General features: G+C 66.7%; 47 protein-coding genes and 1 pseudogene (2 of these 48 cut by a window edge). 33 read left to right on the forward strand and 15 right to left on the reverse strand.

Translation table 11 applies throughout. From position 1 onward, the window contains the following. The 6 genes in view from IB230_RS02275 to IB230_RS02300 are tightly spaced (at most 59 nt apart) and all read left to right on the forward strand, a layout consistent with a single transcriptional unit that may run on beyond the window. On the forward strand, positions 1-485 hold the 3' end of the coding sequence (locus IB230_RS02275) for an amidohydrolase family protein (RefSeq protein ID WP_192268320.1). 526 nt of this gene lie to the left of the window's left edge; only the last 485 of its 1,011 coding nucleotides appear in the window; its start codon lies beyond the left edge, outside the window; the stop codon is at positions 483-485. Positions 486-543: 58 nt separating this feature from the next. Beyond that, positions 544-1,818 carry a kynureninase gene (gene kynU, locus IB230_RS02280; protein WP_192268322.1) on the forward strand — a complete coding sequence of 425 codons (1,275 nt, stop codon included), beginning with the start codon at positions 544-546 and terminating at the stop codon, positions 1,816-1,818. A gap of 15 nt (positions 1,819-1,833) precedes the next feature. Next, a complete protein-coding gene (locus tag IB230_RS02285; protein WP_192268324.1) occupies positions 1,834-3,204 on the forward strand; it encodes an NAD(P)/FAD-dependent oxidoreductase in 1,371 nt (456 codons plus the stop codon). Then, positions 3,201-4,640: an exodeoxyribonuclease I gene (sbcB, locus tag IB230_RS02290; protein ID WP_192268326.1), complete on the forward strand. Its 1,440-nt coding sequence runs from the start codon at positions 3,201-3,203 to the stop codon at positions 4,638-4,640. The genes IB230_RS02285 and sbcB overlap by 4 nt, the downstream gene beginning before the upstream one ends. 59 nt (positions 4,641-4,699) lie before the next feature. Beyond that, positions 4,700-5,386 carry a DUF2461 domain-containing protein gene (locus IB230_RS02295; protein WP_192268328.1) on the forward strand — a complete coding sequence of 229 codons (687 nt, stop codon included), beginning with the start codon at positions 4,700-4,702 and terminating at the stop codon, positions 5,384-5,386. Positions 5,387-5,417: 31 nt separating this feature from the next. Next, a complete protein-coding gene (locus IB230_RS02300; RefSeq protein WP_192268330.1) occupies positions 5,418-5,960 on the forward strand; it encodes a DUF2939 domain-containing protein in 543 nt (180 codons plus the stop codon). Between the two features lie 20 nt (positions 5,961-5,980). On the opposite strand, the gene IB230_RS02305 is transcribed toward IB230_RS02300, so the two are convergent. From IB230_RS02305 to IB230_RS02325, 5 genes are all read right to left on the reverse strand, one after another. Then, positions 5,981-6,637 carry a hypothetical protein gene (locus IB230_RS02305; RefSeq protein ID WP_192268332.1) on the reverse strand — a complete coding sequence of 219 codons (657 nt, stop codon included), beginning with the start codon at positions 6,635-6,637 and terminating at the stop codon, positions 5,981-5,983. A gap of 172 nt (positions 6,638-6,809) precedes the next feature. Further along, on the reverse strand, positions 6,810-7,718 hold the full coding sequence (locus IB230_RS02310; RefSeq protein ID WP_192268334.1) for a 5'-nucleotidase: 909 nt from the start codon (positions 7,716-7,718) through the stop codon (positions 6,810-6,812). 44 nt (positions 7,719-7,762) lie between these two features. Beyond that, on the reverse strand, positions 7,763-8,251 hold the full coding sequence (locus IB230_RS02315) for a hypothetical protein (protein WP_192268336.1): 489 nt from the start codon (positions 8,249-8,251) through the stop codon (positions 7,763-7,765). A gap of 119 nt (positions 8,252-8,370) precedes the next feature. Then, positions 8,371-9,138: an NAD kinase gene (locus IB230_RS02320; protein ID WP_192268338.1), complete on the reverse strand. Its 768-nt coding sequence runs from the start codon at positions 9,136-9,138 to the stop codon at positions 8,371-8,373. A gap of 84 nt (positions 9,139-9,222) precedes the next feature. Further along, positions 9,223-14,220 (reverse strand): NAD-glutamate dehydrogenase domain-containing protein, encoded by a 4,998-nt coding sequence (locus IB230_RS02325; protein ID WP_343227241.1) that lies wholly within the window; start codon positions 14,218-14,220, stop codon positions 9,223-9,225. Between the two features lie 386 nt (positions 14,221-14,606). On the opposite strand from IB230_RS02325, the gene IB230_RS02330 reads away from it, so the two are divergent. The 6 genes from IB230_RS02330 (at position 14,607) to IB230_RS02355 (ending at position 24,991) form a co-directional block, all read left to right on the forward strand. After that, positions 14,607-15,314, forward strand: a complete 708-nt coding sequence (locus IB230_RS02330; protein WP_192268342.1) for a TetR/AcrR family transcriptional regulator — start codon at positions 14,607-14,609, stop codon at positions 15,312-15,314. Beyond that, entirely contained in the window at positions 15,311-16,492 is a 1,182-nt protein-coding gene (locus IB230_RS02335) for an efflux RND transporter periplasmic adaptor subunit (protein WP_192268344.1), read from the forward strand. The genes IB230_RS02330 and IB230_RS02335 overlap by 4 nt, the downstream gene beginning before the upstream one ends. 15 nt (positions 16,493-16,507) lie before the next feature. Beyond that, positions 16,508-19,672 carry an efflux RND transporter permease subunit gene (locus IB230_RS02340; protein WP_192268346.1) on the forward strand — a complete coding sequence of 1,055 codons (3,165 nt, stop codon included), beginning with the start codon at positions 16,508-16,510 and terminating at the stop codon, positions 19,670-19,672. 271 nt (positions 19,673-19,943) lie between these two features. Then, positions 19,944-21,140, forward strand: coding sequence for an efflux RND transporter periplasmic adaptor subunit (locus IB230_RS02345; RefSeq protein WP_192268348.1), 1,197 nt, complete (start codon positions 19,944-19,946; stop codon positions 21,138-21,140). A 12-nt stretch (positions 21,141-21,152) separates the two neighbouring features. Continuing rightward, a complete protein-coding gene (locus IB230_RS02350) occupies positions 21,153-24,338 on the forward strand; it encodes an efflux RND transporter permease subunit (RefSeq protein WP_192268350.1) in 3,186 nt (1,061 codons plus the stop codon). A 125-nt stretch (positions 24,339-24,463) separates the two neighbouring features. Continuing rightward, the gene (locus tag IB230_RS02355; protein WP_192268352.1) at positions 24,464-24,991 is read left to right on the forward strand and encodes a hypothetical protein; all 528 of its coding nucleotides are present in this window, start codon (positions 24,464-24,466) and stop codon (positions 24,989-24,991) included. Positions 24,992-25,016: 25 nt separating this feature from the next. Here the strand turns inward: IB230_RS02355 and IB230_RS02360 are convergent, their stop codons facing one another. Then, a complete protein-coding gene (locus IB230_RS02360) occupies positions 25,017-25,400 on the reverse strand; it encodes a helix-turn-helix domain-containing protein (protein WP_192268354.1) in 384 nt (127 codons plus the stop codon). Positions 25,401-25,527: 127 nt separating this feature from the next. Between IB230_RS02360 and IB230_RS02365 the strand changes: the two genes are divergently transcribed. Further along, entirely contained in the window at positions 25,528-26,430 is a 903-nt protein-coding gene (locus IB230_RS02365) for an SDR family oxidoreductase (protein WP_192268356.1), read from the forward strand. A gap of 60 nt (positions 26,431-26,490) precedes the next feature. On the opposite strand, the gene IB230_RS02370 is transcribed toward IB230_RS02365, so the two are convergent. Together IB230_RS02370 and IB230_RS02375 are read right to left on the reverse strand one after the other, a co-directional pair. Further along, positions 26,491-28,362 carry a DUF885 domain-containing protein gene (locus tag IB230_RS02370; RefSeq protein WP_192268358.1) on the reverse strand — a complete coding sequence of 624 codons (1,872 nt, stop codon included), beginning with the start codon at positions 28,360-28,362 and terminating at the stop codon, positions 26,491-26,493. A gap of 163 nt (positions 28,363-28,525) precedes the next feature. Then, positions 28,526-29,674: an acyl-CoA dehydrogenase family protein gene (locus IB230_RS02375; RefSeq protein ID WP_192268360.1), complete on the reverse strand. Its 1,149-nt coding sequence runs from the start codon at positions 29,672-29,674 to the stop codon at positions 28,526-28,528. Positions 29,675-29,800: 126 nt separating this feature from the next. On the opposite strand from IB230_RS02375, the gene IB230_RS02380 reads away from it, so the two are divergent. The 5 genes from IB230_RS02380 (at position 29,801) to IB230_RS02400 (ending at position 37,147) form a co-directional block, all read left to right on the forward strand. Then, entirely contained in the window at positions 29,801-30,730 is a 930-nt protein-coding gene (locus tag IB230_RS02380) for an ArsR family transcriptional regulator (RefSeq protein ID WP_192268362.1), read from the forward strand. Continuing rightward, positions 30,727-31,812 carry a homocysteine S-methyltransferase family protein gene (locus tag IB230_RS02385; protein WP_192268364.1) on the forward strand — a complete coding sequence of 362 codons (1,086 nt, stop codon included), beginning with the start codon at positions 30,727-30,729 and terminating at the stop codon, positions 31,810-31,812. Before IB230_RS02380 ends, IB230_RS02385 begins: the two co-directional genes overlap by 4 nt. Continuing rightward, positions 31,809-34,496: a methionine synthase gene (gene metH, locus IB230_RS02390; RefSeq protein WP_192268366.1), complete on the forward strand. Its 2,688-nt coding sequence runs from the start codon at positions 31,809-31,811 to the stop codon at positions 34,494-34,496. The genes IB230_RS02385 and metH overlap by 4 nt, the downstream gene beginning before the upstream one ends. Positions 34,497-34,570: 74 nt before the next feature. Beyond that, on the forward strand, positions 34,571-35,926 hold the full coding sequence (locus tag IB230_RS02395) for an amidohydrolase family protein (RefSeq protein WP_225589143.1): 1,356 nt from the start codon (positions 34,571-34,573) through the stop codon (positions 35,924-35,926). A 39-nt stretch (positions 35,927-35,965) separates the two neighbouring features. Next, on the forward strand, positions 35,966-37,147 hold the full coding sequence (locus IB230_RS02400; RefSeq protein ID WP_192268368.1) for an MFS transporter: 1,182 nt from the start codon (positions 35,966-35,968) through the stop codon (positions 37,145-37,147). Here the strand turns inward: IB230_RS02400 and IB230_RS02405 are convergent. The 6 genes from IB230_RS02405 to IB230_RS02430 all read right to left on the reverse strand — a co-directional run bounded on the left by IB230_RS02405 (position 37,144) and on the right by IB230_RS02430 (position 41,730). After that, on the reverse strand, positions 37,144-37,833 hold the full coding sequence (locus IB230_RS02405; protein WP_192268370.1) for an alpha/beta hydrolase: 690 nt from the start codon (positions 37,831-37,833) through the stop codon (positions 37,144-37,146). The genes IB230_RS02400 and IB230_RS02405 overlap by 4 nt on opposite strands. A gap of 29 nt (positions 37,834-37,862) precedes the next feature. Beyond that, the gene (locus tag IB230_RS02410; RefSeq protein ID WP_192268372.1) at positions 37,863-38,486 is read right to left on the reverse strand and encodes a DUF2058 family protein; all 624 of its coding nucleotides are present in this window, start codon (positions 38,484-38,486) and stop codon (positions 37,863-37,865) included. Between the two features lie 35 nt (positions 38,487-38,521). Beyond that, on the reverse strand, positions 38,522-38,758 hold the full coding sequence (locus IB230_RS02415) for a SlyX family protein (protein ID WP_192268374.1): 237 nt from the start codon (positions 38,756-38,758) through the stop codon (positions 38,522-38,524). After that, complete coding sequence (locus IB230_RS02420) at positions 38,748-40,100, reverse strand: UDP-glucose/GDP-mannose dehydrogenase family protein (RefSeq protein WP_192268376.1); 1,353 nt, start codon at positions 40,098-40,100, stop codon at positions 38,748-38,750. The genes IB230_RS02415 and IB230_RS02420 overlap by 11 nt, the downstream gene beginning before the upstream one ends. A 48-nt stretch (positions 40,101-40,148) precedes the next feature. Next, a complete protein-coding gene (locus tag IB230_RS02425) occupies positions 40,149-41,039 on the reverse strand; it encodes an FKBP-type peptidyl-prolyl cis-trans isomerase (RefSeq protein ID WP_225589374.1) in 891 nt (296 codons plus the stop codon). Between the two features lie 127 nt (positions 41,040-41,166). Continuing rightward, positions 41,167-41,730 (reverse strand): glutathione peroxidase, encoded by a 564-nt coding sequence (locus IB230_RS02430; protein WP_192268380.1) that lies wholly within the window; start codon positions 41,728-41,730, stop codon positions 41,167-41,169. Between the two features lie 135 nt (positions 41,731-41,865). On the opposite strand from IB230_RS02430, the gene IB230_RS02435 reads away from it, so the two are divergent. From IB230_RS02435 to IB230_RS02470, 8 genes are all read left to right on the forward strand, one after another. Beyond that, complete coding sequence (locus tag IB230_RS02435) at positions 41,866-42,126, forward strand: hypothetical protein (RefSeq protein ID WP_192268382.1); 261 nt, start codon at positions 41,866-41,868, stop codon at positions 42,124-42,126. A gap of 3 nt (positions 42,127-42,129) precedes the next feature. Further along, on the forward strand, positions 42,130-42,492 hold the full coding sequence (locus IB230_RS02440; protein ID WP_062356164.1) for a GntR family transcriptional regulator: 363 nt from the start codon (positions 42,130-42,132) through the stop codon (positions 42,490-42,492). Further along, positions 42,492-43,367, forward strand: a complete 876-nt coding sequence (locus tag IB230_RS02445; protein ID WP_192268384.1) for an ABC transporter ATP-binding protein — start codon at positions 42,492-42,494, stop codon at positions 43,365-43,367. Before IB230_RS02440 ends, IB230_RS02445 begins: the two co-directional genes overlap by 1 nt. Further along, complete coding sequence (locus IB230_RS02450; RefSeq protein WP_192268386.1) at positions 43,364-44,362, forward strand: ABC transporter permease; 999 nt, start codon at positions 43,364-43,366, stop codon at positions 44,360-44,362. The genes IB230_RS02445 and IB230_RS02450 overlap by 4 nt, the downstream gene beginning before the upstream one ends. Positions 44,363-44,442: 80 nt before the next feature. After that, the gene (locus tag IB230_RS02455; RefSeq protein ID WP_192268388.1) at positions 44,443-45,084 is read left to right on the forward strand and encodes a hypothetical protein; all 642 of its coding nucleotides are present in this window, start codon (positions 44,443-44,445) and stop codon (positions 45,082-45,084) included. A 60-nt stretch (positions 45,085-45,144) separates the two neighbouring features. Then, on the forward strand, positions 45,145-45,816 hold the full coding sequence (locus tag IB230_RS02460; protein ID WP_192268390.1) for a hypothetical protein: 672 nt from the start codon (positions 45,145-45,147) through the stop codon (positions 45,814-45,816). A gap of 68 nt (positions 45,817-45,884) precedes the next feature. Next, positions 45,885-46,721 carry a hypothetical protein gene (locus IB230_RS02465; protein WP_192268392.1) on the forward strand — a complete coding sequence of 279 codons (837 nt, stop codon included), beginning with the start codon at positions 45,885-45,887 and terminating at the stop codon, positions 46,719-46,721. A 15-nt stretch (positions 46,722-46,736) separates the two neighbouring features. Beyond that, complete coding sequence (locus IB230_RS02470; protein WP_192268394.1) at positions 46,737-47,390, forward strand: DUF2884 family protein; 654 nt, start codon at positions 46,737-46,739, stop codon at positions 47,388-47,390. A gap of 40 nt (positions 47,391-47,430) precedes the next feature. Here the strand turns inward: IB230_RS02470 and IB230_RS02475 are convergent, their stop codons facing one another. Beyond that, positions 47,431-48,867, reverse strand: coding sequence for a class II fumarate hydratase (locus tag IB230_RS02475; RefSeq protein ID WP_192268396.1), 1,437 nt, complete (start codon positions 48,865-48,867; stop codon positions 47,431-47,433). A gap of 139 nt (positions 48,868-49,006) precedes the next feature. Here IB230_RS02475 and purB point away from each other — a divergent pair, with 139 nt between their 5' ends. The 7 genes and pseudogenes from purB to sucB all read left to right on the forward strand — a co-directional run. Further along, the gene (gene purB, locus IB230_RS02480; protein ID WP_192268398.1) at positions 49,007-50,374 is read left to right on the forward strand and encodes an adenylosuccinate lyase; all 1,368 of its coding nucleotides are present in this window, start codon (positions 49,007-49,009) and stop codon (positions 50,372-50,374) included. Between the two features lie 24 nt (positions 50,375-50,398). Then, the gene (locus IB230_RS02485; RefSeq protein ID WP_192268400.1) at positions 50,399-50,797 is read left to right on the forward strand and encodes a VOC family protein; all 399 of its coding nucleotides are present in this window, start codon (positions 50,399-50,401) and stop codon (positions 50,795-50,797) included. Next, entirely contained in the window at positions 50,794-51,699 is a 906-nt protein-coding gene (gene bla, locus IB230_RS02490) for a subclass B3 metallo-beta-lactamase (RefSeq protein WP_225589145.1), read from the forward strand. The genes IB230_RS02485 and bla overlap by 4 nt, the downstream gene beginning before the upstream one ends. Positions 51,700-51,784: 85 nt before the next feature. Next, positions 51,785-53,029, forward strand: a pseudogene (locus tag IB230_RS02495) (cupin domain-containing protein); the annotation flags it as partial. A gap of 2 nt (positions 53,030-53,031) precedes the next feature. Further along, positions 53,032-53,943: a GNAT family N-acetyltransferase gene (locus tag IB230_RS02500; RefSeq protein ID WP_192268404.1), complete on the forward strand. Its 912-nt coding sequence runs from the start codon at positions 53,032-53,034 to the stop codon at positions 53,941-53,943. 186 nt (positions 53,944-54,129) lie between these two features. After that, on the forward strand, positions 54,130-56,955 hold the full coding sequence (locus IB230_RS02505; protein ID WP_343227280.1) for a 2-oxoglutarate dehydrogenase E1 component: 2,826 nt from the start codon (positions 54,130-54,132) through the stop codon (positions 56,953-56,955). Between the two features lie 43 nt (positions 56,956-56,998). Continuing rightward, positions 56,999-57,671 carry the 5' portion of a dihydrolipoyllysine-residue succinyltransferase gene (gene sucB, locus IB230_RS02510; protein WP_192268408.1) on the forward strand. 551 nt of this gene lie beyond the right edge of the window, so the window shows 673 of its 1,224 coding nt (coding positions 1-673); its start codon is at positions 56,999-57,001; its stop codon lies beyond the right edge, outside the window.

A 57,671-nucleotide genomic window follows, 5' to 3' on the forward strand; every position in this document is an offset into this window, starting at 1 on the left:
CCTGGGACATGATGGGCGCCGCCTCGATGACGAAGTACTGGCTGCCCTGGCTGGTCGGCATGCCGGCCGAGCAGTCGCGTGCCGCGTGCAGCCTGATCTTCGGCGGCGTGCTGGAACGCCTGCCGGAACTGAAGGTCTGTTTCGCGCATGGCGGCGGCAGCTTCCCCTACACCATCGGCCGCATCGAGCACGGCTTCAACATGCGGCCGGACCTGGTGGCCACCGACAACCCGCGCAATCCGCGCGACTATCTGGGCCGCGTCTACTTCGATTCCTGGGTCGCCGATCCGCGCGCCCTGCGCTACCTGCTGGACACCGTCGGCCACGAGCGCGTGATGCTCGGCACCGACTACCCGTTCCCGCTGGGCGAGCAGGAACCCGGTGCCGGCATCGCCGCGCTTGGCCTGGATGCATCCCAGGAAGCGCGTCTTTACCACGGGACCGCGCTTGAATGGCTCGGCCTGCCGGCATCGAGATTCGCATGACCTCCCTTCCGCACCGGTGGCATACCGCCGGCACCGTTCCACCTGATCCGACGCACCCATGACCGACCCGTTGTCCCGTACCCACATCATCGCCCTTGACGCCGCCGATCCCCTGCGTGCGATGCGCAATGAATTCCTGATTCCCCGCCACAAGCACAACGACCAGATCTACTTCTGCGGCAATTCGCTGGGCCTGCAGCCGAAGGGCGCACGCGTCCACCTCAACGAGGCGCTGGACAAGTGGGCGAACGAAGCCGTCGAAGGCCACTTCACCGGCAACGCGCAATGGATGACCTACCACGAGCTGGTGCGTGAACCGCTCGCGCGCGTGGTCGGCGCCGAGCCGGCCGAGGTGGTGGCCATGAACACATTGACCACCAACCTGCACCTGATGATGGTCAGTTTCTACCGCCCCACCGCGGAGCGGCCGGCGATCCTGATGGAAGCCGGCGCCTTCCCGTCCGACAGGCACGCGATGGAGTCGCAGGTGCGCTTCCACGGTTTCGACCCGGCGACCGACCTGATCGAAGTCGAGCCGGACCAGCCCGACGGCACGCTGTCGATGGCGGCGATCGAACGCGCCATCGCCGAGCACGGCCCACGCCTGGCGCTGGTGCTGTGGCCCGGCATCCAGTACCGCACCGGGCAGGCGTTCGACCTGAAGGAGATCGCGCGCCTTGGCCATGCGCAGGGCGCCGTTGTCGGTGTCGACCTGGCGCACGCGGTCGGCAACCTGCCGCTACAGCTGCACGACAGCGGTGTCGACTTCGCCGTGTGGTGCCACTACAAGTACCTGAACTCGGGTCCCGGCGCGGTGGCAGGCTGCTTCGTGCATGCGCGTCATGCGAACACCGACCGGCCGCGGTTCGCCGGTTGGTGGGGCCACGAGAAGGAAACCCGCTTCCGCATGGGCCCCGCCTTCGTGCCGACGCCCGGTGCCGAGGGCTGGCAACTCAGCAACCCGCCGATCCTCGGGCTAGCGCCGCTGCGTGCGTCGCTGGAGCTGTTCGAGAAGGCCGGCGGCATGGAGGCGATCCGGACCAAGTCGTTGAAGATCACCGGCCTGCTTGAGGCACTGATCCAGGCGCGGCTATCGGACGTGCTGCAGATCATCACGCCAGCGGACACGGCGCAGCGTGGCGCGCAGCTGTCGTTGCGCGTGATCGGCGGCCGCGAGCGCGGGCGCGAACTGTTCGAGTACCTGCTGTCTGTCGGAACGGTCGGCGACTGGCGCGAACCGGACGTGATCCGCATCTCGCCCGCCCCGCTCTACAACCGCTACATGGACGTCCACCGCTTCGTCGAGGAAGTCGAGACGTGGCGGGGGTTCTGATCCGGAGACACGACCTTGGGCATTGAAGCGCCACGCCACATCACCATCATCGGCGCCGGCCTCGCCGGCGCGCTGCTGGCCACGCTGATGGCGCGCGCCGGCTGGCGCGTGGACGTGTTCGAGAAGCGCGGCGATCCCCGCGTGCAGGGCTACGCCGGAGGTCGCTCGATCAACCTCGCGCTGACCGAGCGCGGCCGGCATGCGCTGCGGATGGCCGACGCCGACGATGCGGTGATGCGGCAGGCCGTGATGATGCGTGGCCGCATGGTGCATGCGTTGGACGGACGGCTGCAGCTGCAGCGGTACGGCCGCGATGACTCCGAGGTGATCTGGTCGATCCATCGCGGCGACCTGAACATCACGCTGCTGGATCTGGCGGAGAACGCTGGCGCCGCCCTCCACTTCGATCGCCGCCTGAACGCCGTCGATTTCGATGCGTCCGTCGCCCACTTTGCCGACGAGCAAAACGGGGGCGTCCATGCCGTCGCGTTCACCGCCCTGGTAGGCGCCGATGGCGCGGGGTCGTCGCTCCGGGGCGCCATGCAGCGTCGGGAGGATCTCGGCGAACGCACCGAGTTCCTCGACCATTCCTACAAGGAACTGGAAATCCCGCCGTCCGCCGAGGGCGGCTTCATGATGGAGCCCAATGCGCTGCATATCTGGCCGCGTGGGCACTATATGTGCATCGCGTTGCCGAACGACGAGCGAACGTTCACGGTGACGCTGTTCCTGCCCAACCAGGGCGACCCCAGTTTCGCCAGCGTGCGCAACGGCAGAGAGGCGAAAGCGCTGTTCCTGCGCGATTTCGCCGATGCCGTGCCGTTGATCCCCGAGCTGGAGCAGGACTGGGAAGCCAACCCCACGGGCCTGCTCGCCACGCTGTACCTGGACCGCTGGCATCTCGGAGGCCAGGCGGTGCTGCTCGGCGATGCCGCGCACGCGATGGTGCCGTTCCATGGTCAGGGCATGAACTGCGCCTTCGAGGACTGCGTCTCGCTGTCCCGCCACCTGCAGGCCTCTGGCGACCTCGCCAACGCATTCGCCGCCTTCGAGGCCGAGCGCAAGCCGAACGCGCTCGCCATCCAGGAGATGGCGCTGGAAAACTACGTAGAGATGCGCGACAAGGTGGACGACAGCGGCTTCCTGCTGCAGCGCGAACTGGAGCTGGCCTTGCAGCAACGTCATCCGCAACGCTTCGTCCCGCATTACACGATGGTCAGCTTCATGCGCATTCCGTACGCGCTGGCGCAGTATCGCAGCCACGTGCAGCGCGACCTGCTGGTGCGGCATACCGCCGGACGTGCATCGCTCGACGGCGTCGACTGGCCGGCGGTGGATGCGGATGTGCATGCGCAGCTGCCGCTGCTGGAGGAGGCCGAGGGGTGAGCGCAAGCTTTCTCTTCTATGATCTCGAAACCTTCGGCGCGGACCCGCGTCGCAGCCGCCTTGCACAGTTCGCGGCGGTACGCACGACCCCTGCTCTCGAAGTGATGGACGAGCCGATCAGCTTCTTCGTGCAGCCGGCGGACGATCTGCTGCCCTCGCCCATCGCCACGCTGATTACCGGCATCACGCCGCAGCGTGCCGTGCGCGAGGGCGTCAACGAGGCCGAGGCCTTCGCCCGCATCGCCGACGAAATGAGCCGGCCGGAGACCTGTACGCTGGGCTACAACAGCCTGCGCTTCGACGACGAGTTCGTGCGCCATGGCCTGTTCCGCAATTTCCACGAGCCGTATGAGCGCGAATGGCGTGGCGGCAACTCGCGCTGGGACCTGCTCGACGTGATGCGGTTGATGCACGCCCTGCGGCCTGACGGCATCGTCTGGCCCAAGCGCGACGATGGTGCCACGTCGTTCAAACTGGAGCAGCTTGCCCTCGCCAATCGCGTACGTGACGGCGATGCGCACGAAGCACTGTCCGACGTCTACGCCACCATCGGCCTGGCCCGGCTCATGCGGCAGTCGCAGCCGCGCCTCTGGGAGTACGCCCTGCAGTTGCGCGACAAGCGCTTCGCCGCGCGCCTGCTCGACACGACGGCCATGCTGCCGGTACTGCATGTATCCCAGCGCTATCCCGCGCACCGGCTGTGCGCGGCACCGGTGCTGCCGCTGGCCCGGCATCCGCGCATCGACAACCGGGTGGTGGTGTTCGACCTGGACAGCGACCCGACGCCACTGCTGTCGATGTCGCCGGAGGACATCGCCGACCGCCTATACACCCCGGCCGCGGATCTGCCGGAGGGCGAACAGCGCATCCCGCTGAAGGAAGTCCATCTGAACCGCGCGCCGGCACTGGTCGCCTGGTCGCACCTGCGGCCAGCGGACATGGACCGCCTCGGCATCGACCCGGCACGCTGCGAGCGGCATGCCGCGATGCTGCGAGAAGCGGGTCCGGATCTGGCGGAAACCGTGCGTCGGGTGTTCGCCAGCCAGCGGGCGTTCGAGGCCGGCGACGTGGATGGCTCGCTCTACGACGGCTTCCTCGCCGACGCGGACAAGCGCCGCTTCACCGACGTGCGGACCACGCCACCGGCGCTGCTGGGCGAACGCGACTTCGGCTTCCGCGATGCGCGCTTGCCGGAGCTGCTGTTCCGCTTCCGTGCGCGCAACTGGCCCGGCACCCTGTCCGCCGTCGAGCGCCAGCGCTGGGACGATTACCGTCGCCAACGGTTGACGACGAACAGCGGCCTGTCGGAGTACAGCTTCGAGACCTTCGATGCCGAAGTCGCCCAGTTGCGGCAGGCCGAGGCCGGTAACGCCGACCGATTGGCCCTGCTGGACAGGATCCAGCAGTGGCGCAACGAGCTCGAGGCCACCCTGTAAGCGGACATCGAGGGCAGCCTTGTCGGTTCCATGACACCGGCGTGTCTAGAATGGCGGCCATGGCCACCTATTTCTCCGATGCCAGTTTCAAGTTCCTGCGCGGGCTGGCGCGCCACAACGACAAGACCTGGTTCAACGACCACAAGGCGCAGTACGAAGACCACGTCCGCCAGCCGTTCCTGCGGCTGTTGACGGACCTGCAGCCGGAACTCGCCGCTGTCAGCCTGCACTTCCGTGCCGACCCCAAGACCGTGGGCGGCTCGCTGTTCCGCATCTACCGAGATGCGCGTTTCTCCAACGACAAATCGCCGTACAAGTCCTGGCAGGGCGCACGGCTGTTCCACGAACGCCACAAGCAGGTGCCCGCCCCGTCGTTCTACCTGCATCTGCAGCCGGGCGAGTGCTTCGTCGGCGCGGGTCTGTGGCATCCGGAGCCGGATACGCAGCGCCGTGTGCGCCAGTTCATCCTCGACAATCCCGGCAGCTGGAAGAAGGCCGCTCACGATCCCGCATTTCGTCGCCGCTTCGAGTTCGAGGAGAGCGAAAAGCTGGTGCGGCCGCCGCGCGGCTTCCCGGCCGACTTCGAGTTCATCGAAGACCTGAAGCATCGCAACTTCGTCTTCTGGCGTTCGCTGGACGATGCCACGATGACCGGGCCGCGCCTGCGACAGACGCTGGCCGGGGACCTGAAAACGCTGGGGCCGTTCGTGGATTACCTGTGCGCCGCGCTGGACCTGGAGTTCTGATCCGCAGGACTCACCGATGAAGGGCTCGCCGATGAAGAAGTGGCTCGTGGGAGGTGTCTTGCTGGCTGTGGTGCTGGGCATGGTGGCGTATGTCGTCGCCGGTCCCTACCTGGCCATCCACGGCATCCGCACCGCATTGGCCGAGCAGGACACGGCGAAGCTCGAACGGCACGTCGACTTCCCCGCGTTGCGCGTGAACCTGCGTGCGCAGGTGGAGGACTATCTGGCGCGCAAGGCGGGACCGGAGGTGTCGTCCAACCTGTTCGGGGCCGCTGCATTGTCCATCGCCAACCAGGTGCTCGGACGCGGCGTGGACACCCTGGTCACGCCGATGGGCATCGCGGCCGTGCTGCAGGGACGTGCGACATGGAAGCGCGCCATCGGTGAAACCGTCGGCGGCGACACGTATGCCCCTGCAGTCCCGGCAGAACCGTTGAAGGAAGCCGAGCATCACTACGAGTCATTGTCACGCTTCACGGCGACCGTCCATGACGAGAATGGCGAGCCGGTCGTCTTCGTCATCACGCGCCAGGGACTGCGCTGGCGGTTGACGGACATCCGGCTGCCGCTCTGACCCTGCGTGGAGATGAGCGCTCAGGCATTCGCCGGCGATGCATCGGCCCACTCGGCGTCGGCGTCCGGCAACGCAAGACGGAACAGGTCGGCGACCGTGCGCATGCGGTCGAAGGCCGCGGCCTGCGTCGCTTCGTCGGGCTCACCCTGCAAGCCGTTGTCCCGCCATTGCTGGGTGAGGACCTGCTGCTTCTCGTAGTCATCCACCCGTGCGTACCCGCTTATCCGCTCTATCCGCCGGGTCCAGCTGCTCTGCCAGTAGAAGTGGCGATGGTCGGCGAAGTACTCGCAGCACGACACGAAATACAACGGCCGTTGCGCGTGCTCCAGCACATCCAGCCCCTCCGTGATGGTGAATGCGTAGATGCGTGCGTCGTCGTGCGCGAAGCGGGTGCCCGGCACCAGCCTGAAACGCTCGGCATCGGCATCCTCCACCCATGCGCCGCGGCAGTAGACCCGCTCTTCGATACGCGCATAGTGCGGCGACAGCACCTGGAGACCATCGAAGGAAGCACGCGGTACGCGCAGTACCCGGATCTTGTTGGGCAACCAGTAGCTCACGTAGTGCAGGTGGCCCCGGTCGGCGACATAGGCCCAGAAATCCGGTCCGTCGCCCCCGCAGGCGATGACACGGCAGGAAGCCGTGGATAGCCCGAGATCGTAGACCTTCCTTTCCATGATCCGCTCGCTTCCCCACTCGTGCCTGCAGTGGACCAGTTGCAGGCGCCCGTCCCGTTCTTCGAGGCACACGACACACCCCCACTTCAACACTCCGCGAGGCTGCGAAGTGACTTGTGTTCAAGCAATCGGGGAGGTCTGCAGCGCCCGGACAGGGACGATGCGATGGGCGTCACGGATTCGCGACGCCGTGCGGTACGTGCCCCGCCGCCACATGGTGGCGGGCACTGTCGATATTGTGCTGCGAGTCGTCGAAGAAGATGTCGGCGCCGAAGGCTTCCAGGAACGGCCCCTTGTGACGGCCGCCGAGGAACAGTGCCTCGTCGAGGCGCACGCCCCACTCGCGCAGCGTGCGGATCACACGTTCGTGCGCGGGTGCGGAGCGTGCGGTAACCAGCGCCGTGCGGATCGGCGAGCGCTCGTCCGCCGGGAATACCTGCTGCAACTGATGAAGTGCCGACAGGAAGTTGCGGAACGGGCCACCGGACAGCGGCTCGCGTGCGCGCTCCTGTTCGTGCCTGCCGAAGGCTTCCACACCCTGCTCGCGCGAGATGCGCTCGCTCTCGTCGCCGAAGATGACCGCATCGCCGTCGAAGGCGATCCGCAACTGGTGCTCATGGCGCAGCTGTGGTGCACCGGCAGGCAGGATGGTGGCCGCCGCGATGCCGTGTTCCAGCGAGCGCCGCACCGAGTCCGGATTGGCCGACAGGAACAGATCGGTGCCGAACGGCTTTACGTAGGGCCAGGTCGGTTCGCCCGCAGTGAACGTGGCGCGCACGATGCCCAGGCCATAGTGCTGGATGGAGTTGAAGATGCGCAGCCCGGTATCGGCCGAGTTGCGCGACAGCAGGATCACCTCGACACGCGGCGTGTCGACGGACGCACCGGCATTCAGGGCCAGCAGCTTGCGTACGACCGGGAAAGCGATGCCGGGCGCCAGCACGTCGTCCTCGTGCGTGCGCTGGAAATCGGCATAGGCCTGTACGCCCTCGCGCTCATACAGCGCGTGGCTTTCTTCCAGATCGAACAGGGCGCGCGAGGTGACGGCGACGGTCAGCAGGCGGGGGGTGTTGTCGGCCATGTGCACAGTATCGGCGATCCATGGCGCAGGAGGCGAGACAGCCCCTAGCTTCCGGGCGCCGCCGCGATACGCAGTTGCGCGGGCGGCCCACGGCGGTTGTCCGCGGTCACCGCGCGCACTTCCACCACCAGGTCGATGGGCGCCTGTTGCGCCGGCGGCCCATCGCGCCACAGGAACACGAATTCGCTGCGCCGGCCCTCCACCCGGCTCGACACGGCATCGCGGGGGAAGATCGCGAGCGCGTCGTCCCCCACCACCCGGAACTCGAACCCGAGGTCACGCAGCTTGTAGTCCGTGCCCCGCGGCCACTCCACGCTCAACGTCAGCAAGCCGCTGGCGTCGCAGGACGCCCGGCCATCGACGCCGCGCGTCAGGCTGACCAGTTCCAGCACCGGCGACTTCAGGCCGGCATCGTCCCTGACGGACGCCACCTGGCCCTTTGCAAAGGGCGCGACGCCGGTCGACAGGTTGCAGGCGGCCGCATCGGACACGGCCAGCAAGGCGCACAGCGCCACAGCGCACTTCAATGGCATCGAAACCCCTCCCCGGGTGGATGCGAACCGAACCGCTACGGGGCGCTGGATAGCATGTGTGAGGTGACGCAGCAAGCCGCAATGCGGCGAAACCAGCCTGTCCGTCCGGACAATGCGACTCAGGTCATGAACTGTTCGCTGAGGATGCGCTCTTCGAGGTTGTGTTCGCGATCGAACAACAGCGTCACCGTGCGATCGCGCGATTCCCGGATGGTCACCTCGACCACGTCGCGGACTTCATGCGAGTCCGCGGTGGCGCTGACGGGTCGCTTGTACGGATCCAGCACGCGGAAACGCACTTCGGTGTCCGCTTTCAATATGGCGCCGCGCCAGCGGCGCGGGCGGAACGGGGCGATCGGCGTCAACGCGATGGTGTGCGAACCCAGCGGCAGGATCGGGCCGTGGGCGGAGAAGTTGTACGCCGTGCTGCCGGCTGGCGTGGCCGTCAGCACGCCGTCGCAGATCAGTTCGTCCAGCCGTGTCTCGCCATTGAGATCGATGCAGATGTGCGCCGCCTGCCGGGTCTGGCGCAGCAGCGACACCTCGTTGTATGCCAGCGACGAGGTCGACGTACCGGACTCGGTCAACGCCTGCATCTCCAGCGGACGCAGCTTGGCCGGCTCGGCCGCGCCGATGCGCTCGATGAGGCCGTCCGGACGATAGTGGTTCATCAGGAAACCGACGGTCCCCAGCTTCATGCCGAACACCGGCTTTCCCAGCGCCCCATGGCGATGCAGCGTCTGCAGCATGAAGCCGTCTCCGCCGAGCGCGCACAGCACGTCGGCCTGGTCGGGCGCGTGTGCGCCGTGTTCGCGCTGCAGCGTCGCCAATGCCTCCTGCGCTTCGGGCGTGGGACTTGCGAGGAAGGCGATGCGGGGGTCGGACATCCGAAACTCCATCGTCGGGCCTGCACAGCGTACAGAAAAAAGGCGGCCCGAAGGCCGCCCCGTTTCCATTGCCGTGAGCGAAACTCAGCCCTGCGAGGCCAGTTGCCCCAGACGCTGCACCGCCACCGATGCGGTCGGATAGTCGAGTGTCTTCTGAGCGGCCAGCTCGTTGAGCATGCTGAGCGTGAAGCGCAGGCCCGCGTCGTCACGACCCAGCCATGCCTTGACCTTGGCGTCGGCATTGGCGCCCGGAAGCGACAGCACCTGGTTGGCGAGCGTGCGCTGGTGCGCGGCGAGTTCGTCGCGCAACACGCCACGGGCCACCGCGTGCCAGCGTCCATCCACCTTCAGGGCCTCGATCTGGTCCTGCAGCCACGGCAGGTGCAGGGCCTCGCCCAGGCGGTAGTGGACCTTCGACACCTCGACCGGCTTGAGCTTGCGCGCGCGCGCCAGTTCGATGATGTCGCAGGACGGCTCCAGGTACGGCAGCGCGGCGATCTGGCCAGCCAGTGCCGCCGGCAGGCCCTTGTCCTTCCATTCCTGCAGGCTGGCGTTGTACGCCGGACGCAGCGAATCCGGCAGCACCCCATCGGCCGCACGGATCTCGTTGAAGCCGTCGTGGTAACGCTCCACCGCGGTGGCGATCGCGGGGATCGGTCCCTGACGGGTCAGCAGCCAGCGGGTGAAGTTGCGCTGCACCTGCCAGATGACCTGCAGGGCGTCGATCTGCACCGATTCCGGCACCTGGCCGTCCAGCGCGTCGATCTGGTTCCACAACGCCCGCGCATCCAGTGTTTCGCGGGTGATGGTGAACGCTTTGGCGACCTCTGCCGGCGAGCGGCCGGTGTCTTCCTGCATGCGCAGCAGGAAGGTGGCGCCCATGCGGTTGATGGTGGTGTTGGTGACGGCGGTGGCGATGATCTCGCGCTTCAGGCGGTGCTTCTCCATCTCCGAGGCGTACTTCTTCTGCAGCGGCTGCGGGAAGTAGCGCTGCAGCTCCTTGGACAGGTACGGATCTTCGGGGATGTCGGATTCCAGCAACTGCTGGAACGCCACCAGCTTCGAGTACGACAACAGCACCGACAGCTCGGGCCGGGTCAGGCCCTGCCCGCGTGCCTTGCGTTCCGCGAGCTCCGCATCGGACGGCAGGAACTCGATCTGGCGATCCAGCAGGCCTTGGGATTCCAGCGTCTGGATGAAATGCTGCTTCGAGCCCAGGCGCGACACGCTCATGCGCTCCATCAGGCTGATGGCCTGGTTCTGGCGGTAGTTGTCCCACAGCACCAGGTCGGCGACTTCGTCCGTCATGTCCGCGAGCAGCTTGTTGCGCGCGTCCATCGACAGCTTCTTCGCCTGCACCACGCCGTTGAGCAGGATCTTGATGTTCACCTCATGGTCCGAGGTGTCCACGCCGGCGGAGTTGTCGATGAAGTCGGTATTGAGCAGTACGCCATGCTGCGCGGCTTCGATGCGGCCCAGCTGGGTCAGGCCCAGGTTGCCGCCCTCGCCCACGACCTTGCAGCGCAGGTCGCGGCCATCGACGCGCAGGCCGTTGTTGGCGCGGTCGCCGACGTCGGCGTGCGTTTCGCTGGCGGCCTTGACGTAGGTGCCGATGCCGCCGTTCCACAGCAGGTCGACCGGCGACTTGAGGATGGCGCTCATCAGTTCGTTCGGCGTCATCGACTTCACGCCGTCGGCGATGCCGAGCGCAGCACGCACTTCCGGCGTGATCTCGATGGACTTGGCGCTGCGCGGGTGGATGCCACCGCCCTTGGAGATCAGCTTGGCGTCGTAGTCCGCCCAGCTGGAACGCGGCACCTTGAACATGCGGTCGCGTTCCTTGAATGACTTCGCCGCATCCGGGTTGGGATCCAGGAAGATGTGGCGGTGGTCGAACGCGGCCAGCAGGCGGATGTGTTCCGACAGCAGCATGCCGTTGCCGAACACGTCGCCCGACATGTCGCCGATGCCGACGCAGGTGAAGTCCTCGCTCTGGCTGTCGCGGTTCATCGCGCGGAAGTGGCGCTTGACCGACTCCCACGCGCCGCGCGCGGTGATGCCCATGCCCTTGTGGTCGTAGCCCACCGAACCGCCGGAGGCGAACGCATCGCCCATCCAGAAGCCATGCGCGATGGCCAGGCCGTTGGCGATGTCGGAGAACGTCGCCGTGCCCTTGTCGGCGGCGACGACCAGGTACGGATCGTCCTGGTCATGGCGCACCACGTCGACCGGCGGCACGATCCTGTTGCCGACGATGTTGTCGGTGATGTCCAGCAAGCCCTGGATGAACAGCTTGTAGCAGGCGATGCCTTCGGCGAGCACGGCATCGCGGTCGCCACCCACCGGCGGGCGCTTGACGAAGAAGCCGCCCTTCGCGCCGACCGGCACGATGACGGTGTTCTTCACCATCTGCGCCTTCACCAGGCCCAGCACCTCGGTGCGGAAATCCTCGCGGCGGTCAGACCAGCGCAAACCGCCACGGGCCACCGGGCCGAAGCGCAGGTGCACGCCCTCCACACGCGGACCATAGACGAAGATCTCGCGGTAAGGACGCGGCTTCGGCAGGTCCGGCACCTTGGCCGAATCGAACTTGAAGCTGATGGTGTGCGCCGACGTACCATCCTTGCCGACCTGGTAGAAGCTGGTGCGCAGGGTCGCTTCGATGGCGCCCATGAAGCCGCGCAGGATGCGGTCCTCGTCCAGGCTGGACACGCGGTCCATCAATTTCAGCAGCGCCTGGTGCGCCGCGTCGGCCTGCTGTTCGCGCTTGCCGTCGCGTGCATCGACCAGGGTGGCGAGCGTCTTCTGCGCGGACTCGTCGTTGCCCGCCAGCGGCTTCAGCTGCGCAGCGAAGCGCTCCTGGCCTTCCTTGATCTGCGCCTTGCTCTCGCTGCCGGTCGCCGGGTCGAAACGGGCTTCGAACAGTTCCACCAGCAGGCGTGCGAGCAACGGATAGCGGTTGAGGGTCTCTTCCACATAGCTCTGCGAGAACGGCACGCCGGTCTGCAGCAGGTACTTGCAGTAACCGCGCAGCAACGCGACCTGGCGCCACGCCAGGCCGGCGCCCAGCACCAGCTTGTTGAACCCGTCGTTCTCCGCATCGCCGCGCCACACGCGGGCGAACGCGTCTTCGAACGTCGGAGCCAGCCGCTCGACGTCGAACTCACCGCCTACCGGCTCGACCTCGAACTCCTGGATGTACCGCGCTCCCTGTGCGGTCTCCAGGCGGAACGGATGCTCGGAGATCACGCGCAGGCCCATGTTCTCCATCAGCGGCAGCGCATCGGACAACGGGATGTCGGATTCCTGCTTGTACAGGTTCAGGCGCAGGCGGCCCTGGCCGGGACGCTTGCGGCGGGACTCGTGCAGGCTCAGGCGCAGGTCGTCCTTGCCATCGAGCGCGGCGAGGTGCTCGACGTCGCGCGCGGCGCCTTCCGGCGACACGACTTCGATGTAGCCCGCCGGCAGCGCACGGCCATAACCGCCGGCCAGCAGCAGACCCTTTGACTCGCCGTGACGGCCGATCAGCGTCTCGCGCAGATCGTCCTGCCAATTGCGCAACAGGTGGGCGATGTCGCCTTCGAGCGCGGACGTGTCCACCTCGACCTGCTCGCCTGCCTTCGGACGGATGGTGATGTGCAACTGCGCCAGCGGGGATTCGCCCAGCAGCACGCTGCTGTCGACGTACTCGCCACGCATGGCGTCCTTCAGCAGCGACTCGATGCGCAGGCGCACGTCGGTGTTGAAGCGCTCGCGCGGGATATAGACCAGCGCCGAGTAGAAACGGCCGTAGCGGTCGCGACGCAGGAACAGCTTGCTGCGTACGCGCTCCTGAAGGCCGAGGATGCCCATCGAGGTGCGGAACAGTTCCTCGTCGCTGGACTGGAACAGCTCCTCGCGCGGCAGCGTCTCCAGGATGTGGCGCAGCGCCTTGCCGCTGTGGCCGCTGGGCGACAGGCCGGACTTCTGCATGACGTACTCGTGGCGCTCGCGCACCAGCGGGATCTCCCACGGGCGACGGTTGTAGGCACTCGAGGTGTACAGGCCGATGAAGCGCTGCTCGGCGATCGGATTGCCCTGCGCGTCGAACTCCAATACGCCGATATAGTCCATGTTGCCCGGACGGTGCACGGTGGAGCGGCGGTTGGTCTTGGTCAGGATCAGCGCGTCCACCGAGCCACCCTGCGGCAGGTAGTGCGCGGCCAGCGTCTTGATGTTGCGCGGCGGCGTGGTGTCGCCCTCGCGCAGCAGGCCCAGGCCGCTGTCCTCGACGGCGGCGAGGATGCCGGTGCGCTTCTCGACGCGGTACTCGCGGTAGCCGAAGAAGGTGAAGTGGTCAGCGGCAGCCCAGCGCAGGAACTCCTGCGCCTCGCGACGGCCGTCATCGTCCACCGGCATGCGGCGGGTGGCCATGTCGTCGGCCAGCGCCAGCATCTTCTCGCGCATGCTGGACCAGTCACGCACGATGGCGCGGACCTCCTCCAGGACGCTGCGGATGCGCTTCTCGACCTGCGCCATGTCTTCCGGCGGCAGGCGATCGATCTCCAGCAGCATCAGCGACTCGTGCTTGCCCTCGCCCACCGCGGAGACCTTGCCGGCCTTGTCGCGGGTGAAGCGGACCAGCGGGTGGCCAAGCACGTGCACGCCCACGCCCATCTCGGCCAGCGCCATGCTCACCGAATCGACCAGGAACGGCATGTCGTCGTTGACGATCTGCAGCACGGTGTGCGGCGACTCCCAGCCATGCGTCTTCAGGGAGGCATTGAAGATGCGCACGTTGGCGGTGCCCGGCTTGCGGCTGCGCGCGAACGCGAGCGTGTCCGCGGCGATCGCCGCCCAGCCATCGGCGCTGTGATGCGGGTACTCGTCCTCTTCCATGCGCTTGTAGAACGCGTCGGCGAACGTACGCGCCTCGGCCTGCGCCGCGGTGCCGGATACGCGCTTGCGGATGGCATCGAGAATGGGGGACAGCGAGAACGTGTCGCCCGACTTCACCGCTGCCTTGCCCTGCTCCCCTGCGGCCTTCGCCGCCTTCACCGGTCGGGCAGCCACCTTCTTGGTGGGCGTCGCCTTCGGGCTCACCGACTTCGTGGCCTTTGCGGCTTCCGGTTTGGACGTCTTTTTCGAGGCTTTTTTGGGGCTGCGCGCAGCGTTCATGCAGAGAATGACTCAACAAGTGGTAGTCGAATGGTCATTGTATCTCCGGGCGCCATGACAAAACTTGCTGCGAGGCGTCATAAGCGTGGCTTGCAATCGCACGTGGGATTGTCTAGCGCGAGCCTGGTGCAGCGACCGGTTGCATGCGGCTCGGCGGATCGACGAGAACGACGCCAAGATTCGGCAGTGCGCACAAGCAGGCCCCGCTCCATCACGTGTTCTTTACAAATTCCGTGCCCGCCTTTGCGCACGGAAATGCGGTGCTTTCAAGCCTGTCAAAATTCTAAACTGGACGGTATAGTCTAGACCCCATGCGCCCCGCCCCCACCCCTGCCGCGCCCGATCAACGTCGCGCCCGCGTCCACCAGGCCGTGCGCGAACTCATGTCCGAACAGGGCTTCCGCATGAGCATGGATACCGTGGCGGCACGGGCAGGCTGCTCCAAGCAGACGCTTTACGCACACTTCGGCAGCAAGCAGGAGCTGTTGCGAAGCGTGATCGCCGAACACCAGGACCTGGCGACCGTACCGCTGTCGCCCGTGGTCGAGGACCCGCGTGCCGCACTGCTGGCGTTCGCGAGGGAACACCTCCGGCACCTCAACGATCCCATCATCGTCTCCACCAGCCGCCTGCTGACCGCGGAAGCGCACCAGTTTCCCGACGAATCGCGCGATCTCTACCAGCAAGCCTGCGATACTTTGGTCCAGCGCCTCGCCACCTGGCTGCAGCATGCGATGGACCAGGGCCGGCTGAGGCATGACGATCCGCACTACGCCGCGGAGCTGCTGCTCAGCATGATCGTGGGAATGGATTTCGAACGGCAGCGTTTCGGCGTGGCCCACCGCGCAGGCGACCGTGCGCGCCGACGCTGGGCCGAATTCTCGATCGACACCTTCCTGCGAGCCTTCGCCCCCACGCCCGAAGACGACGCTCCGGCGCCCTCTCCTGCGGGCCGCCGTATCCGCTCACCGCATTCCTCTCCCACGTCTCCAAGAAAAAGAAACGGAGTTTCCCCATGACGTCCCCCATCCGTTCCCTCGCCCTGGCCAGCGCACTGCTGGCGGTCCTCGCGGCCTGCAGCAAGCCCGAACAGCAGCAGATGCCGCCGCCCGAAGTGGTGGTGATGAGCGCCACGCCAAAGGACGTGCCGCTGCAGCGCGACCTGGTGGGCCGCCTCTCGCCGATCCGCAGTTCCGACGTGCGCGCCCGCGTGGCCGGCGTGGTGCAGAAGCGCGTCTACCAGGAAGGCAGCGATGTGAAGGAAGGCCAGACGCTGTTCCTCATCGATCCTGCTCCGCTGCAGGCATCGCTCAGCGCGGCGCAGGCAAGCCTGGCGTCGGCACAGGCGACCTACGCGAACGCCAAGGTGTCCGCCGACCGCGCACGCCAGCTGGCGCCACAGAAGTTCGTATCCAAGTCGGACCTGGACAACGCCGAAGCCGCCGAGCGCAGCGCCGCCGCCGCCGTGCAGCAGGCCCGCGCGAATGTGGAAGCTGCCCGCATCAACCTGGGCTATGCCTCGGTCACCGCGCCTATCTCCGGCCGCGCCGGCAAGCAGCAGGTCACCGAAGGCGCGCTGGTCGGCCAGGGCGACGCCACGCTGCTTACCACCATCGACCAGATCGATTCGCTGTACGCCAACTTCTCGATGAGCTCGAGCGAGCTGCAGACCCTGCGCCAGGCACAGGGCGACGGCAAGGTGCAGCTGGCGGGCGAAGGCCAGCGCACCGTGCAGGTGATCCTGCCGAACGGCCAGGCCATCGACCAGACCGGCACGCTGGACTTCTCCGATACCGTCGTCGACCCCGCCACCGGCAGCGTCTCGCTGCGCGCCACCGTACCGAACGCCGACCGCACGCTGTTGCCCGGCACCTTCGTCACCCTGCGCGCGACGCTGGGTGAACAGAAGGGCGCGTTCCTGGTCCCGCAGGGCGCCATCCAGCGCGACACCGTCAGCGCCTTCGCCATGGTGATCGGCAAGGACGGCAACGTCGTTCGCAAGAACATCACCACCCAGCAGGCCATCGGCGCCGACTGGCTGGTCACCGACGGCCTGACGGCCGGCGACCAGCTCATCGTCGAAGGCCTGCAGAAGGTCAAGGAAGGCGCACCCGCCAAGGGCGTGACCGCCGAACAGGCCGCTGCCGCGAAAGCCGCGCAGGCCAAGCCCGCGCCGGCGCAAGGCAAGGCCGAATAAGAAGGACCCGCCCCCATGCCCAAGTTCTTCATCAACCATCCGATCTTCGCCTGGGTCGTGTCGATCCTGATCTCGCTCGCCGGCGTGATCGCGATCCTCAACCTCGGCGTCGAGTCCTATCCCTCCATCGCACCGCCGCAGGTCACGGTGGGCGCCACCTACCCCGGCGCCAGCGCCGAGACCACCGAGCGCTCGGTGACCCAGGTCATCGAGCAACAGCTCACCGGTATCGACAACCTGCTGTATTTCAGCTCCAGTTCCAGCTCATCCGGTCGCGCCACGATCACCCTGACGTTCGAGACGGGCACCGACGCGGACATCGCGCAGGTGCAGGTGCAGAACAAGGTCTCGCTGGCGACGCCGCGCCTGCCGAGCGAAGTCACCGCACAGGGCGTGGTGGTGGCCAAGGCCAACGCCGGCTTCCTGATGGTGGTGGGCCTGCAGTCCGACAACCCGAGCATCGACCGCAACCGCCTGAACGACATCGTCGCCTCGCGCGTGCTGGACCAGATCTCGCGCGTCCCCGGCGTCGGCAGCACGCAGCACTTCGGTTCCGAGTACGCCATGAACCTGTGGCTGGACCCGGGCAAGCTGCAGGGCTACAACCTGTCGGCCACCGAAGTGCTGACCGCGGTACGCAGCCAGAACGTGCAGTTCGCCGCCGGTTCGGTCGGCTCCGATCCCGCACCCGAAGGCCAGGCGTTCACCGCGACGGTGTCGGCGGAGGGTCGCTTCACCTCGCCGGACCAGTTCGAGCAGATCATCCTGCGCGCCAACAGCGACGGTTCGACCGTGCGCCTGAAGGACGTCGCGCGCGTCGAGTTCGGCGCGCAGAACTTCGGCTTCGATACCCAGTTCAACGGCAAGCCCGTCGGCGCCTTCGCCATCCAGCTGCTGCCGGGCGCCAATGCACTGAACGTGGCCGAGGCCGTGCGCGCCAAGATGGACGAGCTGCAGCCCAGCTTCCCGCCCGGCGTCAGCTGGTTCTCGCCGTACGACACCACCACCTTCGTCAAGATCTCGATCGAGGAAGTCGTCAAGACGCTGATCGAGGCGGTGATCCTGGTGTTCCTGGTGATGCTGGTGTTCCTGCAGAACTTCCGCGCCACCATCATCCCCACGCTGGTCATCCCGGTCGCCCTGCTGGGCACCTTCTGGGGCCTCAGCCTGATCGGCTTCACCATCAACCAGCTGACCATGTTCGCACTGGTGCTGGCCATCGGTATCGTGGTGGACGACGCCATCGTGGTGATCGAGAACGTCGAGCGCATCATGGCGGAGGAAAAACTCCCGCCGCGCGAAGCGACGATCAAGGCGATGGGCCAGATCACCGGCGCCGTCATCGCGATCACCGTGGTGCTGGCGGCGGTGTTCATCCCGTCGGCGCTGCAGGGCGGTGCCTCGGGCGAGATCTACAAGCAGTTCGCGCTGACCATCGCCATCTCGATGGCCTTCTCGGCGTTCCTGGCGCTGGGCTTCACCCCGGCGCTGTGCGCGACGTTCCTGAAGCAGCACGAGCACGACAGCCACGAGAAGAAGAACATCGTCTTCCGTACCTTCGAGAAGTACTACGGCAAGATCGAGAAGACCTACGTCGGCCACATCGGCGCGGCCATCAAGCATGCGCCGCGCTGGATGATCGTGTTCGCCCTGTTGACGGTGCTGGCCGGCTTCATGTTCACCAAGCTGCCCAGCAGCTTCGTGCCCGAGGAAGACCAGGGCTACGCGCTGGCCATCGTGCAGCTGCCACCGGGCAACTCGCTGCAGAAGACCAAGCAGGTGTTCACCCAGATCCGCGGCACACTGCAGCAGATGGACGGCTTCGACAGCGTCATGGAGATCTCCGGCTTCAGCTTCCTGGGCCAAGGCGAGAACGTGGGCATGGCCTTCATCCGCCTCAAGCACTGGGACGAGCGCGACGTCACCGTGCCGGAGTTCATCCAGCAGGCCAACCAGCGCCTGTACGGTATCAAGGGCGCGCAGATCTTCGTGGTGAACCTGCCGACCATCCAGGGCCTCGGCCAGTTCGGCGGCTTCGACATGTGGCTGCAGGACCGTGCGGGCCTGGGCGAGGAAGCCCTGATGGCCGCCCGCAATCAGCTGCTGGGCGCGGCGGCGCAGGACAAGGGGCTGATGGCGGTGCGTCCCAACACGCTGGAGAACGCCCCGCAGCTGCAGTTGCACGTGGACCGCGTGCAGTCGCAGGCGATGGGCATGTCGTTGAGCGACATCTACAACGGCATCCAGCTGATGCTGGCGCCGGTGTATGTCAACGACTTCTTCTATGAAGGCCGCATCAAGCGCGTGAACATGCGCGCCGACGCCCCGTACCGCACCGGCGCGGACTCGCTGGCGCGCATCTATTCGCCCAGCAGCCAGCAGACCGACGCCAGCGGCGGCCGCGCGATGATCCCGCTGTCCAACGTGGTGCAGTCCTCGTGGGCCTCGGTGCCGCCGTCGCTGTCGCGCTACAACGGCTACTCCGCGGTCAACATCAACGGTGCCGCCGCACCGGGCAGTTCGTCCGGCCAGGCGATGACGACCATGGAGAACATCGTCACCGAGCAGCTGCCGCAGGGCTTCGGCTACGACTGGAGCGGCATGTCGTACCAGGAGATCCTGGCCGGCAACAGCGCCACGCTGCTGATGGTGCTGTCGATCGTGGTGGTGTTCCTCTGCCTGGCCGCGTTGTACGAAAGCTGGTCGATCCCGGTGGCGGTGCTGCTGGTGGTGCCCCTGGGCGCCCTGGGCGCGCTGGCCTTCACCATGATGCGCGGGCTGTCGAACGACCTGTTCTTCAAGATCGGCCTGATCACCATCATCGGCCTGGCAGCGAAGAACGCGATCCTGATCGTCGAGTTCGCCGTCATGGAACGCAAGCAGGGCAAGACGCTGCGCGATGCGGTCATCACGGCCTCGCACCTGCGCTTCCGCCCGATCCTGATGACCTCGTTCGCCTTCATCATGGGCGTGCTGCCGATGGCGATTTCGAGCGGCGCGGGCGCCAATGCCCGTCATGCGATCGGCACCGGCGTCATCGGCGGCATGGTGTTCGCCACCTTCCTCGGCCTGCTGCTGATCCCGGTGTTCTTCGTGGCGGTCCGTCGCCTGCTGGGCGACAGGATGGACGAGCCGTCGAAGGAGTACCTGCTGGAACAGGAGAATCCCGCTTCGCGCTGATCGCGCAGGCGGTAGGCTCCACTCGGACAGCCCCGGCAAACGCCGGGGCTGTTTCGTTACGGGCCGGGTAGTGGAGAGAGTAATTACGGTTTCAGTCCCTGGGGGCGCTATCAGATGCGCCGTGTGCACACCGATTCCGCGTCCGCGCAAGGGCCTAAACCCACTTCTAGCGTGCGTCTCAAACCCTGATAATCCGACCCGCCATGCTGTCGAGCCTGCCCTCGCCCGCTCGTCGCTCTCCCGACTCCCCCGCATCCAAGACGAACCGACCATGACACGGAAAGACCCCCAGGCACGGAAAAAGCCCTCCACCACCTTGCGCATGGTCCTCATGCTGATAGGTGTCGCCGTCGTGTTCGGCGGTGTGTTCATCGTCAAAGGAGGGTTCAGCGCCAAGACGAACGAATTCTTCGACAACATGCCGCAGCCAGCGGCCGCCGTCACCGACTGGACCGCCAAGCAGGAAGAGTGGATCGACGCACAACAGGCCGTCGGCACGTTCGTCGCGATCAACGGCACCGACGTCACCACCGAGGCCGGCGGCGTGGTGCGCAGCCTCTCGATCGACGTGGGCAAGCCGGTCAAGGCCGGCACCGTGCTCGCGCAGCTCAACAGCGCCAATGAGCTGGCCGTGCTGAAATCGCTGGAAGCCTCCTCCAAGCTGGCATCGGTACAACGCGACCGCTGGCAAGCGCTGGCCCGCGACAAGCTGGTCTCGCAAGCCGAGGCCGAAGAACGCTCCACCGTGGCGGCGACCTCGCTGGCGCAGGTCGAGGCGCAGCGCGCCCTGATCGCGCAGAAGACCATCCGCGCCCCGTTCGACGGCGTGCTGGGCATCCGCAAGGTCAACCTGGGCCAGTACCTCAACCCGGGAGACGCCATCGTCAGCCTGCAGTCGCTGGACCCGATCTACCTCGACTTCACCCTGCCCGAGCAGCGCGTGGGCCAGGTACTGCCGGGGGCGAAGATCCGCGCAACCGTCGATGCCCTGCCCGGTCAGGTGTTCGAAGGCGAAGTGACGGCGGTCGAACCGCAGGTCGACCCGGCCACGCGCAACTTCAAGGTGCAGGCGACGCTGGCCAATGGCGAGTACAACCTGCGCCCGGGCGCGTTCGCCCACGTCGGCTTCGACACCGGCGATGCCCGCAAGGTCGTGGTGGTGCCGCAGACGGCGATCAGCTTCAACCCGTACGGCAACGCCGTCTACGTGATCCAGGAGGTCGACCGCGCCAAGGGCGAGAAGGACATGCAGGGCAATGACCTGACCGGCAAGAAGCTGATCGTGCGCCAGCGTTTCGTGAAGACCGGCGCTGCCCGCGGCGACCTGATCGCGGTGACCGAAGGCCTGAAGCCCGGCGAGCGCGTCGCCACCAGCGGCCTGCTGAAGCTGCGCAACGATGCTGAAGTGACGGTCAACAACAAGGTGCAGCCGGTGACCGAGGCCCAGCCCAAGCCCGAAAACCGTTGACGGAGCGACGGCATGAAATTCACCGACATCTTCATCAACAAGCCGGTGCTGGCGATCGTCGTCAGTCTCTTCATCCTGCTGTTCGGCCTGCGCTCGTTCAGCGAATTGAACGTGCGCCAGTACCCCGAGCTGCGCAATGCCGTGGTCAACATCAGCACCACTTATTACGGTGCGGATGCGGACCTGATCCAGGGCTTCATCACAACCCCGCTGGAGCGGGAAGTCGCCAGTGCCGAAGGCATCGAGTATCTGACCTCGACCAGTTCCGCCGGCGTCAGCGTGATCCAGGCGTACATCCAGCTGGACCAGGACGCGAACGAAGCGCTGACCCAGATCGCCGCCAAGGTCAACAAGATGCGCGGCCAGTTGCCGCCTGAGTCCGAGGACCCGGTGATCGACCTGCAGCAGGGTCAGCAGATCGCGGCGATGTACGTGTCCTTCGCCAGCGAAACGCTCGACAACAACCAGATCACCGACTACCTGACCCGCGTGGTCCAGCCCAAGCTGGTCACCGTGTCCGGCGTGCAGCGTGCCGACATCCTCGGTGCGGGCACGTTCGCGATGCGCGTATGGCTTAAGCCCGACCGCATGACCGCGCTGCAGGTGACCGCCAGCGACGTGTCGACCGCGCTGTCGTCCAACAACGTGCTGGCGGCGGTGGGTTCGACCAAGGGCCAGATGGTCGCTATCGATATGACGGCGCGTACCGACCTGCGCAATGCCGACGAGTTCCGCCAGCTGATCATTCGCGAGCAGAACGGCGCCATCGTGCGCCTCGGCGACGTGGCCGACGTGCAGCTGGGATCGGAAAGCTACGGCACGTCGGTCCGCATCAACGGTGAAGCCGCCACGTTCATGGGCATCTTCGTGGCCCCGGACGCCAATTCGCTGGACGTCATCAAGAACGTGCGGGCGATGTGGGACAGCGAAATCGTCCCGCAGCTGCCGGAAGGCATCAAGGCCACGATCCCCTACGACAGCACCGAGCAGATCCAGGACGCCATCGACGAGGTGGTCAGTACCATCGTGGAAGCGGTGATCATCGTGATCGTGGTGATCTTCCTGTTCCTGGGTTCGCTGCGCAGCGTGCTGATCCCGGCGGTGACGGTGCCACTGTCGCTGGTGGGCGCCCTGTTCCTGATGCTGCTGATGGGCTTCACCATCAACCTGCTGACGTTGCTGGCGATGGTGCTGGCGATCGGCATCGTGGTGGACGACGCCATCATCGTGCTGGAGAACATCCACCGGCATATCGAAGAAGGCATGTCGCCGCACGACGCGGCGATCCGCGGTGCGCGCGAACTGGCATGGCCGGTGGTCGCGATGACCACCACGCTGGTGGCCGTGTACCTGCCCATCGGCTTCCAGGGCGGCATGACCGGCGTGCTGTTCACCGAGTTCGCCTTCACTCTGGCCGGCTCGGTGCTGCTGTCGGGCGTGATCGCGCTGACGCTGACACCCATGATGTGCGCCAAGATCCTCAAGCCGCACAGCGATGGCGGCAAGGGCAAACTGGAAAAGTGGCTGGATGAGCGCTTCGAGAAGCTCAACGCCGGCTACCAGCGCCGCCTGCACGGCACGATGGAAACCAAGTCGGTCGTCGGCGTGTTCGGCATCCTGGTGCTGGTCTCGTGCGCGTTCCTGTACATGACCGCGCCGAAGGAGCCGGCGCCGCTGGAGGACGAAGGCTTCATCTTCTCCGTCGCCAGCGCCGACCCCTACTCCACCCTGGACTACGTGGAGCGCTACACCGAGGAAGTGACGTCGATCGCCAAGGGCGTGCCCGAAGTGCAGGATTACTTCCTGTTCAACGGTGGCTTCGGTGGCAGCGGCGGCGGTGCGAGCCCCAGCGCGATGGCGGGCTTCGTGCTGAAGCCCTGGAGCGAGCGCGACCGGTCGACCAATGCGGTGCTGCAGCAGGAACTGCAGCCGAAGATGAGCCAGGTCAGCGGCCTGAACATCTTCGCGCTGGTCCCTCCCTCGTTGCCCAGCGCAGGCGGCGACGGCGGCGGTGGCGAGTTCATCATCGGTGGCGTCGGCGAACTGAGCCAACTGGCCGAACTCGCCGATCAGATCCTGGCGAAGGCGATGGAAAGCAAGCGCTTCATCTTCCTGGACAAGGATCTGAAGATCGACAAGCCACGCATCGAGGTCAACATCGACCGCGACAAGGCCGCGAGCCTGGGCATCGACATGCGGACGCTGGCCGCGGACATGGCCGCCATGCTGTCGGGCGGTTATACCAACCGCTTCGCCATGCAGAACCGCTCGTACCTGGTGATCCCGCAGGTGCAGCGCAGCGACCGCCTCAACGCCAGCGACCTGGAGAACTACTACACGCGTACCCGCGATGGCGAGCTGATCCCGCTGTCGACGCTGGTGACGCTGAAGGAAAGTGCACAGCCGCAGTCGCTGAAGCGGTTCCAGCAGCTCAACGCCGTGTCCATCACCTTCGCGCCGCGTCCCGGCGTCACCAAGGGTGAAGCGCTGGCGATTCTCGACCAGGCGGCAAAGGACGTATTGCCGCAGGGCTACTCGGTGGACTACGCCGGTGAATCGCGCCAGTTCAAGCAGGAAGGCGCCGCCATGCTGGTCACGCTGGCGCTGGCGCTGATCGTGATCTTCCTGGTGCTGGCCGCGCAGTTCGAAAGCTTCCGCGATGCGCTGATCATGCTGCTGACCGTCCCGATGGCGATCTGTGGCGCCCTGCTGACGTTGAATGTCCTGTCCCTGGTGTCGCAGGTCCTCCAGTTCTCGGGCATCGAAGCCTTCCCCGGTATGAGCATCAACATCTATACCCAGGTGGGTCTGGTGACGCTGGTCGGCGTGATCTCCAAGCACGGCATCCTGATCGTGGAGTTCGCCAACAAGCTGCAGATGGAACGCGGCCTGTCCAAGCGTGAAGCGATCGAGGAAGCCGCGGCGATCCGCCTGCGTCCGGTGCTGATGACCACCGCTGCGCTGGTGTTCGCGATGATCCCGCTGCTGATCGCGAGCGGCCCGGGTGCCGCGTCGCGCTTCTCGATGGGCGTGGTGATCGCCTCGGGCATGACCATCGGTACGCTGTTCACGCTGTTCGTGCTGCCGGCGTTCTACCTGTACCTGGCGCGCGACCATGCGCATGACCGCGACCATGAGACTGCGATGCAGCGGGACGACGCCGATGGACAGCCGCCGGAACCCGCGGCCGGTCACTGATCGGCGGCGAACGCCTTGCAAGACCCGAAACCCCGGCGATGCCGGGGTTTCTTTTTGGGGCCTACGGCCGACCGTGCGCGACGCAGGTGTATGCTCGCTCCGTTCCTGACCGGCGAAGGACTGCCATGCTCAAGCCGATGCTTGTTGTCCTGTGGATGATGGTCCTGGTGCCGCGTACCGCGCAGGCCTGCAGCGTGACCACTTCGCCCGAGTTCGTCGTGGACCGCAGCGCGATGTGGACCGCGCCCCCGTCTCCCGGCGTCCTCAACGCCCGCCTGTACCTGGTCCGGTTCGGCTCCGGCAGCTGCGCGGATATCCAGCTCGCGAACCTCGACGTGTCGGGAATGCCCGCCCGCAAGCTGCGGCACTTCGGTTACCTGATCAGACCACTCTCCGGGTTCAACGGTGGCGGACCACTGCCCGATACGCACCCTTTGGCGCCGATGGTCTGGGGCGACACCGCCAATCTCACCTGGATGGGCGGCGACATCGTGCCCGATGCCGACGGCCATCTCCGATGGCGGCTGGAAGTCACGCCGGTCTCCCGCTCCGGCACGCGCGGCACGCCGTTCGAGGTCTGCGCGGCCACGGATGGCTCGTGCCCCGCGTTACTGCCCTGCGGAAAGACGTGCCCGGCACCCTCTTCGCCCTGAGACGGCTCCGGCCACGCGACGGTGTTCAGAGTGGCGCATTGGCCGCCGGCGCGACATACGCCTGGCGCGCCGCGCGCACTTCGTCATGGTGGTCGGAAGCCCACTGGGCCAGCATCTCGATGCGCTCGAAGAACGACGCGCCCAGGGCCGTCAGCGCGTAGTCGACGCGAGGCGGCACCGTCGGAAAGACCTCGCGTCGCACCAGGCCATCCTGTTCGAGGCGACGCAGCGTCTGCGCCAGCATCCGTGGCGAGATGTCGGCGATGCGCTTGCGTACTTCGCTGAAGCGCAGCGTGCCGCCAGCCAGTTCGTGCAGCACCAGCACGGTCCAGCGGTCGCCGAGCCGGTCCAGCACATCGCGGATCGGGCAGTTCTCGGTGAGGATCAGGGATTGGCGGTGCAGCGTCATGGACGACATCCGGTGCATGGTTACCGCGCGGTAACCGGGTTACTTCACGCTCCCTGCTTGTCGGAGCGAAAGCCATTAGTACTATAGGGTAACCAACATCCTTTCCGTTACCAAGCCAGGAGCCACCATGAGTACCCCCGCCCCCACCCTGCTGGTCACCGGCGCCTCCGGACAGCTCGGCAGTGCCGTCGTCCGTCATCTGCTGGACACGCTGAAGTTTCCGGCGGAGCGCATCATCGTCACCAGCCGCTCTCCTGAGGGACTGGCGGACCTGGCCGCACGCGGCGTGACCGTGCGCGCGGCCGATTTCGACCAGCCCGGCTCGCTGGTCGCCGCGTTCGCGGGGGCTGACCGCCTGCTGCTCGTCAGTACCGACGCATTGATGGAACCCGGCAAGCGCCTGACCCAGCATCGTGCCGCCGTGCAGGCCGCGGTCGACGCGGGCGTGAAGCACGTCGTCTACACCTCGCTGCCGTCCGCGGATACCTCGCACGTCTCGTTCGCGCCGGACCACTGGGGTACCGAGCAGGCGCTGTCCGCCTCGTCGCTGGGTTGGACCGTGCTGCGCAATGCCTGGTACTTCGAAAACCTCGCCTATTCCCTGCCCGGCGCACTGGCGTCCGGCGAATGGGCGACGGCCGCGGGAGAAGGTCGCATCGCCTACATCGCCCGCGACGATCTGGCGCGCGCCGCAGCGGTTGCGCTGGCGTCCGGCAACGCGACGAACCGCATCCTCACGCTGACCGGCGAACGGGCCTGGTCCGCGCGCGACATCGCCGCACGCGTCTCCGCCCTGACCGGCAAGCCGCTCGCAGTCGTGGACATCACTCCGGAGCAGCTGGTCGAAGGCCTGAAGGCGCACGGCTTTCCGCCCGTGCTGGCCGATGTGTTCGCTTCCTTCGATGCCGCGACCGCGGCCGGCGACCTCGGTGCGGTCACCGACGACTACGCCCAGCTCACCGGCCAGACGCCGACCGCACTGGATGTCTGGCTGCCGGCGAACGTCGAACTACTGACCAAGGCGCACTGACGCCTGAAACAAGAACCCCGGCGCAAGGCCGGGGTTCTCGGTATCGCCAGTAACCGCGGATCAGGCCTTGGCCTTTTCCTTCGCGATCCACTGGTCCACGCGACGCTCCAGCAGGTTCAGCGGCAATGCGCCGCCGCCCAGCACGGTGTCGTGGAAGCCCTTGATGTCGAACTTCGCGCCCAGTTCGGTTTCGGCTTTCTTGCGCAGTTCCTGGATCTTGATCATGCCGATCTTGTAGGCCGTGGCCTGGCCCGGCATGATCAGGTAGCGCTTGATCTCGGACTCGATCGCCGCACGTGGCACGGCGCTGTTGTCGTCGAAGTACTCCACCGCCTGCTGCTCGGTCCAGCCCTTGGCATGCAGGCCCGTATCGACCACCAGACGGATCGCGCGCCACATTTCCGAGCTCAGGCGGCCATATTCCGAGTACGGATCCTGGTAGGTGCCCGGCATTTCCTTGGCCAGCCATTCCGAATACAGGCCCCAGCCTTCCGCATAGGCGGTGACGCCGTACTGCGTGCGGAACTTCGGCACGCCGGTCAGCTCCTGCGCGATGGCGATCTGCATGTGGTGGCCCGGCAGGCCTTCGTGGTACGCGATCACTTCGAGCTCGGTCTTAGGCATGGCGTTCATGTCCGACAGATGCGCGTAGTACACGCCCGGACGCGAACCGTCCGGCGTACCCGGGTAGTAGTGCTGCGCCGCGCCGTCCTGCTCGCGGAACGGTTCGACGCGCTTGACCACCAGGTCGGCCTTCGGCAGCAGGCCGAAGTACTCAGGCAGCACCTTCTTGATGTTGTCGATGGCGCGCGTGGCGTCGTCGATGTAGGCCTGGCGGCCGGCATCGGTGTTCGGGTACTTGAACTGCTTGTCGGTGTCGATGAAGGTGAAGAACGCATCCAGGTCGCCCTTGAAGCCGACCTTGTCCTTCAACGCGGTCATCTCGCCCTTGATGCGCTCGACTTCCTTCAGGCCCAGCTCGTGGATCTGCTCGGCCGTCATGCCCGTGGTGGTCATCTGGCGCAGCTGATACTCGTAGTACGCCTTGCCGTTCTTGTGGGTGGTGCCCACGCCGGTAGCGTTGACGGCCGCCTTCGGCAGCTCTTCCTCGCTCCACGCGATCACACCGTCGTAGGCGGGCTTGAACTGCTCGAGCAGTGCCTTGCGTGCTTCGTCCTTCAGCGCGGTGGCGCGGGCGGCGTCGATCTTGCCGGCCTTCACCAGCGCATCGGCCTTGGCCTGGGCATCGGCCCAGATCGCCGAATCCGGGCCGGCGGAGAACGGTGCACCGGCGACGACCTTCTTCGCCTGGTCGATCACGCCTTCATAGGCGAACTTGGGCGGACGGATGCCCTGCCCGGCCGACGCGCGCGCACGCTCCAGCAACTGGTCGAACGCACGCTGGGTCGCCTTGATGCGGGCGATATAGGCGGTGTAGTCCGACTCTTCGTCGACCTTGTGGAAGCTGATCAGGAAGGTCGGCCAGAAGCCCTGCGCACCATTCATCTGGTCGAAGGCATAGCCGTCCTGCAGGAACGGCAGGCCATCACGCGCATTCTCGTACTGCAGCTTCCACAGGTCGTACGAGAACTTGGTCTCGTCGTCGAGCTTGGCGTAGGCGAACGTCTTCTCCATTTCCTCGACGCTGGCCTGTTGCCACGCGACCTGGTCGCGCTGCGCCTGCTCGGACATGTCGTCGACCTGGTCGTACAGGTCCTTGCGCCCCTGGAAGGTCAGCTGGATGGGGCTGAACTTCAGCTGCTCCTCGTACTTCTTCTCGAACCACTCGTTCAACCGCTTGCTCTCGGCGGCGATATCGGCGGCGGACGCCACCGGCGCCGCGGCATCGGCGGCTGCACCGGCGGGGGCGTTGCCCTTGTCGCAGGCGGCCAGGGCCAGCGTGAGGGCACAGACGATCAGGGTTTTGCGCATCGGGGTCTCCAGGAGGAAAACGGGGGACGCACCCCCGCATCAGGCCACTCTAGCGGACCACCGCCCCTGCGGTCCCATGACCAAAGACGGGGGTCGGGATACCGGTGTCCCGGAAACAAGAACGCCGCCTCGCGGCGGCGTTCTTCCTGACAGGACAACGGATTCAGCGCAGGCCGGTCTCGTTGCGGGCGATGACCAGGCGCTGGATCTCGCTGGTGCCCTCGTAGATCTCGGTGATCTTGGCGTCGCGGAAGTAACGCTCGATCGGCATTTCCTTCGAATAGCCCATACCGCCGTGGATCTGCAGCGCCTGATGGGTGATCCACATGGCCGCTTCCGAAGCGGTGAGCTTGGCGATGGCGGCTTCGTTGCTGAAGCGCTGGTCTTGGCCCTTCACCCACGCCGCGCGCAGCGTCAGCAGCGTGGCCGCGTCCAGCTTGCACTTCATGTCGGCGATCTTGGCCTGGGTCATCTGGAAGGTGCCGATCGGCGCACCGAAGGCCTTTCGCTCCTTCACATAGGCGATCGTGGCCTCGTAAGCGGCGCGCGCGATGCCGATGGCCTGCGAGGCGATACCGATGCGGCCGGCGTCCAGCACGCTCATGGCGATCTTGAAACCCTCGCCCTCGCTACCCAGCACGTCGGCAGCGGGCGCCACGTAATCGGTAAATTCGATCTCGCAGGTGGCCGAGGCGCGGATGCCCAGTTTCGGCTCGGTCTTGCCGCGGTGGAAGCCGGCCTTCTCGGTGTCGATCATGAAGGCGGTGATGCCGCGCGCGCCCTTGTCCGGCTCGCTCATCGCGAACAGCACGATGTACTTGGCCACCGGACCGGACGTGATCCAGCTCTTCTTGCCATTGATGACGAAGCTGCCGTCGGCCTGCTTCACGGCGCGGCAGCGCATCGCGGTGGCGTCGGAACCCGACTGCGGTTCGGTCAATGCGAAGGCGCCGATCTCGCGACCCTCGGCGATGGCGCGCACGTAAAGCTGCTTCTGCTCTTCGGTGCCGAACTTCAGGATGCCGTTGCAGAACAGCGAGTTGTTCACCGACACGATCGTCGAGTGGGCCGCATCGGCTGCCGCGATCTCGATCATTGCCAGCACATAGGCGATCGGATCCATGCCCGCGCCACCGTACTCGGCCGGCACCTCGATGCCCATCAGGCCGTTCTCGCCCAGCAGGCGGATGTTGTCCAACGGGAACTCGCCGGTCCGGTCGTGGTGCTCGGCGCTCGGGCCGATCTTTTCCTGGGCGATCCGGCGCGCGACGTCCTGGATCATCAACTGCTCTTCGGTGAATGCGAAATCCACGGGTACCCCTCGACCAAATGTTAGATACCAATTGTAACCCGCGACCATCCGTGGGCGTATGCCGCGGGTTGACCGCGACCGGGTCCAGTCTTCAAAATATCTCTATATCGCGATAGGAAGATATTTATGGATCTGGAAGCCTGGTCGACCCGGCTGAAGGTGTTTGCCGACGCCACCCGGGTGCGCCTGCTGGCGCTGCTGGCCCGCGAGGAACTGACCGTCGCCGAACTGTCGGCGATCACGCAGCTCGCCCAGCCGCGCGTGTCCACCCATCTGGCCAAGCTCAAGGAGGCAGGCCTGGCGCGCGACCGGCGTGCCGGCGTGTCGGCGTACTACCGCTTCGACGAAGACAACCTGGACACCGTGCAGCGCGAACTCTGGCGCAGCCTGCGCGATGGCAGCGACGACCCGCTGCTGCGGCAGGATGCCGAACGCATCGCCGCGGTGCTCGCCAACCGCGCCGCCGACCAGAACTGGGCCGACAGCGTCGCCGGCGACATGGAGCGCCACTACTCGCCAGGGCGCACCTGGGAGGCGTTGGCTCGCACCGCCCTGCCCCTGCTCGAGACCGGTGACGTGCTGGATATCGCCTCCGGTGACGGCGTGCTCGCTGAACTGCTCTCGCCACACTCCAAGCGTTACGTCTGCATCGATACCAGCACGCGCGTGGTCGCGGCGGCTGGCGAGCGCCTGCGCCGCTTCCCGAACGTGGAAGTCCGCGAAGGCGATATGCATGCGCTACCGTTCAAGGACGGCAGTTTCGACCTGGTCGTGCTGATGCATGCGCTCACCTATTCCGCCAAACCGGCGCAAGCGGTCGCGGAAGCGGCGCGCGTGCTGCGACGGGGTGGTCGCCTGCTGCTCAGCAGCCTGGGCAAGCACGAGCACAAGTCGGTCGTGGAAGCGTACGGACACGTCAACCTGGGCTTCAGCGAGAAGGAACTGCGCAAGTTCGCCGAGAAGGCGGGCCTGGACATCGCCAACGCTGAGACGGTTACCCGTGAGCGCCGCCCTCCCCACTTCGAAGTCATTTCGCTGACGGCGGTGAAGCCATGAAGACCCTGCCATGGCTCCACCCTGGGCGCGCCAGGATGCTGGAGGACGCGCTCGCGCAGCGCATCCTCATCATCGACGGCGCCATGGGCACCATGATCCAGCGCCACGGCCTGCAGGAAGCGGACTACCGCGGCCAGCGCTTCACCGATGGCTGCGATGCCCAGCACACGCACGATCACGGCCCCGGTTGCGACCATGACCTCAAGGGCAACAATGATCTGCTGTTGCTGACCAAACCCGAGGTCATCGCCGGGGTGCACACGGCCTATCTCGAGGCCGGTGCCGACCTGATCGAAACCAATACCTTCAACGCCACCTCGATCAGCCAGGCCGACTACCACCTCGAACACCTGGTCTACGAACTGAACAAGGCCGGCGCGCAGGTGGCGCGTCAGTGCTGCGACGCCATCGAAGCCACCACGCCGGACAAACCGCGCTTCGTCATCGGCGTGCTCGGACCCACCAGCCGCACCGCGTCGATCAGCCCCGACGTCAACGATCCGGGCTTCCGCAACACCAGTTTCGACGAACTGCGCGCCACCTACCGGGAGGCCATCGAAGGCCTGATCGACGGCGGCGCCGATACGCTGATGGTGGAAACCATCTTCGACACGCTCAACGCCAAGGCGGCGCTGTACGCGATCGAGGAAGTCTTCGACGCGCGCGGCGGGCGCCTGCCGGTGATGATCTCCGGCACGATCACCGATGCCTCCGGACGCACGCTGTCCGGGCAGACGGCCGAAGCCTTCTACACCTCGGTGGCGCACAGCCGCCCGCTGTCGATCGGCCTGAACTGCGCACTGGGCGCGAAGGACCTGCGCGAGCATGTCGAGACGCTGGCGACGGTCGCTGATGCCTACGTCAGTGCGCATCCGAACGCCGGCCTGCCCAACGCCTTCGGCGAGTACGACGAGACACCGGAAGAGATGGCTGCCACGCTGAAGGAGTTCGCACAGTCCGGCCTGCTGAACCTTGTCGGCGGCTGCTGCGGCACCACGCCCCCACACATCAGGGCGATCGCCGAGGCCGTCGCGGGACTTCCGCCACGCAGGCTGCCGGCGAGACTGGAGCAGGCAGCATGAGCGCGCCCGCGCGCCACACGCGCCTGTCCGGCCTGGAACCGCTAGTCATCACGCCGGATCTGCTGTTCGTCAACGTCGGCGAGCGCACCAACGTCACCGGCAGCGCGCAGTTCCGCAAGCTGATCAAGGAAGAACGCTACGAGGAAGCCGTCGAGGTCGCACGCCAGCAGGTCGCCAGCGGCGCCCAGATCCTCGACGTCAACATGGACGAGGGCCTGATCGACTCCGAGAAGGCGATGGACCGGTTCCTCAACCTGATCGCCTCCGAGCCCGACATCGCCCGCATCCCGGTGATGGTCGACTCGTCCAAGTGGAGCGTGATCGAAGCCGGCCTGAAATGCCTGCAGGGCAAGGGCGTGGTCAATTCGATCTCGCTGAAGGAAGGCGAGGACGCCTTCATCGACCATGCCCGCAAGGTGCTGCGCTACGGCGCGGCCGCGGTGGTCATGGCCTTCGACGAGACCGGCCAGGCCGATACCTGCGCGCGCAAGGTCGAGATCTGCACGCGCGCCTACCGCATCCTGACCGAAGAGGTCGGCTTCCCGCCCGAAGACATCATCTTCGACCCCAACATCTTCGCCGTCGCCACCGGCATCGAGGAACACGACAACTACGCCGTCGACTTCATCGAGGCCACGCGGATCATCAAGCAGACCCTGCCGCACTGCCACGTGTCCGGCGGCGTGTCGAACGTGTCGTTCTCGTTCCGCGGCAACGAGCCCGTGCGCGCCGCGATCCATTCCGTGTTCCTGTACCACGCCATCCAGGCCGGCATGGACATGGGCATCGTCAATGCCGGCGGCCTGCCGGTGTACGACGATCTGGACGCCGAACTGCGCGAGCGCGTGGAGGACGTGATCCTCAACCGCCGCAAGGATTCCACCGAGCGATTGCTGGAGATCGCCGACCGCTACAAGGGCAAGAAAGGCGAAGCGCCGGTCGAGAATCTGGCCTGGCGCGAGAAGCCGGTGCGCGAGCGTCTGGCGCATGCGCTGGTGCATGGCATCGACGCTTTCGTCGACCAGGACACCGAGGAAGCCCGGCAGCAGGCCACACGGCCGCTCGACGTGATCGAAGGCCCGCTGATGGACGGCATGAACGTGGTCGGCGACCTGTTCGGTGCCGGCAAGATGTTCCTGCCGCAGGTGGTGAAGTCCGCTCGCGTCATGAAGAAGGCAGTCGCCTACCTGCTGCCCTTCATCGAGGCCGAGAAGCTGCGCACAGGCGACGTGGGCAAGTCGAACGGCAAGATCGTCATGGCCACGGTCAAGGGCGACGTGCACGACATCGGCAAGAACATCGTCGGCGTGGTACTGGCCTGCAACAACTTCGACGTGGTGGATCTGGGCGTGATGGTGCCCACCCAGAAGATCCTGGACACCGCACGGGCTGAGAACGCCGACCTGATCGGCCTGTCCGGCCTGATCACCCCGTCGCTGGAGGAAATGACCCACGTGGCGCGCGAAATGCAGCGCCAAGGATTCGAGATGCCGCTGCTGATCGGTGGCGCGACCACCTCGCGCGCGCATACGGCACTGAAGATCGACCCTCACTACACCGCACCGACGGTGTGGGTGAAGGACGCATCGCGCGCCGTGGGCGTCGCCCAATCGCTGATCTCGCGCGACATGCGCGCGGCCTTCGTCGCCGCCAACGATGCCGACTATGCCGAGATCCGCGAACGCCACAAGAACCGCGGCGATGCCAAGCGTCTGGTCTCGCTGGAGAAGGCCCGCGGACAGAAGTTCGATGGCGGCTGGGATGCCTATACGCCGCCCGCGCCGAAACAGCCCGGCCTGCACGTGTTCGACGACTATCCGTTGGCCGAGCTGGTGGACTGCATCGACTGGACGCCGTTCTTCAATGCCTGGGAACTGTTCGGCAAGTACCCGGCGATCCTGACCGATGCCGTCGTCGGCCCGCAGGCCAGCGAGTTGTATCGCGATGCGCGCGCGATGCTGGCGAAGATCGTCGACGAGAAGTGGCTGACCGCGAAGGCCGTGTTCGGCCTGTGGCCGGCGAACAGCATCGGCGACGACGTCGAGCTGCAGGTCGAAGGCCGCAGCGAGCGCCTGCACTTCCTCCGCCAACAGGTCGACAAGCCGGTCGAACGCCCGGATTTCTGCTTGGCCGACTTCATCGCGCCGAAGGATTCCGGCCGGCAGGACTGGATGGGCATGTTCGCGGTCACCGCGGGCATCGGCATCGACGCGCACGTGGCGCGTTTCGAGGCCGACCACGACGACTACAACGCGATCCTGTTGAAGGCGCTGGCCGACCGCCTGGCCGAGGCGCTGGCCGAACGCCTGCACTTGCGCGTGCGCAAGGAGTTCTGGGGCTACGTGGCGGACGAATCACTGGACAACGATGCCCTGATCGCCGAGAAGTACGTCGGCATCCGCCCTGCGCCCGGTTATCCGGCCTGCCCGGAGCACAGCGAGAAAGGCACGCTGTTCCGCCTGCTCGATGCCGGTGGCAACGCCGGCATGTCGCTGACGGAAAGTTTCGCGATGCTGCCCACCGCCGCGGTATCCGGCTACTACTTCAGTCATCCGCAGAGCCAGTACTTCGTGGTCGGCCGCGTGTCGAAGGAGCAGGCCGCGGACTACGCGAAGCGCAAGGGCGTTGAGCTGGCGCAGGTGGAACGCTGGCTGGCATCCAACCTGGATTACGACCCCGAGTAGGTTCGCGACGCTCGCAGGATGGTAGTGCCATGAGGCGGCGACTAAGCTGGTCGTCCCCCACCACTGGAACCGCCATGCACCGTCGAACGCTCATGCTGGGCCTGATCGCCACCTTCGCCGCGTTGCCCGCCGCCGCGACGGACACCGTGATCCTGGAGAACGCCCGCGTCTTCGACGGCCGAAGGGATCTCGGCATCGTTGATGTGGTCCTGCAAGGCGAGCGCATTCTCCACGTCGGCAAGGCCAACGATGCGCAGCGACGCGATGCCCGCCGCATCGACTACACCGGCAAGCATCTCCTGCCCGGCCTGGTCAGCAACCACTCCCATGTCGGCAACACCGGCGGGCTGGAGCACGGCGACCGCTTCTACACGCGGGACGTCGTCGTTCGCGACCTGCAGCAGTTCCAGCGTTATGGCGTGACCACGGTCACCTCACTGGGCATGAACGGCGATGCGTTCGCTTCGATCCGCGCAGAAGTTCGAAACGACCCTGGGCTGGGTGCACAGCTCTACGGCGCCGGCGCCGGTATCGGCGCCGTAGCCGGTGCTCCGCCGACGCAGATCATGGGCCTGGCGAACGATCCGGTTGCGCGTCCCGCCACGCCCGACGAAGCCCGTGCCGCCGTGCGGGCGCAGAAGGTCGCGGGCGTGGACGTCATCAAGTTATGGGTCGACGACCTGGGCGGCCGTTTCCCGATGATGGCGCCGGAAATCTACCGCGCGGCCATCGACGAGGCGCATCGCGTCGACCTGCGAGTGGCCGCCCATATCCATGACCACGCGCAAGCGGCCGACCTGGTGGACGCCGGCGTGGACATCATCGCGCACGGCATCCGCGACGCGGCCATCTCGCCCGCGCTGGTAAAGGCGATGAAGGACAAGGGCACGTGGTACATCCCGACCGTCAACATCGATGAAGCCAACTATCTCTACGCCGAGAATCCCGCCTGGCTGCAGACACCGTTCCTGCGCCATGCACTGCCGGAGGCGGTGGCGACGCGCTGGCAGGACCCGCAATGGCAAGCGCAGCAGCTGGCAGGCGCCAACATTCCCGGGGCACGCAAAGCCGTCGCCATGAACCTGCGCAACCTCCGCACGCTACGCGAGGGCGGCGTGGACATCGGCTTCGGTACCGACTCGGGCGCCATGCCGCAGCGCGTGATCGGGTTCGCCGAGCATCGCGAACTCGAACTGATGACGACGGCCGGTTTCACTTCTGCACAGGCGCTGGCGGTCGCCACCTCGGAAGCCGCACGCCTGCAGGGCCTGAACGACCGCGGCATCGTCGCCGTCGGCAAGCGGGCCGACCTGCTGGTACTGGATGCCGATCCGCTGCAGGACATCCTCAACACGCGCCGCATCCACGCCGTCTGGCAGGCAGGCCGTCAGGTATCTGACGGTCCATCCGACGTCACGCACGCGCCATAATCGCCACCCCGGAACGCGAGCCGTCGCACGGTCGATGACATGACTCCCACATCTTCCGCGACGGCTCCGTATCCGGCGGCGCGCCTGTCCAGCTTCTATTTCTTCTACTACGCCGCGCTGGGCGCCTTCACGCCGTACTGGAGTCTCTATCTCGAATCCCGCGGCCTCGGCGTGGCCGCCATCAGCGTGTTGATGAGCCTGTGGTACGCCACGCGCATCGTGTCTCCCAGTCTGTGGACCACGCTGGCGGCACGCTCGCCCCACCCCATCCGCTGGCTGCACGCGGGTTGTGTCCTGGCGGTCGGTTGCTTCGCCCTGTTCGTGCTGCCCCTGGAACATGCCGGCCTGTTCGCCGTGATGCTGGGCTTCTGCTTCGCCTACAACGCGGTGATGCCGCAGTTCGAGTCGATCACGATGTCGCACCTCGGCGTGCGCAGCGATCGCTACGGCCTGATCCGCGTCTGGGGATCGATCGGCTTCATCGTCGTCGTCGCTTCGTTCGGCTGGTTGATCGACGAGCGGCGGCTTGGCGTGGGCGCGCTGCCGTGGCTGATGCTGCCGGTGCTGGCGGGCGTGCTGGGATCCGCCCTGCTGAACCGTTACGCGCACGACCCGAGCCTTCCGGCACACGATGCGGACGGCGGCTTCCGCGCGCGGCTGAGGCGACCCCAGGTGATCGCCTTCTTCGTCGCGGCGTTCCTGACCCAGATATCGTTCGGCCCGTTCTACACCTTCTTCTCGATCTACCTGTCCGAACACGGCTATCCAACCGCGACACAGGGCGTGCTCTGGACCGTCGGCGTGCTGGCGGAGATCGGGGTGTTCTTCCTCTCCAGCCGCATCTTCCGGCGCTGGGATGCCAGCCGCGTGCTGCTGCTGGCCCTGCTCAGCGCCTCGGTGCGCTGGCTGGCCACCGCGCTCTTCCCGGACAACGTCCCGGTGATGGTGGTCGCCCAGCTGACCCATGCGCTGAACTTCGGCGCGTTCTTCGCCGCCGCGATGCAACTGCTCGTGCGCTTCTTCCCCGGACGCATGAACGGTCACGGACAAGGCGTCTTCTACGGCCTGTCGTCGGGCGTCGGTGGTGTGTGCGGCGCGCTGCTCGCAGGCCAGCTGTGGCGCATCAGCGGCGAGGCGGCCTTCCTCTGCTCATCGGCCATCGCGCTGGTGGCGGCCTTCATCGTATGGCGGTGGCTGGTGCGCGGTCCGACGCCGCGCTAGACGCACGCGTCGTCGCGGAACACGTCCAGCAGGCGACCGATCTCGACGGCCGCAGGTACCGGCGCCACCTGAAACAGGAAATGCGGCGCATCGACCACCGCGTGACGCGCGTGACGTGCCAACCGAAGCACGTCACGGCCCGCGTGCGGCCAGATCAACCTGTCGTGCCTTGCCTGCAGATACAACACCGGCATGTCCAACGCCGCCAGTTCGCGGCTGACGTCCACGCGCAGCGCGGCCACAGCACGCTGACGAAGCACGGGGAGCGGCACGCTGGCCACGATCACTTCGAACTCGGCGCGCAACGACGGCGGCAATCCGCTGCCTGTCAGCAGCCTTTCCAACACGAACAGGGGCGGCGCGATCGCGGGCAGGCTCTCCACGAGCGCTGCGGCGACCCGGCTGAGGGGAAGAGGAGCGCGAACGAAGCTCGCCGCCATCACCAGCGCTCGCACGCGGCCCGGATGACGATGCGCGAGCAGGACACCTAACGGGCCCGCAAAGGACTCCGCCACAAGCACGATGTCATCGTTCCGTCGCAGCAGCGCGGGCTCGATCGCATCGGCCAGCGCCGAGTAGCCCTGGAACTGCCCATTGTCGTAAGCCAACACCTCGGCGTCGCCGGCTTGGGCCAACGACGCCGCCAAAGGGGCATAGAGCCGTCCGGTGCCATCCAGTCCCGGCAACAGGCAAAGCCGTGGCCGGGTAGACGCTGTCACCACACCAGGTCGTCGGGCACCTGGTATTGCGGATCGGCGTAGGGATCATCTTCCGCCGGTGCGTTGGGATCGACCTTGAGCGCGACGGCCGGCGCGAAGATGGATTCCGCTTCGGCGAGCACCGCCGAGGTCACCAGCAGGTAGCGGCCGTTCTGCTGCACCACGCCGAGCTCACCGGCGTTCAGCGCCTTCAGCTGTTCCGCGTTGACGTAGATGCGCTTGATCTTGCCGCCATAGGGAAAATGCCGCGCGATGTCGGCGTCGGCATGGTTGAGCGACTTGTCCTTGAGAAAAGTCTCGAGCCTCGCCTTGGCTTCACGGCGCACGCGCGCCTCTTCCTGCTTCACCCGCTCGGCTTCGATGCGCTCGTCCTTCTCGCGCTGGGCGCGGATGGCGTAGGCCTTGGCCAGATCGATGTCTTCCTGGCTGCGCCTGGGTTTGCCGGCTCCCTGCGGCGATCGCGGTTTGCCGCCCTGCCCCGGCTTCTGATGCGCGGCAGGCTTGCCCCCCGCCTTGTGGGCGTCGCGGCGTGGATCGGGGCGGCGTTCTGGTTTGCGCTCGGGCTTGGGCGCGGGCTTGAAGCCCAGACCCAGCAACTGGTCACGGAGTGAATCGGTCATCGGTCGTTCGCGGGGACTGCTATGCCGCAAGCGTATCAATAATGCGGCGGCGGCGGTTCACTGGCAGCATCCTCGAACAGTGAGGTGCGCACCTTGCCCAGTTCTTCCACCATGGTCCGCAGCAGCAATGCCGTCCGCTGGTTCTCGGCACGCGCATCGGCCAGCGCCTCGCTCATTTCGTTGAGCGAGTGCTCCTGGAACGCCAACCGGGTTTCCAGTTCGACCAGGCGGCGCTCCAGCGTGTCGCCCGACAAGGGCAGGTCAGCCTGCACGCACGGACCTGCCGCGTCCGATGCCGTAATAGGCCAGGCCGGCCGCTTCCACTTCGGCCGGCTCGTACAGGTTGCGGCCGTCGAAGATCACGGCATCGCCGAGCGTCTCCTGCAGACGCGCAAAATCCGGGCTGCGGAACTGCTTCCATTCGGTCACGACCACCAGCGCGTCCGCGCCCTCGATTGCAGCGCGCGCGTCCTCGCACAGCACGAGATCATCGCGTTCTCCGAAGATGCGGGACGCTTCGTCGCGCGCCTCCGGATCGTAGGCCTGCACGCGGGCGCCGGCCTCCCACAACTCCGCCAGCAGGCGCCGGCTGCTCGCCGCGCGCATGTCGTCGGTGTTGGGCTTGAACGACAGCCCCCACACCGCGAACGTCTTGCCCCGCACGCCCTCGTCCTCGCCACGGTCGTAGTGGCGCTGGATCAGTTCGAACAGATGGCCCTTCTGCCGCTCGTTGACCGACTCCACCGCCTGCAGCAGCTCCGGCACGTAGCCGTTCTGCTGTGCGGTGCGGGCCAGGGCCTGCACGTCCTTCGGGAAACAGGAACCGCCATAGCCGGCGCCGGGATAGATGAAGTGCCAGCCGATGCGCGGATCGGAACCGATGCCCTGGCGTACCTGCTCCACGTCGGCACCTACGCGCTCGGCGATGTTCGCGATTTCGTTCATGAAGCTGATCTTCGCGGCCAGCATCGCGTTGGCCGCGTACTTGGTCAGCTCGGCCGACCGCACGTCCATCACCACAATGCGCTCGTGGTTGCGATTGAACGGCGCGTAGAGGCGGCGCAGCTTCTCCACCGCCTGCGGGCTGGCTGCACCGACGACGATGCGGTCCGGGCGCATGCAGTCCTTGACCGCATCGCCTTCCTTGAGGAATTCCGGATTGGATACCACGTCGAACGAAACATCGACGCCGCGCGCCGCCAGTTCCGCCTCGATGGCAGCGCGCACCTTGTCGGCGGTGCCGACCGGCACGGTGGACTTGTTGACCACCGTGCAGGGACGCTGGAGATTGAGGCCGATCGTGCGTGCCACGGCGAGCACGTACTGCAGGTCAGCGCTGCCGTCTTCGTCCGGCGGCGTACCGACGGCGATGAAGACCACTTCACCGTGCGAAATCGCATCGGCGGCATCGGTGGTGAAGCGCAGCCGCCCGGCTTCGTGGTTCGCCTTCACCATCGGCGACAGGCCGGGCTCGTAGATCGGTACCACGCCCTTGTTCAGGCCGTCGACCTTGGCCGGATCGATGTCCACGCAGACCACGTCGTGGCCGACTTCCGCCAGACAGGTCCCCGTCACAAGCCCAACGTAACCCGTACCGAAGATCGCTACACGCATCAGCCCATCCCGTCAGTGAAAGTTCAGTGCCGAATACGGCGATTCGGTTTACTGCAGGACACCCATCAGTTCGACTTCGAACGTCAGCGTCGCGTCGGGACCGATCTTGCCGCCCGGGGCGCCGTTCGGACCGTAGGCCAGGCTGGACGGAATCCAGAAGCGGTACTTCGCGCCCACCGGCATCAACGCCACGCCCTCGGTCCAGCCGGCGATCACCTGGTTGAGACCGAACTCGGCGGGTTCGCCACGCGCGTAGGAGCTGTCGAAGACCACACCATTGAGCAGCTTGCCTTCGTAGTTGACGCGCACGCGGCTGGTCGACATCGGGCGCTGGCCGTTGCCCGGGCGCAGCACCATGTACTGCAGGCCCGACGGCGTGGTGACCACGCCCGGCTTGACCTTGTTGGCGGCCAGGAATGCGGCGCCCTCGTCGCGGTTGCGCTGTCCTGCGGTCGCCTGGCGCTTGCTGAGGTAGGCCTGCATTTCGGCCTGCGCCTGCTCCACCGACAACAGCGGCGTACCGGTCTTGCCGGTGATCGTGCGCACCGCCTGCACCAGCGTTGCGGGGTCGATTTCGTCCTTGAACGGCAGCAGCGACGGACCCACCACATAGGTGCCCAGGAACAGGCCTACCTTGGTCTTGTCGACCGGCGGCGGCGTGCTGCCCGGCGGCATGCCCGGGATGGGCTGGCCGTCGGCGACGGCCAGGTTGACGCGCAGCAGCTGGTCGGTCGCCTGCGCTTCCTGCTCGGAGATGAGGTTCGGCTTGCCTTCGAAGGTGTTGACGATCGCGCGCTGGAACGCGGCGGTGTCGAGGAACGGCCCGACCGGCTGCAGCGAGTTGCCCACGTCCACGCCGATGGCGTAGCTGACCTTGTCGCGCTCGGACACCAGCGCGGTTTTTTCCTGTGCAGACACACTGCCTCCCAGCATCGACATCGAGATTGCCAACAACACGGCTGCGCCGCGGACCGACCGCTTCATCCTTTCTGCTCCTGGAACCTGCACCACGGTGGTGGCGCCAAAACGATATTGTGGCACGCCCGCCACCTGCGGAGGCATCGCATCAGCGCGCGGCGCGCTGTGCCTTCAGCTCGCGCTCGATGGCAGCGACGACGGCAGGATCGTCCGGCGCCGTCTTGCTGGGGAAGTTCGCGACCACGCGGCCGTCCCGACCGATCAGATACTTGTGGAAGTTCCATGCGGGCGCCGTGCCTGTCGCCTGCGCGAGCGACTTGTACAGCGGCGTGGCCTGGTCGCCGGTCACCACGACCTTCTCGAACATGGGGAACTTGACGCCGTAGGTCAGCGTGCAGAACTCCTGGATTTCCTTCTCGCTGCCCGGCTCCTGACCCTTGAAGTCGTTGGACGGGAACCCGAGGACCGCAAAGCCCTGTGCCGCGTAGCGCTGATGCAGGGACTCGAGCCCTTCGTACTGCGGCGTGTAACCGCATTTACTCGCGGTGTTGACGATCAGCAACACCTGCCCCGCATACGCCTTCTTCAGGTTCACCGCCTGCTTGCCGGCCAGCGGACGGTAGCTGACGTCCAGCAGACCCGCCGCCAGGGCCGCTGCGGACCCGCCAGCAAGGACCATCAATACCAGTATTTTCAACAACTTGAGCTTCATTTGACGACCCCGCTAGTGCGAACATCACAAGTATGCCTTCAGTTGGGTGACAAAACCTTCCCGGACAGTTGACGGGCCGTGTTTTGGTGTTATAGTTGAATACAACACCACTCACCCAACTCACGGGGAGATGCCATGAACCAGAAACTGACCCACACGCTGCCCAGCCTGGCCGTCGGCGGCCTGCTGCTGGCGGCGGGTGCTTTGGCGGCCATGTCCGGCGCCCGCACGTCCGAGGTGGATGCCTCGACGCTGGTGGGCGCGCTGGAATCGGACGTCCGCGAAATCACCGGCGACGACAGCGCCGCGGAGCCGACCCAGCACAAGCGGCGTGCGCGGGCTTCGCTGGCCATGCCGTACTTCTCCTTCGGCCAATCCCTGCGTCCGAGGAGCTGACCCATGGCGCCCATCCAATGGAGCGACGGTGCTCCCATCTACCGTCAGCTGAAGGACCGCGTGATCGCCATGATGCTGGACGGCATCCTGAAGCCGGGCGACGCGCTGCCCTCCGTCCGCCAGGTGGCGGCCGAGTACCAGCTCAATCCGATAACCGTTTCGCGTGCCTACCAGGAACTGGCGGATGAAGCCCTGGTCGAGAAGCGCCGCGGCCTGGGCATGTTCGTCACCGACGAAGCGGCTAGGAAGCTGCGCGGCAGCGAGCGCGAGCGGTTCCTGACCGAGGAGTGGCCCGCGGTCGCCGAGCGCATCGAGCGCCTGGGCCTGTCCATCGAAGAGTTGCTGCAATCCAAGGGGATCAAGTGATGAATGCTGCAATCGCCAATGCCGTGGTGTCGGCCCACGGCCTGCGCAAGGCCTACAAGAACAAGCTTGCGCTGGACAACACCAGCTTCGAGATCGAAGCGGGCAAGATCATCGGCCTCATCGGGCCGAACGGGGCCGGCAAGACGACGGCGCTGAAGGCCATCCTGGGCCTGACGCCGTTCGAGGGCCAGCTGAAGGTACTGGGCCTGGACCCGCGCAAGGACCGCGATGAGCTGATGAAGGATGTCTGCTTCATCGCCGACGTCGCCGTGCTGCCGCGCTGGATGAAGGTGAAGGAGGCCATCGACTTCGTGGCCGGCGTGCATCCGCGCTTCGACCGTGCCAAGTGCGAGCGCTTCATCGCCAACACCCAGCTCAAACCCAACCTGCGCGTGCGCGAGATGTCCAAGGGCATGATCGTGCAGCTGCACCTGGCGCTGGTGATGGCCATCGACGCCAAACTGCTGGTGCTGGACGAGCCTACGCTCGGCCTGGACATCCTGTACCGCAAGCAGTTCTACCAGCGCCTGCTGGAGGACTACTTCGACGAGCAGAAGACGATCATCGTCACGACCCACCAGGTGGAGGAGATCGAACACATCCTCACCGACGTGATGTTCATCCGCGACGGCAAGATCGTGCTGACCTCGCAGATGGAAGAAGTCGCCGAGCGGTACACCGAGGTGCTGGTCAGCGGCGATGCCGTCGACCAGGCCCGCGCTCTCAAGCCCATCGACGAACGCGCCCTGCCCTTCGGCAAGACCGTGCTGCTGTTCGATGGCGTACCGAAAGGACATCTCGCCGCCCTCGGCGAAACCCGCACCCCAGGCCTGGCCGACCTGTTCGTCGCCATCATGAAAGGAACCTACGCATGAACGCCGTGACTTCGACGTTGGGCAAATCCTCCAAGCCGGGCGCGTTCACGTGGTTGCTGAAGCGTGAGTTCTGGGAAAACCGCGGCGGCTTCTTCTGGGCACCGGTCATCACCGGCGGCATTTTCGTGGTGCTGAACCTGATCCTGGCCGTGATCGGCAGCATCGCCGCCCGCGGCAAGCTGAGCGATGGCGGCTTCAGCATCGAGGAGGCGCCGGAGAAGGCCCACCAGATCCTCGGCGGTGTCGGCGATGGCATGCTGCTGGGCGGCGTGATCCTCGCCTGCGTGGTACTGGCCTTCGTGGTCTTCTTCTACGCGCTGGGCACGCTGTACGACGACCGCCGGGACCGCAGCGTGCTGTTCTGGAAGTCGCTGCCGGTATCCGACACGCACATGGTGCTGTCGAAGCTGGCGTGGGCGCTGGTCCTGGCACCGCTGCTGGCGGTGGGCGTGGGCATCCTGATCGGCCTGGCGTTGTGGCTGATCTCGGCGCTGACCATCACCGTCAACGGCCTGCCGGCGGGTGCCGCGGTATTCACCCACTCGCATCCCCTGCGCGTCATCGGCGGCGTGATCGCTTCACTGCCGGTGTACATGCTGTGGGCGCTGCCGACGATCGGCTGGCTGATGTTCTGCTCGGCCTGGGCGCGCAGCAAGCCGTTCCTGTGGGCGGTGCTGGTGCCGGTGCTGGCCTGCGTGATCATCAGCATGACCGACATCCTGCCGAGCCTGGAGATCCGCCACGACCTGATCTGGTACACGGTCGTCTATCGCGGCCTGCTGAGCGTCCTGCCGGGCACCTGGTTCCCCACCTTGCCGGGCGGCGTCGCCAATCCGAACGCTGATTTCAACTCGCCGGACGAACTGGCCAACGCCATCGACCTGACCCGCAGCTGGCAGGCCTTCGCGACCGCCGACCTGTGGATCGGTGCGGTGATCGGCGTGGCCCTGATCGCCGGTGCGATCTACCTGCGCCGCTGGCGCGAGAGCGAGTAAGCACACCACCTCACTCCCGGGCGGGCCGAATCCGGCCCGCCCCTCCCAAGGACACGGACATGCATCCCTCTCTTTCCCTCATGCGCCCCCTCCTCGTCGTCGGCGTGCTGGCGCTCGCAGCCTGCCAGCCGGCGGACAAGGACAGCGTGCCCACCGGCGTCGCCGCCAAGGCGCTGGACGAAGTCGCCAACGGCCTGGGCGACGCCAGCAAGGAAATGGAAAAGGCCCGCCAGGAAATCGCCGCGGCGCGCGAGCGCCTGGCGCGCGAAAACATCTCGCTCAACCGCGATGCGAAGCAGGACCTGCCGAAGGCGGAAATCACCCCGGCCGGCGAGTTGCTGATCGAAGGCAAGTCGATCGCCACCTCGCCGGAACAGAAGGCGCTGGTGCTGGCTTACCGTGGCGAACTGCTCGGCGTGGTCGGCGACGGCATGGCCATCGGCATGGAGGGCGCGCGCGTCGGCATCGATGCGGCGGCCTCGGCCCTCAAGGGCATGCTGGCGGGCCAGAACGGCGACGACATCGGCAAGCAGGTCGGCGAGCAGGCCAAGGCCAAGCTCAAGCCGATGGTGGCGCAGCTGTGCACCCGCATGCCCGGCCTGTTGTCGGCCCAGCAGGCGCTGTCGGCCGCCCTGCCCGAGTTCACGCCCTACGCCACGATGGACCAATCCGACGTGGACGACTGCGGGGATGCGAACGGCGACGGCAACTGGACCTTCTGATTCGCGGACGTCACATCCACACCCCCCAGACCCGCAAGGGTCCATGCACAGGAGACCGACATGCGCCACCCAAACCTACGCCTCGCCGTGATGTCGCTGCTCCTGGCCGGTGCACTGCCCCTGGCCGCCCAGGCCGCTGCGCCGAAGGACAGCAGCGTCGGCGCCGAGATCAGCGCCAACCTGACCGAGGCGCGCCAGGAAGTGCGCCGCGAACTGGCCGCCGCCCGTCGCGAACTGGAAACGGGCAATCTGCGGTTGAACGACAACCTGCGCTTCGGAAAGTCCGACAAGCGGCGCGCCCGGCAGGAAACGTTGCCGAAAGCGGAGATCACCCCGAAGGGCGATTTCCTGATCGACGGCAAGGCCGTCGCCATCGACGCCCGCCAGCGACAGGAACTGCTGCGCTACCGCGCCCAAGTGATCGAGATCGCCAAGGCCGGCCTGGACATCGGCGAGCTCAGCGCCCAGGCGGCACTGGAGGCCGTGGACCGCGGCCTCTTCAGCCTGATGGTCGGCGCCATGACGGGCAGCCTGGAACGTCGCGTGGAAAAGACCGTCAAGCAGACCATCGAGCCCGGCGTGCGGCAGATCTGCCGCAGCCTGCCGGCCCTGCACGACAGCCAGCAACGTCTGTCCACCAGCCTCCCGTCGTTCCGTCCATACGCCACGCTGGAAGCGGACGCCGCCGAGGACTGCGAACGCGAGGTGCGTCAGGAGTTCGCGACGCGCTGACGCACCGCCACGCCCTCCGCCCCCCGGCGGCAGGCGACCCCGTGTGACCTGATCCCGGAGACCCGATGATGCGCACCGCCCTGATCGCTTCGCCCGTCCTCGCCCTGCTGGCGCTGTCCTCGTCCGCGCTGGCGTCGGACCGCTATTGCAAGCACGAAGAACCGCGCCAGGTCACGCTCGATGTCGGCAACGCCAAGACCGTGGTGTTCGAGGTCGGCCCCCACGACCTGACCGTGGAATCGCGCAGCGGTGCACCTGCCGCGATGAGCGGACGCGCCTGCAGCAGCCACGCCGACCGGCTGGCCAACCTGAAGATCGAACAGCGACGCGCCGGCGACAAGCTGATCGTGCGGATGTACCACGACGGCAAGTTCAGCGGCGTCTTCTTCGGCAGCAACTACGCCTACATGAACCTGACGACCACCCTGCCCGACCATCTGACCGTGCAGGTGAAGGTCGGCTCGGGCGAGGCCGAGGTCATCGGCGCGCCGGTGTTCAGTGCCGATGTCGGCTCCGGGCACGCTGTCGGGCGCAGCATCCGCGGGCTGGCTGCGGCATCGGTAGGCTCGGGCGATGTCGACATCCACGGTGCCGGCAGCCTGAAAATCGTGTCGATCGGTTCCGGTGACGTGGAAGCCGACAACATCCAGGGCGCCACCCACGTCGGCAGCATCGGCTCGGGCGGTTTCGAGCTGTCACGCGGCGGCAGTGTCGAGATCGGCTCGATCGGTTCCGGCGGTGCGGAACTGCGCGACATCACCGGCGACGTGGTCGTGGCTTCGGTGGGCTCCGGCGGCGTGGACGTGCGCAACGTCAGCGGCAACCTGACCGTCCGTTCAATCGGTAGCGGCGATGTCGACCACGAGGGTGTCAAAGGTACGATCGACATTCCTAAGCGCCACTGACTTCAAGGAAAGACCATGGTCCGTACGTTCGCGATCGCCCTGTCCGCCGCCCTGCTGCTCGCCGCCTGCTCGAAAGGCGGCGGTACAGACGATGGCGGTGAGACATCCAGCGCCCTTTGGGGGCAGAACCTCAAGCTCAACGCGAGCGGCCACCCCCGCGCCGAGGTGTCGGCGAAAGGCGACTTCATCGTCGATGGCAAGCCGGTGCCGGTGAACGACCAGCAGCGCGCCCTGCTCGTGGCGTATCACCGTGAACTTGGCGGCATCGCCGATGCGGGCATCGCCACCGGCAAGGAAGGCGCGAAGCTCGCCGGCAAGGCGGTGGGTGCGGCGGTGAAAGGCATCTTCAGCGGCGATCCCGACCGGATCGACCGGGAGATGGAGGCGGAAGCCAAGAAGGTGGAAGCCGAAGCGATGAAGATCTGCGACCGCCTGCCCGCCCTCCACAAGGCACAGCAGGACCTGGTCGCTGCCCTGCCCGCATTCCAGCCGTATGCGGGCATGGAGCCGGCCGACATCGAGGAGTGCCGCAGTTCGCACGACGAGAGTTATGAAGCCGGCAAGAACGTGGGGCACGTCGTCGGCCAGGCCGTGAAGGCCACGCAGGGCAACGCCGCGCAGGAAGCCGATGCCGCAGCTGCGGAACCGGCCCCTGCCTCCACGCCTTGAGTGTCTGCCGGCACCTGTTCCGGCAGGCGCCCTCCTCGGTTCAGCCGCCGCCACCGCCCGGCTTGCCGTGGATACCGCCCTTCGCCAGCACCGCCGGATCGAGCAGCGGCTTGAGCGTCTTTTCAGGTAGTCCGGTGACCTCGCGCGCGACGTCCAGCACCGGCCGGTTCTGCTTGTAGGCCTGCTTGGCGATCGCCGCGCCCTTCTCGTAACCGATCACCGGGTTGAGCGCGGTCACCAGGATCGGATTGCGGTCCAGTGCTTCCTGCACACGTCCGGTGCGAACCGTCAGGCCGGCGATACAGTCGTCGGCCAGCAGGCGCGACACATTCGACAGCAGTTGGATGCCGTCCAGCAGGTTGTTCGCGATCAGCGGCAAGGTGACATTGAGCTGGAAGTTGCCGGTCTGCCCGGCGACGGTCACCGCGGTGTGGTAGCCCATCACCTGCGCGCAGACCATCACCGTCGCTTCCGGGATCACCGGATTGACCTTGCCCGGCATGATGGAACTGCCCGGCTGCAGCGCCGGCAGTTCGATCTCGCCCAGCCCCGCCAGCGGCCCGGAGTTCATCCAGCGCAGGTCGTTGGCGATCTTGGTCAGCGCGACGGCGAGCGCGCTGAGCTGTCCAGAGAGTTCGACCGCGTCGTCCTGCGCGGCCAGGCCCTCGAACTTGTTGGCCGCACTCTCGAAGCGCGTCCGGGTAGTGGCCGACAGAGCCTTGGCGACGCGTTCGCCGAAGCGGGGATCGGCATTGATGCCCGTGCCGATGGCGGTGCCTCCCAAGGGAAGACGGCGAACGCGCTTCAACGCATCTTCGAGCCGACCCTCTGCCGACGACAGCTGCGCCGACCACGCGGAGAATTCCTGGCCGAACGTCAGCGGCATGGCATCCATCAGGTGGGTGCGGCCGGTCTTGACCACCTTGCCCAGCGCCTTGCCGCGCGCATCGATCACCTTGCGCAGGTGCTTGATGGCGGGGAGCAGGTCTTCCACCACGGCCAGCTGTGCGGCCACGCGGATCGCCGTCGGGATGACGTCGTTGGAACTCTGGCCCAGGTTGACGTGATCGTTCGGGTGCACGCTGGCCTTGCCGGCACGCGTCGCCAGCGTGGCGATCACCTCGTTGGCATTCATGTTGGACGACGTGCCGGAGCCCGTCTGGTACACGTCAATCGGGAAATGTGCGTCGTACTCGCCCGACGCCACCGCCAGCGCCGCGTCCTGCACGGCCTTGGCGATGCCCTTGGGCAACAGGCCCAGGCCGGCATTGACCTCCGCCGCTGCGCCCTTCACCAGCCCCAGCGCACGGATGAAACCGCGCGGCATCGGCCGCCCTGAAATGGGGAAGTTCTGCACGGCGCGCTGGGTCTGCGCGCCCCAGAGCGCCTCGGCGGGCACCTTCAGCTCGCCCATGCTGTCGTGTTCGATGCGGGTTCGTGCAACGCGGGACTTGCCCGCGGGCTTCTTGCTGGTCATCAACCGTCTCCTGGAGGGATTCACGGCTTGCGCGCCGGCGAGGAGCCGGTGGCTGGCGGGGGTCACAGGATACGCCAGGCCGGATGGCCGCCTTCCCGGGGTAAAATGGAACGCTCCCTTTCAGGCATTCCCCGCGCCCATGTCGGATTCGTCCCTGCTCGCCCTGTCCCCGCTCGATGGCCGCTACGCCGGCAAGGTCGACGCCCTGCGCCCGATCTTCTCCGAGTACGGCCTGATCCGCGCCCGCGTGAAGGTCGAAGTGGAATGGCTGCTGGCGTTGGCGGCCGAACCCGGCATTGCCGAACTACCCGCGTTCTCCGCCGAACAGCAGGCCAAGCTGCGCGCCCTGGCCGATGGCTTCAGCGTGGCCCATGCGGCCCGCGTCAAGGAGATCGAACGCACCACCAACCATGACGTCAAGGCGGTGGAGTACTTCATCAAGGAGCAGTTGAAGGACGATGCCGACCTGGCACCGGCACTGGAATTCGTCCACTTCGCCTGCACCAGCGAGGACATCAACAACCTCTCCTACGGCCTGATGCTGGAACAGGCCCGACGCGAGGTGCTGCTGCCCTCGCTCGACGGCGTGACCGCGACCCTGCGCACGCTGGCCCATACGCAGGCCGCGCAGCCAATGCTGTCGCGCACGCACGGCCAGACCGCCTCGCCGACCACGCTGGGCAAGGAGATCGCGAACGTCGTTGCGCGCATCGAACGCCAGCGTACGCAGATCGCCGCGGTGGAACTGACCGGCAAGATCAACGGCGCCGTCGGCAACTACAACGCTCACGTGGCCAGCTATCCCGATGTCGACTGGCGGGCCTTCGCGCAGCGCTTCGTCGAAGGCCTGGGCCTGGTCTTCAACCCGTACACCACGCAGATCGAGCCGCACGACAACGTCGCCGAGATCGGCGACGCCGCGCGCCGCGCCAACACCATCCTGATCGACCTGGCCCGCGACATCTGGGGCTACATCTCGCTGGGCTACTTCAAGCAGCGCCTGAAGGAAGGCGAAGTCGGTTCGTCGACGATGCCGCACAAGGTCAATCCGATCGACTTCGAGAACGCGGAAGGCAACTTCGGCATCGCCAACGCGCTGTTCGAGCACTTCAGCGCCAAGCTGCCGATCAGCCGCTGGCAGCGCGACCTCACCGACTCCACCGTGCTGCGGGCGCTCGGCACCGCATTCGGTCACACACAGGTCGCACTGGACTCGCTGGCCAAGGGCCTGGGCAAGCTGGAAGTGAACCCGCAGCGGCTCGACGCCGACCTCGACGCCGCCTGGGAAGTGTTGGCCGAAGCTGTGCAGACCGTCATGCGCCGCCATGGCCTGCCGAACCCGTACGAACAGCTGAAGGCGCTCACCCGCGGCCAGGGCATCACCGCCGATTCCATGCGCGCCTTCATCGAATCGCTCGACCTGCCCGCCGACGACAAGCAGCGCCTGCGCGAGATGACGCCGGGCAGCTACACCGGCCTCGCAGAGCGGCTCGCCCGCGCCATCTGACCTCCGGGATACGAGGGAACGGCGATGCACCTGCTGATCAACATCGACGTTCCCGACCTGCCCGCCGCGGAAGCGCTGTACACGCAAGCCTTCGACCTGATCGCCGCGCGCCGCTTCGGCGACGGGGGCGTGGAGCTGCTCGGCGCACAGGCGCCGATCTACCTGCTGCAGAACCCCTCGGGTTCGATGGCCGCCGCCGATAGGCCCCGCGACTACACCCGCCACTGGACGCCCGTGCACCTGGACGTGGTGGTGGACTCCCTTGAACCTGCCCTCGACCGCGCCCTGCAGGCCGGCCTGGTGCAGGAAACCGACATCCGTGAAGCGAACTGGGGCCGCATCGTGCGGCTGGCCGATCCCTGGGGCCATGGCTGGTGCCTGCTGCAGTTCGTCAACCGCGGCTACGACGAGATCGCCACATGATGCTGCGCTCCACCCTGTTCGGCGGCCTGCTCGCCCTCGCGCTGCCTGCCACGGCATTCACCTCCGAGGTTCCTGCTGCCACGGCCTGCAAAGACGACGCCGGCTGGAATGATCCTGCCACGCCGCTGCACGTGTACGGCAACACCTGGTATGTCGGCACCTGCGGCATCAGCGCCTTGCTGGTGACCTCGGATGAAGGCCACATCCTGGTCGATGCCGCCACGCCGCAGGCCGGCCCGCAGATTCTGGCCAACATCCGTGCGCTGGGCTTCAAGCCCGAGGACGTGCGCGCCATCGTGTTCTCGCACGAGCACTTCGACCACGCTGGCAGTCTGGCGGAGTTGCAGCGCGCCACCGGTGCACCCGTGTACGCACGCGCGCCGGCCGTGGGCACGCTGAAGCGCGGTATGCCGGACCGGACGGACCCGCAGCTGGAGGTGGCCGAACCCATGGCTCCGGTGGCGGATGTCGTCACGCTCGCCGACGACGGCGTGGTGCGCGTCGGACCGCTGGTCCTGCAAGCGGTCGCATCGCCCGGCCATACGCCCGGCGGTACCAGCTGGACCTGGCGCGCCTGCGACGGCAACGACTGTCGCCAGATGGTCTACGCCGACAGCCTGACCGCCATCTCCGACGACGTGTACCGCTACACGGACGAAGCGGCGCATCCCGGCTATGTGGCCGCGTTCCGCGCGACGCTGGCACGAGTGGCCGCGCTCGACTGCGATGTCCTGATCACGCCGCATCCGTCCGCCAGCCGCCTGTGGACGCGGATCGGCCCCGCGGCCAATGCGCCGTTGGCGGATCGTGACGCCTGCCGTGCCTACGCGCAGAAAGCCTCCGAGCGGCTGGACAAGCGGCTGGCCGACGAAGCCGAGAAGGCCGCATCCGCACGCCCTTGATCGGCATCAATGTCCCCGGCGTCGCCATCGGCGACGCTACCTTCTCCTTTCCCTGCACGGCGCATCGCCGCGCGATACCGACCCGATGACCAAGAAGACCTCTCCCCGCGCCGCATCGCTTCCGTTCGAGATCGACGCCACCCGTCAGTACCCGCTCGGCATGCCGGCCGACCGCTTCCTGCGCGATTACTGGCACAAGCGTCCGCTGCTGATCCGCAACGCCTTCCCCGATTTCGAGACGCCGGTACAGCCGGAAGACCTCGCCGGCCTGGCCTGCGAAGAGGGTGTGCTGGCGCGCATGATCAGCCTGGACAAGGCGACGGGCGTCTGGGACGTGCGCACCGGCCCCTTCCAGGAAGAAGACTTCCCCGGCCTGCCCGACCACGACTGGACCCTGCTGGTACAGGATGTGGACAAGTGGGACGCCGATGTCCGCCAGCTGCTCGAACAGTTCCGCTTCCTGCCGCGCTGGCGCGTGGACGACATCATGATCAGCTTCGCCGCCACCGGCGGTTCGGTCGGCGCGCATGTGGACCACTACGACGTGTTCCTGCTGCAGGCGCAGGGCGAGCGGCGCTGGATGATCGATGCCAGCGTGGCGATGGGGAAGCCGGCGCCCGACCTCGCCTTCCAGGATGACGTGGCGATCAAGCTGCTGCGCCAGTTCGATCCCACGCACGAATGGGTGCTGTCGCCGGGCGACATGCTGTACCTGCCGCCGCTGGTCCCGCACCACGGCGTGGCGGAGAACGCCTGCCTGACGTTCTCGGTGGGCATGCGCGCGCCGTCGTCGGCCGAGCTGATCGGCGACTACCTGGACACGCTGATTGCCGATGCGGACGACGCCGTCCGTTACCACGACGAAGACCTGACGGCACCGCAGGACCCCAACGAGATCGACGCCCGCGCGATGGAGCGCGTGGTCGATGCCTTGAATGCGCTGCGCATGAACGATCCCGACCTGGTCGGCGACTGGTTCGGCCGCTTCATCACGACCTACCGTGCCTCCGGCGATGTCATGCCGGCGCCGGATGCACCGTCACGCATCGAGATGGAGTGGGACCTGCAGCAGGGCGCCCAGCTGCTGCGCCACCCGTTCTCGCGTTTCGCCTGGCGCCGCCGCCGCAAGGGCGCGACCCTGTTCTGCAACGGCGTCGACTATGTCTTGCCGGTCAAGGAAGCCCAGCAGTTGGCGGCACTGGAAGGCCTGGACGGCAACACCTATGCGGCGCTCAGCGAGGCCGGCCGCGATGCGGTGATGGCGCTGGCAGCGCAGGGCCACTATCAGCTGGCCGTGCCCGACGACGATCCGGACAACGGGGACGAGGACGCATGAGCGCCACGCGCGACTACCACGTCGACACCGTCGACTACGCCGCGGACCCAGGCGTGGTCCACCAGGTGCGGGACGTGGTGTTCGTGCAGGAACAACAGGTGCCGCGCGACCTGGAACGGGACGCGCTTGATCCGCTCAGCCATCACGTGGCGGCCCGTGATGCCTCGGGTACCCCGATCGGGACGGCGCGACTGACGCCCGAGCACCGGATCGGCCGCATGGCCGTGCTGTCGGCCTGGCGCGGTCGCGGCGTGGGCGACGCCCTGCTGGTCGCCCTGCTGGATGAAGCCCGTCGACGCCAATGGCCCGACGTATCGCTGCATGCCCAGGTCGCGGCCGAGGCGTTCTATACCCGGCATGGCTTCCTGCCGGAGGGAGAGCGCTTCATCGAGGCCGGCATCCAACACCAGGCCATGCGGCGCGTGCTGGCCGGACCGGCAGCGATCGCCCGTCGCCACGAGGCCGTGGCCATCACCACGGCGGTCATCGCCCAGGCCCGACGGGCGCTGGTGGTGTACAGCCGTGCGCTGGATCCCGGCCTGTGGGATGCGCCCGCCGTCGTCGAGGCCTTGCGCCGCTTCGCCACCCGCCAGACCGGCGCCCAGGTGCAGTTGTTGCTGCAGGATGCCGCCACCCCGCAGCGGGCATTGGCGCCCCTGATCGGCCTGGGCCAGCGACTGCCCAGTGTGTTCGTATTCCGCGAGGTGCAGGACCCGGTTGACCTGCCCTACACCGCCGCCTTCGTCGCCAACGACGATCACGGTTACTACTTCAGGCCGCTCGGCCATCGCTTCGATGGCGAAGCGGGACTCGCGCACGCAGGCCGCGCGCGCCAGCTGCGCGAGGAGTTCTCGCAGATGTGGGAACGCGCGCGCCCGGTCAGCGAATACCGCGCGCTGGGCATCTGACAGCCCTGTTCCCTCGCGGCAGGCATCGCCCTCACGGGGCCGCAACCTGCGTCTTTAGTCCAATCCGGTTACGCCCCCTTCCCGGCATGGGGGTATAATTTCCCGGTTTTCGCTCATGACCGTGAGACTTCGCGCGACATGGACGGCAAGCGCCCCTCGACTACCCCACAGCACGCCATCACCATCGTGGACAATCTCCTGAAGCAGTTCGCGCAATCCTCGCAGCTCAACGGGGGCAACGCCTCCTACGTCGAAGACCTGTACGAGCAGTACCTCGTCGCCCCGGACAGCGTGGGCCCCAAGTGGAAGGCCTATTTCGACGGATTCAAGGGCCGCGAGGCCGGTGATGTCCCGCATTCGGTGGTCATCCAACAGGTGGCCGATGCGGCCCGCCAGGCCAGCAAGGGCGTGGTCGCGGCCGGCGGTGGCGATGAGCGCGAGCGCAATGTGGGCCGCCTGATCACGGCCTACCGTTCGCGGGGTCACCTCGGTGCCCAGATCGACCCGCTGGGCCTGACCCCGCCGGTCAACCCGCCGGACCTGGAGCTGTCCTTCCACGACCTGTCCGATCGCGACCTGGACAGCGAGTTCAGCACCGGCAACGTCGGCGGCAACTCGCGCATGAAACTGCGCGACCTGCTGGCGCGCCTGAAGGCGACCTACACCGGTCCCATCGGCGTCGAGTTCATGCACATCTCCGAGGTCGAGCAGCGCCAGTGGCTGTACCAGCGCCTGGAGACCGCCGGCGGCCAGTTCGGCCTGTCCGACGATGCCAAGCGCCGCACGCTGGAGCGCCTGACCGCGGCCGAGGGCCTGGAGCGCTACCTGCATACCAAGTACGTCGGCCAGAAGCGCTTCTCGCTGGAAGGCGGCGACGCGCTGATCCCGCTGATGGACACCATGATCCGCAACGCCGGCGAAGGCGGGGTCAAGGACATCGTGGTCGGCATGGCCCACCGCGGCCGCCTCAACGTGCTGGTCAACACGCTGGGCAAGAGCCCGCGCAAGCTGTTCGACGAGTTCGAGGGCAAGTTCGAGCACGACAACGACCTCGCCCACGCGGGCGACGTGAAGTACCACATGGGTTTCTCGGCCGACATCGCCACCCCCGGCGGCCCGGTCCACCTGGCGCTGGCGTTCAACCCGTCGCACCTGGAAATCGTCGACCCGGTCGTGGCCGGCAGCGTCCGTTCGCGCCAGGAACGCCGCAACGACGCCGCGCGCCAGAGCGTGCTGCCGATCATCATGCACGGCGACGCCGCGTTCGCCGGCCAGGGCGTGGTGATGGAACTGTTCCAGATGTCGCAGGCACGCGGTTTCGCCGTCGGCGGCACCCTGCACATCGTCATCAACAACCAGATCGGCTTCACCACCAGCAACAAGGAAGACTCGCGCTCCACGCTGTACTGCACGGACGTCGCCAAGATGGTCGGCGCCCCGGTCTTCCACGTGAACGGCGACGACCCGGAAGCGGTGGTCTTCGTGGCCCAGCTGGCCTACGACTTCCGCCAGCAGTTCAAGAAGGACGTGGTGATCGACCTGGTCTGCTACCGCCGCCACGGCCACAACGAGGCCGACGAACCCGCGGCCACGCAGCCGGTGATGTACCAGACCATCCGCAAGCACGCGACCACGCGCGAGATGTACGCCGCCAAGCTGGAAGGCGCCGGCGTCATCCCGGCCGAGGGCGGCAAGGCGCTGGCCGACGCGTACCGCAACAAGCTGGATTCGGGCGAGTACACCACCGAGCTGGCCAAGCAGAAGGGCGACGAGCTGGCGATCGACTGGTCGAAGTACCTGTCCGGCAAGCTCAGCGATCCGGTCGATACCAAGGTCAAGCGCAAGGCGCTGGATTCGCTGGCCAAGATCATCACCACGATCCCCGCCGGCGTGGCGCTGCACCCGCGCGTGGCGAAGATCTACGAGGACCGCGTGAAGATGGCCGCCGGCGAACAGTTGGCGGACTGGGGCTTCGCCGAGAACCTCGCCTACGCCACGCTGCTGTCGGAAGGCAACGGCCTGCGCCTGGTGGGCCAGGACGCCGGCCGCGGCACGTTCTTCCACCGCCACGCGATCCTGCACGACCAGAAGACCGACAGTTACTACCTGCCGCTGCGCCAGCTGGTGGAGCAGCCGGAGCAGGCCACCATCATCGACTCGCTGCTCAGCGAAGAAGCGGTGATGGCGTTCGAGTACGGCTTCTCGACCACCGATCCCAACACGCTGTGCATCTGGGAAGCGCAGTTCGGCGACTTCGCCAACGGCGCGCAGGTGGTGATCGACCAGTTCATCGCCGCCGGTGAAGCCAAGTGGGGCCGCATCAGCGGCCTGACCCTGCTGCTGCCGCACGGTTACGAAGGCCAGGGTCCGGAGCACAGCTCCGCGCGCCTGGAGCGCTTCCTGCAGCTGTGCGCGCTGGAGAACATGCTGGTCTGCGTGCCCACCACGCCCGCCCAGGCCTACCACATGCTGCGCCGGCAGATGCGCATGACCACGCGCAAGCCGCTGGTGGTGATGACGCCGAAATCGCTGCTGCGCCACAAGCTGGCCGTGTCCACGCTGGACGAGCTGGCCAACGGCGAGTTCCAGCACCTGATCCCGGACGCGACCGCCGACGCCAAGAAGGTCAAGCGCGTCGTGGCCTGTTCCGGCAAGGTCTATTACGACCTGCTGGAAGATGCGCAGAAGCGCGGCCAGGACGACGTGGCGATCCTGCGCGTCGAACAGCTGTATCCGTTCCCGCGCGAGCAGCTGGCCGCCGAACTCAAGCGCTACGGCAAGGCCACCGAGGTGGTCTGGTGCCAGGAAGAGCCGCAGAACCAGGGTGCGTGGTACCAGATCAAGCACCACCTGCAGGCCTGCCTGACCGACAAGCAGACGCTGGACTACGCGGGCCGCCCGCGTTCGCCCTCGCCCGCCGCCGGCCATTTCGCCGAGCACGTCGAGGAGCAGCTGAAGCTGGTCGCCGACGCACTGGTCAACACGCTCGGCACCAGCAACGTCGCCGAATAAGCCCTCACCCCCATTAGAACAAACCACCAGGACGTCCCATCCCATGGCCACTGAAGTCAAAGTTCCGGTTCTCCCCGAGTCCGTCTCCGACGCCACCATCGCCGCCTGGCACAAGAAGGTCGGCGACGCGGTCAAGCGCGACGAGAACCTGATGGACCTGGAAACCGACAAGGTCGTGCTGGAAGTGCCCTCGCCCGTCGACGGCGTGCTGAAGGAGATCAAGTTCAAGGAAGGCGACACGGTGACCAGCCAGCAGCTGCTGGCGATCATCGAGGAAGGCGCCGCGGCCGCTGCGCCGGCCCCCGCCACCGAAGAGAAGAAGCCCGCCGCCGGCGCGCAGGAAGTCCAGCCGAAGGCCGAGGCCGCCAAGGCCGACGCCGCTGCCCCCTCCAGCACCAAGCCGGCCCCGGCCGGCGCCGATGCACTGCCCCCGGGCGCGCGCTTCACCGCCATCACCCAGGGCATCGACCCGGCGAACGTGGAAGGTACCGGTCGCCACGGCGCCGTGACCAAGGAAGACCTGGTCAACTACGCCAGCGGCAAGACCGGCGGCGTGTCCGGTGGCGCGCGTCCGGAAGAGCGCGTGCCGATGACCCGCATCCGCACGCGCATCGCCGAGCGCCTGATGCAGTCCAAGAACTCCATCGCCATGCTGACCTCGTTCAACGAGGTCAACCTGGCCAAGGTCATGGAGATGCGCAAGGAACTGCAGGACG

The organism is Pseudoxanthomonas sp. PXM01, from assembly GCF_014851815.1.
GTDB lineage: Bacteria > Pseudomonadota > Gammaproteobacteria > Xanthomonadales > Xanthomonadaceae > Pseudoxanthomonas_A.

Excerpts from the sequence above, each read along its gene's own strand:
- IB230_RS02350 (WP_192268350.1), top strand. The coding sequence starts at position 21,153 with ATGAAATTCACCGACATCTTCATCAACAAGCCGGTGCTGGCGATCGTC.
- IB230_RS02450 (WP_192268386.1), top strand. The coding sequence starts at position 43,364 with ATGAACGCCGTGACTTCGACGTTGGGCAAATCCTCCAAGCCGGGCGCG.
- IB230_RS02365 (WP_192268356.1), top strand. The coding sequence starts at position 25,528 with ATGAGTACCCCCGCCCCCACCCTGCTGGTCACCGGCGCCTCCGGACAG.
- IB230_RS02395 (WP_225589143.1), top strand. The coding sequence starts at position 34,571 with ATGCACCGTCGAACGCTCATGCTGGGCCTGATCGCCACCTTCGCCGCG.
- IB230_RS02345 (WP_192268348.1), top strand. The coding sequence starts at position 19,944 with ATGACACGGAAAGACCCCCAGGCACGGAAAAAGCCCTCCACCACCTTG.
- IB230_RS02400 (WP_192268368.1), top strand. The coding sequence starts at position 35,966 with ATGACTCCCACATCTTCCGCGACGGCTCCGTATCCGGCGGCGCGCCTG.
- IB230_RS02320 (WP_192268338.1), bottom strand. The coding sequence starts at position 9,138 with ATGTCCGACCCCCGCATCGCCTTCCTCGCAAGTCCCACGCCCGAAGCG.
- IB230_RS02470 (WP_192268394.1), top strand. The coding sequence starts at position 46,737 with ATGGTCCGTACGTTCGCGATCGCCCTGTCCGCCGCCCTGCTGCTCGCC.
- IB230_RS02360 (WP_192268354.1), bottom strand. The coding sequence starts at position 25,400 with ATGACGCTGCACCGCCAATCCCTGATCCTCACCGAGAACTGCCCGATC.
- IB230_RS02460 (WP_192268390.1), top strand. The coding sequence starts at position 45,145 with ATGCGCCACCCAAACCTACGCCTCGCCGTGATGTCGCTGCTCCTGGCC.
- IB230_RS02475 (WP_192268396.1), bottom strand. The coding sequence starts at position 48,867 with ATGACCAGCAAGAAGCCCGCGGGCAAGTCCCGCGTTGCACGAACCCGC.
- bla (WP_225589145.1), top strand. The coding sequence starts at position 50,794 with ATGATGCTGCGCTCCACCCTGTTCGGCGGCCTGCTCGCCCTCGCGCTG.
- IB230_RS02485 (WP_192268400.1), top strand. The coding sequence starts at position 50,399 with ATGCACCTGCTGATCAACATCGACGTTCCCGACCTGCCCGCCGCGGAA.
- IB230_RS02435 (WP_192268382.1), top strand. The coding sequence starts at position 41,866 with ATGAACCAGAAACTGACCCACACGCTGCCCAGCCTGGCCGTCGGCGGC.
- IB230_RS02425 (WP_225589374.1), bottom strand. The coding sequence starts at position 41,039 with ATGTCGATGCTGGGAGGCAGTGTGTCTGCACAGGAAAAAACCGCGCTG.
- IB230_RS02340 (WP_192268346.1), top strand. The coding sequence starts at position 16,508 with ATGCCCAAGTTCTTCATCAACCATCCGATCTTCGCCTGGGTCGTGTCG.
- IB230_RS02445 (WP_192268384.1), top strand. The coding sequence starts at position 42,492 with ATGAATGCTGCAATCGCCAATGCCGTGGTGTCGGCCCACGGCCTGCGC.
- IB230_RS02410 (WP_192268372.1), bottom strand. The coding sequence starts at position 38,486 with ATGACCGATTCACTCCGTGACCAGTTGCTGGGTCTGGGCTTCAAGCCC.
- IB230_RS02330 (WP_192268342.1), top strand. The coding sequence starts at position 14,607 with ATGCGCCCCGCCCCCACCCCTGCCGCGCCCGATCAACGTCGCGCCCGC.
- IB230_RS02315 (WP_192268336.1), bottom strand. The coding sequence starts at position 8,251 with ATGCCATTGAAGTGCGCTGTGGCGCTGTGCGCCTTGCTGGCCGTGTCC.
- IB230_RS02455 (WP_192268388.1), top strand. The coding sequence starts at position 44,443 with ATGCGCCCCCTCCTCGTCGTCGGCGTGCTGGCGCTCGCAGCCTGCCAG.
- IB230_RS02385 (WP_192268364.1), top strand. The coding sequence starts at position 30,727 with ATGAAGACCCTGCCATGGCTCCACCCTGGGCGCGCCAGGATGCTGGAG.
- IB230_RS02355 (WP_192268352.1), top strand. The coding sequence starts at position 24,464 with ATGCTCAAGCCGATGCTTGTTGTCCTGTGGATGATGGTCCTGGTGCCG.
- metH (WP_192268366.1), top strand. The coding sequence starts at position 31,809 with ATGAGCGCGCCCGCGCGCCACACGCGCCTGTCCGGCCTGGAACCGCTA.
- IB230_RS02305 (WP_192268332.1), bottom strand. The coding sequence starts at position 6,637 with ATGGAAAGGAAGGTCTACGATCTCGGGCTATCCACGGCTTCCTGCCGT.
- IB230_RS02430 (WP_192268380.1), bottom strand. The coding sequence starts at position 41,730 with ATGAAGCTCAAGTTGTTGAAAATACTGGTATTGATGGTCCTTGCTGGC.
- IB230_RS02440 (WP_062356164.1), top strand. The coding sequence starts at position 42,130 with ATGGCGCCCATCCAATGGAGCGACGGTGCTCCCATCTACCGTCAGCTG.
- IB230_RS02500 (WP_192268404.1), top strand. The coding sequence starts at position 53,032 with ATGAGCGCCACGCGCGACTACCACGTCGACACCGTCGACTACGCCGCG.
- IB230_RS02300 (WP_192268330.1), top strand. The coding sequence starts at position 5,418 with ATGAAGAAGTGGCTCGTGGGAGGTGTCTTGCTGGCTGTGGTGCTGGGC.
- IB230_RS02310 (WP_192268334.1), bottom strand. The coding sequence starts at position 7,718 with ATGGCCGACAACACCCCCCGCCTGCTGACCGTCGCCGTCACCTCGCGC.
- IB230_RS02295 (WP_192268328.1), top strand. The coding sequence starts at position 4,700 with ATGGCCACCTATTTCTCCGATGCCAGTTTCAAGTTCCTGCGCGGGCTG.
- IB230_RS02335 (WP_192268344.1), top strand. The coding sequence starts at position 15,311 with ATGACGTCCCCCATCCGTTCCCTCGCCCTGGCCAGCGCACTGCTGGCG.
- IB230_RS02370 (WP_192268358.1), bottom strand. The coding sequence starts at position 28,362 with ATGCGCAAAACCCTGATCGTCTGTGCCCTCACGCTGGCCCTGGCCGCC.
- IB230_RS02420 (WP_192268376.1), bottom strand. The coding sequence starts at position 40,100 with ATGCGTGTAGCGATCTTCGGTACGGGTTACGTTGGGCTTGTGACGGGG.
- purB (WP_192268398.1), top strand. The coding sequence starts at position 49,007 with ATGTCGGATTCGTCCCTGCTCGCCCTGTCCCCGCTCGATGGCCGCTAC.
- IB230_RS02380 (WP_192268362.1), top strand. The coding sequence starts at position 29,801 with ATGGATCTGGAAGCCTGGTCGACCCGGCTGAAGGTGTTTGCCGACGCC.
- IB230_RS02465 (WP_192268392.1), top strand. The coding sequence starts at position 45,885 with ATGCGCACCGCCCTGATCGCTTCGCCCGTCCTCGCCCTGCTGGCGCTG.
- kynU (WP_192268322.1), top strand. The coding sequence starts at position 544 with ATGACCGACCCGTTGTCCCGTACCCACATCATCGCCCTTGACGCCGCC.